At 47.2% G+C, this 57671-nt stretch carries 49 protein-coding genes (2 of these 49 cut by a window edge); 17 read left to right on the top strand and 32 right to left on the bottom strand.

The genetic code is table 11. The features are described 5' to 3' along the window. From P3C17_RS18920 to P3C17_RS18880, 9 genes are all read right to left on the bottom strand, one after another. A protein-coding gene (locus P3C17_RS18920; protein WP_300930878.1) for a hypothetical protein crosses the window boundary here: on the bottom strand, positions 1–601 show its 5' portion. Its footprint begins 296 nt before the window's first position; 601 of the gene's 897 nt are visible here — the first part of the coding sequence; its start codon is at positions 599–601; the stop codon falls past the left edge of the window. Between the two features lie 19 nt (positions 602–620). Then, complete coding sequence (locus P3C17_RS18915; RefSeq protein WP_300930877.1) at positions 621–1382, bottom strand: hypothetical protein; 762 nt, start codon at positions 1380–1382, stop codon at positions 621–623. Beyond that, the gene (locus tag P3C17_RS18910; protein ID WP_300930876.1) at positions 1382–1936 is read right to left on the bottom strand and encodes a hypothetical protein; all 555 of its coding nucleotides are present in this window, start codon (positions 1934–1936) and stop codon (positions 1382–1384) included. Before P3C17_RS18910 ends, P3C17_RS18915 begins: the two co-directional genes overlap by 1 nt. A 5-nt stretch (positions 1937–1941) precedes the next feature. After that, on the bottom strand, positions 1942–2238 hold the full coding sequence (locus P3C17_RS18905; RefSeq protein WP_300930875.1) for a DnaJ domain-containing protein: 297 nt from the start codon (positions 2236–2238) through the stop codon (positions 1942–1944). Positions 2239–2341: 103 nt separating this feature from the next. Then, positions 2342–3550 (bottom strand): type II toxin-antitoxin system HipA family toxin, encoded by a 1209-nt coding sequence (locus P3C17_RS18900; protein ID WP_300930874.1) that lies wholly within the window; start codon positions 3548–3550, stop codon positions 2342–2344. Further along, positions 3540–3827, bottom strand: coding sequence for a helix-turn-helix transcriptional regulator (locus P3C17_RS18895; RefSeq protein ID WP_300930873.1), 288 nt, complete (start codon positions 3825–3827; stop codon positions 3540–3542). Before P3C17_RS18895 ends, P3C17_RS18900 begins: the two co-directional genes overlap by 11 nt. Positions 3828–3909: 82 nt before the next feature. Further along, positions 3910–4833: a chemotaxis protein CheV gene (locus tag P3C17_RS18890; RefSeq protein WP_264346848.1), complete on the bottom strand. Its 924-nt coding sequence runs from the start codon at positions 4831–4833 to the stop codon at positions 3910–3912. A 389-nt stretch (positions 4834–5222) separates the two neighbouring features. Continuing rightward, positions 5223–6458 carry an ATP-binding protein gene (locus P3C17_RS18885; protein ID WP_300930872.1) on the bottom strand — a complete coding sequence of 412 codons (1236 nt, stop codon included), beginning with the start codon at positions 6456–6458 and terminating at the stop codon, positions 5223–5225. Positions 6459–6516: 58 nt separating this feature from the next. Continuing rightward, positions 6517–7200 (bottom strand): response regulator transcription factor, encoded by a 684-nt coding sequence (locus P3C17_RS18880; protein ID WP_300930871.1) that lies wholly within the window; start codon positions 7198–7200, stop codon positions 6517–6519. A 297-nt stretch (positions 7201–7497) separates the two neighbouring features. Here P3C17_RS18880 and P3C17_RS18875 point away from each other — a divergent pair, with 297 nt between their 5' ends. From P3C17_RS18875 to P3C17_RS18865, 3 genes are all read left to right on the top strand, one after another. Next, on the top strand, positions 7498–9471 hold the full coding sequence (locus tag P3C17_RS18875; protein WP_300930870.1) for a hypothetical protein: 1974 nt from the start codon (positions 7498–7500) through the stop codon (positions 9469–9471). A gap of 95 nt (positions 9472–9566) precedes the next feature. Continuing rightward, entirely contained in the window at positions 9567–9968 is a 402-nt protein-coding gene (locus P3C17_RS18870; protein ID WP_300930869.1) for a hypothetical protein, read from the top strand. A 153-nt stretch (positions 9969–10121) separates the two neighbouring features. Continuing rightward, on the top strand, positions 10122–12212 hold the full coding sequence (locus P3C17_RS18865) for an amidohydrolase family protein (protein ID WP_300930868.1): 2091 nt from the start codon (positions 10122–10124) through the stop codon (positions 12210–12212). Positions 12213–12273: 61 nt separating this feature from the next. Here P3C17_RS18865 and P3C17_RS18860 read toward each other — a convergent pair whose 3' ends face one another. The 10 genes from P3C17_RS18860 to P3C17_RS18815 form a co-directional block, all read right to left on the bottom strand. Beyond that, positions 12274–13593 carry a sugar MFS transporter gene (locus tag P3C17_RS18860; RefSeq protein WP_300930867.1) on the bottom strand — a complete coding sequence of 440 codons (1320 nt, stop codon included), beginning with the start codon at positions 13591–13593 and terminating at the stop codon, positions 12274–12276. Continuing rightward, positions 13590–14738 carry an N-acetylglucosamine-6-phosphate deacetylase gene (gene nagA, locus P3C17_RS18855; RefSeq protein WP_300930866.1) on the bottom strand — a complete coding sequence of 383 codons (1149 nt, stop codon included), beginning with the start codon at positions 14736–14738 and terminating at the stop codon, positions 13590–13592. The genes P3C17_RS18860 and nagA overlap by 4 nt, the downstream gene beginning before the upstream one ends. Further along, complete coding sequence (locus tag P3C17_RS18850) at positions 14735–15733, bottom strand: SIS domain-containing protein (RefSeq protein WP_300930865.1); 999 nt, start codon at positions 15731–15733, stop codon at positions 14735–14737. The genes nagA and P3C17_RS18850 overlap by 4 nt, the downstream gene beginning before the upstream one ends. Beyond that, complete coding sequence (locus tag P3C17_RS18845; RefSeq protein WP_300930864.1) at positions 15730–16653, bottom strand: BadF/BadG/BcrA/BcrD ATPase family protein; 924 nt, start codon at positions 16651–16653, stop codon at positions 15730–15732. Before P3C17_RS18845 ends, P3C17_RS18850 begins: the two co-directional genes overlap by 4 nt. Before the next feature lie 84 nt (positions 16654–16737). Beyond that, complete coding sequence (locus tag P3C17_RS18840; protein WP_300930863.1) at positions 16738–17814, bottom strand: heparan-alpha-glucosaminide N-acetyltransferase domain-containing protein; 1077 nt, start codon at positions 17812–17814, stop codon at positions 16738–16740. A 51-nt stretch (positions 17815–17865) separates the two neighbouring features. Further along, positions 17866–20136 carry an alpha-N-acetylglucosaminidase gene (locus tag P3C17_RS18835; RefSeq protein WP_300930862.1) on the bottom strand — a complete coding sequence of 757 codons (2271 nt, stop codon included), beginning with the start codon at positions 20134–20136 and terminating at the stop codon, positions 17866–17868. A gap of 66 nt (positions 20137–20202) precedes the next feature. Continuing rightward, entirely contained in the window at positions 20203–22860 is a 2658-nt protein-coding gene (locus tag P3C17_RS18830) for a TonB-dependent receptor (RefSeq protein WP_300930861.1), read from the bottom strand. Positions 22861–23038: 178 nt separating this feature from the next. Beyond that, on the bottom strand, positions 23039–24061 hold the full coding sequence (locus tag P3C17_RS18825) for a LacI family DNA-binding transcriptional regulator (RefSeq protein ID WP_300930860.1): 1023 nt from the start codon (positions 24059–24061) through the stop codon (positions 23039–23041). A gap of 190 nt (positions 24062–24251) precedes the next feature. Next, complete coding sequence (locus P3C17_RS18820) at positions 24252–24896, bottom strand: NADPH-dependent F420 reductase (protein WP_300930859.1); 645 nt, start codon at positions 24894–24896, stop codon at positions 24252–24254. Positions 24897–24978: 82 nt separating this feature from the next. After that, positions 24979–25851 carry a pirin family protein gene (locus tag P3C17_RS18815; protein WP_300930858.1) on the bottom strand — a complete coding sequence of 291 codons (873 nt, stop codon included), beginning with the start codon at positions 25849–25851 and terminating at the stop codon, positions 24979–24981. A 95-nt stretch (positions 25852–25946) separates the two neighbouring features. Between P3C17_RS18815 and P3C17_RS18810 the strand changes: the two genes are divergently transcribed. Beyond that, complete coding sequence (locus P3C17_RS18810) at positions 25947–26834, top strand: LysR family transcriptional regulator (RefSeq protein ID WP_300930857.1); 888 nt, start codon at positions 25947–25949, stop codon at positions 26832–26834. 17 nt (positions 26835–26851) lie between these two features. Here the strand turns inward: P3C17_RS18810 and P3C17_RS18805 are convergent, their stop codons facing one another. Then, entirely contained in the window at positions 26852–27745 is an 894-nt protein-coding gene (locus P3C17_RS18805; RefSeq protein ID WP_300930856.1) for a LysR family transcriptional regulator, read from the bottom strand. A 178-nt stretch (positions 27746–27923) separates the two neighbouring features. On the opposite strand from P3C17_RS18805, the gene P3C17_RS18800 reads away from it, so the two are divergent. Next, positions 27924–28808: an MBL fold metallo-hydrolase gene (locus P3C17_RS18800; RefSeq protein ID WP_300930855.1), complete on the top strand. Its 885-nt coding sequence runs from the start codon at positions 27924–27926 to the stop codon at positions 28806–28808. Between the two features lie 97 nt (positions 28809–28905). Then, complete coding sequence (locus P3C17_RS18795) at positions 28906–29292, top strand: nuclear transport factor 2 family protein (RefSeq protein WP_300930854.1); 387 nt, start codon at positions 28906–28908, stop codon at positions 29290–29292. A gap of 56 nt (positions 29293–29348) precedes the next feature. Here P3C17_RS18795 and P3C17_RS18790 read toward each other — a convergent pair whose 3' ends face one another. The 6 genes from P3C17_RS18790 to manD all read right to left on the bottom strand — a co-directional run bounded on the left by P3C17_RS18790 (position 29349) and on the right by manD (position 38057). Continuing rightward, positions 29349–32045 carry a TonB-dependent receptor gene (locus P3C17_RS18790; RefSeq protein ID WP_300930853.1) on the bottom strand — a complete coding sequence of 899 codons (2697 nt, stop codon included), beginning with the start codon at positions 32043–32045 and terminating at the stop codon, positions 29349–29351. A gap of 371 nt (positions 32046–32416) precedes the next feature. Beyond that, entirely contained in the window at positions 32417–33640 is a 1224-nt protein-coding gene (locus P3C17_RS18785; protein WP_300930852.1) for a sugar MFS transporter, read from the bottom strand. A gap of 12 nt (positions 33641–33652) precedes the next feature. After that, the gene (locus P3C17_RS18780; RefSeq protein ID WP_300930851.1) at positions 33653–34852 is read right to left on the bottom strand and encodes an AGE family epimerase/isomerase; all 1200 of its coding nucleotides are present in this window, start codon (positions 34850–34852) and stop codon (positions 33653–33655) included. Position 34853: 1 nt separating this feature from the next. Next, the gene (locus tag P3C17_RS18775; RefSeq protein WP_300930850.1) at positions 34854–35825 is read right to left on the bottom strand and encodes a carbohydrate kinase; all 972 of its coding nucleotides are present in this window, start codon (positions 35823–35825) and stop codon (positions 34854–34856) included. Beyond that, positions 35822–36802 carry a sugar kinase gene (locus tag P3C17_RS18770; RefSeq protein WP_300930849.1) on the bottom strand — a complete coding sequence of 327 codons (981 nt, stop codon included), beginning with the start codon at positions 36800–36802 and terminating at the stop codon, positions 35822–35824. The genes P3C17_RS18775 and P3C17_RS18770 overlap by 4 nt, the downstream gene beginning before the upstream one ends. 46 nt (positions 36803–36848) lie before the next feature. Further along, on the bottom strand, positions 36849–38057 hold the full coding sequence (gene manD, locus P3C17_RS18765; RefSeq protein WP_264346821.1) for a D-mannonate dehydratase ManD: 1209 nt from the start codon (positions 38055–38057) through the stop codon (positions 36849–36851). Between the two features lie 179 nt (positions 38058–38236). On the opposite strand from manD, the gene P3C17_RS18760 reads away from it, so the two are divergent. The 5 genes from P3C17_RS18760 to P3C17_RS18740 all read left to right on the top strand — a co-directional run bounded on the left by P3C17_RS18760 (position 38237) and on the right by P3C17_RS18740 (position 43077). Beyond that, a complete protein-coding gene (locus P3C17_RS18760) occupies positions 38237–38974 on the top strand; it encodes a FadR/GntR family transcriptional regulator (RefSeq protein ID WP_264346820.1) in 738 nt (245 codons plus the stop codon). Between the two features lie 93 nt (positions 38975–39067). Next, entirely contained in the window at positions 39068–41488 is a 2421-nt protein-coding gene (locus P3C17_RS18755) for a GH92 family glycosyl hydrolase (protein ID WP_346015679.1), read from the top strand. Positions 41489–41493: 5 nt separating this feature from the next. Beyond that, a complete protein-coding gene (locus P3C17_RS18750) occupies positions 41494–42168 on the top strand; it encodes an HAD-IA family hydrolase (protein WP_300930848.1) in 675 nt (224 codons plus the stop codon). Between the two features lie 114 nt (positions 42169–42282). Beyond that, positions 42283–42558 carry a DUF1778 domain-containing protein gene (locus P3C17_RS18745; RefSeq protein ID WP_300930847.1) on the top strand — a complete coding sequence of 92 codons (276 nt, stop codon included), beginning with the start codon at positions 42283–42285 and terminating at the stop codon, positions 42556–42558. Beyond that, positions 42559–43077, top strand: coding sequence for a GNAT family N-acetyltransferase (locus P3C17_RS18740; RefSeq protein WP_300930846.1), 519 nt, complete (start codon positions 42559–42561; stop codon positions 43075–43077). It abuts the gene before it with no gap. 680 nt (positions 43078–43757) lie between these two features. Here P3C17_RS18740 and ugpC read toward each other — a convergent pair. From ugpC to P3C17_RS18720, 4 genes are read right to left on the bottom strand one after another with little or no spacing between them, the layout of a single operon-like run. Beyond that, a complete protein-coding gene (ugpC, locus tag P3C17_RS18735) occupies positions 43758–44867 on the bottom strand; it encodes a sn-glycerol-3-phosphate ABC transporter ATP-binding protein UgpC (protein WP_300930845.1) in 1110 nt (369 codons plus the stop codon). A 12-nt stretch (positions 44868–44879) separates the two neighbouring features. Further along, positions 44880–45770, bottom strand: coding sequence for a carbohydrate ABC transporter permease (locus P3C17_RS18730; protein ID WP_300930844.1), 891 nt, complete (start codon positions 45768–45770; stop codon positions 44880–44882). A gap of 40 nt (positions 45771–45810) precedes the next feature. Further along, a complete protein-coding gene (locus P3C17_RS18725) occupies positions 45811–46698 on the bottom strand; it encodes a sugar ABC transporter permease (protein ID WP_300930843.1) in 888 nt (295 codons plus the stop codon). Next, positions 46698–48095, bottom strand: a complete 1398-nt coding sequence (locus P3C17_RS18720; protein ID WP_300930842.1) for an extracellular solute-binding protein — start codon at positions 48093–48095, stop codon at positions 46698–46700. The genes P3C17_RS18725 and P3C17_RS18720 overlap by 1 nt, the downstream gene beginning before the upstream one ends. A 296-nt stretch (positions 48096–48391) precedes the next feature. On the opposite strand from P3C17_RS18720, the gene P3C17_RS18715 reads away from it, so the two are divergent. The 6 genes from P3C17_RS18715 to P3C17_RS18690 all read left to right on the top strand — a co-directional run bounded on the left by P3C17_RS18715 (position 48392) and on the right by P3C17_RS18690 (position 55465). Further along, positions 48392–49381 carry a Gfo/Idh/MocA family oxidoreductase gene (locus tag P3C17_RS18715; RefSeq protein ID WP_300930841.1) on the top strand — a complete coding sequence of 330 codons (990 nt, stop codon included), beginning with the start codon at positions 48392–48394 and terminating at the stop codon, positions 49379–49381. A 349-nt stretch (positions 49382–49730) separates the two neighbouring features. Continuing rightward, positions 49731–50162 carry a hypothetical protein gene (locus P3C17_RS18710; RefSeq protein ID WP_300930840.1) on the top strand — a complete coding sequence of 144 codons (432 nt, stop codon included), beginning with the start codon at positions 49731–49733 and terminating at the stop codon, positions 50160–50162. Positions 50163–50279: 117 nt separating this feature from the next. Continuing rightward, positions 50280–50831, top strand: coding sequence for a hypothetical protein (locus P3C17_RS18705; RefSeq protein ID WP_300930839.1), 552 nt, complete (start codon positions 50280–50282; stop codon positions 50829–50831). 83 nt (positions 50832–50914) lie between these two features. Further along, positions 50915–51832, top strand: a complete 918-nt coding sequence (locus P3C17_RS18700; protein WP_300930838.1) for an FRG domain-containing protein — start codon at positions 50915–50917, stop codon at positions 51830–51832. Positions 51833–52012: 180 nt separating this feature from the next. Next, a complete protein-coding gene (locus P3C17_RS18695; RefSeq protein ID WP_300930837.1) occupies positions 52013–53581 on the top strand; it encodes a M20/M25/M40 family metallo-hydrolase in 1569 nt (522 codons plus the stop codon). Between the two features lie 204 nt (positions 53582–53785). Continuing rightward, entirely contained in the window at positions 53786–55465 is a 1680-nt protein-coding gene (locus P3C17_RS18690; protein ID WP_300930836.1) for a serine hydrolase, read from the top strand. A 37-nt stretch (positions 55466–55502) separates the two neighbouring features. Here the strand turns inward: P3C17_RS18690 and P3C17_RS18685 are convergent, their stop codons facing one another. Both P3C17_RS18685 and P3C17_RS18680 read right to left on the bottom strand, forming a co-directional pair. Beyond that, entirely contained in the window at positions 55503–57119 is a 1617-nt protein-coding gene (locus P3C17_RS18685; protein ID WP_300930835.1) for a winged helix-turn-helix domain-containing protein, read from the bottom strand. Positions 57120–57259: 140 nt separating this feature from the next. Continuing rightward, on the bottom strand, positions 57260–57671 hold the end of the coding sequence (locus P3C17_RS18680) for a LysR family transcriptional regulator (protein ID WP_300930834.1). The gene runs 476 nt beyond the window's last position; only the last 412 of its 888 coding nucleotides appear in the window; its start codon lies beyond the right edge, outside the window; the stop codon is at positions 57260–57262.

Here is a 57671-nt window from a genome sequence, read left to right as displayed (position 1 = left end):
GTTTCACCTTGCCACCTTTAGTGCAAAGACGATACAACACCACTTCAGCCAACATATCTTCAAGATTGAAGTGCTCGAACGGGTCCAGCTGGGTATGGTAGAAATAAGTTTGTTTCACCACACTAATAGCCTGACGGCGGCGGGATTCAACCAAGGCCTGCTGATACACCTGAACACCCTGCCACTCTTCGATGTCGGGTGGACTGGCAATATCCTGCAACAACTGCTCTTCCACTTCACCGTACAACGACTTGCGGTTTGGCGTAAGTTGGCTTACCTGCGACAACATGCTCCAGCCTTTTTGGAAAGGTTTAACTATACCTTCAGGACTGACCAGCAATGCCAGGGCTTTATCTAAATCATGATCTGAGAGTTCTGCCAGGCCCAAACTCGCCACACCAATAATATCGTGGGCTGCTTGTTCTAACAGATGCATTTTGTATTTGTTGTAAAACTTGTCGGCAAACTTCAGACTCATCAGCACAGCTTTGCTTTTGACTTGCTCCAGCTGTGCATCCGAGAGTTTTTGCTCTGCCTTGGCATAATTCAGCACCTTAGTTAAAAAAGGTCCCTGATTGGCATCCCGCACCACTAACTGCATAACGGATCCTTTACTCAGCTTAATCGAGGAAACTAAACATATCGTCCACTTCGGCGTACTCGTCCGAAGACTGGTTTTTCTCTTTGGCTTGCATCACAAGCTCAGCAGCAAACTTATTGATAATATGTTCCCAGCCAGAGTTTTCGTTACGCACCAGATTTTTAATCGCTTGCTCAACCTGCGGTGTTAATTGGCGAATAAGTGCCAATAAGCTGCGAGGGTCGTCGTAACCCAAACCATGCACTTCTTCGTTCAGATGGCGTTCTGTATAGCTGATGGCTTCTTCTAAATCTTCTTCTTCCTCGTGCAATAAATCATGCACTTCGTCTTCATCTTCAATCACTTCGCCGCGGTACAGCTCGATAAAAGGAATAGACAAATAAAACAAACCCGCTGGGTCTTCAGCTATGGCTTCCAGAATTTCGGCCTGCTTGGTTTCACTGTCCTGAGTACGAATAAGGTAGGTCAAAAAATCAAAGGTATGCTGCTTTAAATCTTCGGCATTATTTTTGATTTTTTCTTCCCAGTACAACGGCTGTTGGCAAACGATGTCGCGGATTTTTTCCGGTGTCATCAGCTCAGAAATAATCGAAGGAAAAGAAATATCGTGTTGGCTGTTAATTTGGGTCAAGGTAACAATATCAATATTTTCAATCACTTCAACCAGTTGCGCGTCCGACATGGTATTGGCCATCAGCTCAAACTTTTTGCTGGCCTGTTTTGGCTCAACAATGGCGAGTTCTTTAATTTCCGCAACGGCAATTTCAATCAGATTATTCATCAACGCCCTTCCCGGTTAAAAGTGATTTCATCGTATTGGTTATCGTAACCTTCTTCTTCGTCATCAGTGCCTTCGTAATCGTCATCAGCGTCATTACGGAAGGATGACTCGTCCGAATCTTCGTCTTCGTCATCATCTGTGTTGCGTGGGCCTGGCGCTGCAGCTATATGATTATTCAGCATAAAAAGCACAGCACAGCTTTCGATCAGTAAATCTTCGTTAAATTCACGAATGGTTTTGACCAGTGGTAAATCAGCGTTATTAAAAGCGACCGAAGTTTTAAACTCATCCCATACCGGCATGGTATTTTTTGCAAGCCAGCCAGCCCATTTTAAATTGGCTTCAGGGGTGAATTTAACCCGGCCAAATAAAGCCACAGGCAAATATTCAGGCACTGAATGCAACATCTTAGGATCGGCCTGTAAAATGCTTTTGATTTGGCTGGTAAATTTTTCCAGTGCTTTTGGCGTATCCGGATCGTTATAAGATTCTATATTTTCATAAGCGTCAGTTTTTAACGCTTCTAACCGGTTTTTGTCGAATGTTTTGCTCATGAGTTTTAACCTTTTACGGACGGGTAATAACTATCCCACAGCTCTTTCATCGCTGCGGTCGGGTCCGGCACTATCACATTATTAAAATCTTTAATAAAAGCCGCGCGTTTTTTGGCGTCAGACAATACATCATAGGCTTCTTTTACCCGTTGTAATTGTGCGCCAGCCTGCTCTTTTTCATCATCCGTTAAATTCAGCAGCTTATCCGGATGGTATTTATTGGATAAACGCTTGTAGGCTTTTTTAATCTCGTCTTCATTGGCGCTGGCTTTCACGCCCAAAATGCGAAAATAATTAATCATTCAAAGTCCATTGAGTTAAAACATAAGCTCAGTTTTTTGCAAAAGATGCCTGAGCTGAAGTACGGCGATTCTAACAGAAAATTGCACTACTGCAGCAGCTCAATCAGTGTGGGATCAGAGCTTTTAACACTTCAATGTCGGTAGTTGAAACACCCACCTTGCTAAAATGCTGCGGCCAGCTCCGAATAAGCTGTTCAGCTTCTGCCACTATCTGTCTGGCTTTGTTTAGCTTTAAACCAAAACGACTGCATTGGCTTAAGGCGTTTTCCACTGTACCGACACGGCCAAAGTCTCCAAGCCCCATTGCATGTTGGCGCGAATTATTCACAGGCACCATGTCGTAGGCTGGCGACAAGCGCCAGTGTTTACTGGCCAAATCCAGCAGTAAAGCATGGTTGCGCCCATGATCGTCTGTGTTGCCTATCAGCAGATTAAACAGCATGCGCCGATATAATTCTTCACTGTCTGAAGATTCAACACTGTACTGGCGCAACATTTCAGCCAAAGCCGGATAACCATAACTGCTTTTTAAGCTTAGCTCCGACACTTTCTGTTCAGAGAACAACGATTCAGCACTGATAAAATGAGAGTGGATTTGACTGGCACTGCGATCAAAACGCTCGACTAACAGCACGTCTTCAAAGCCGGTTTGCACCACTTTGCTGTGTGCCACCCGAATTCCAAACTGCTGTGCCAAGGTTAAAGTGGCGTGCTCAACTCTGGCCATATTCACTAAGTCATCTGGTTTGTTAAATTTAACCAGATACAAAACATCACCATCCTGCACTGAAGATTTAGGCCGGGCGCCGCCCATGCTGATGCCGTACTCCAGTGCTTTTTTCGCTTCTGCACTTAAGCTGTTGTGGGCCAGTACATCATTTTTACTTTGGGTCAGGCTCTGTAAATCAGCAAACTGGTTTTTAGCGATTTTCTTTTTCGCTTGATGCCGCGACAAACTGAAGGCTAAGGCACCTACTCCTTCACCGCTACCAGCCAGCAAAAAATCAACTTCATGCGCAGGTTTAGTGCTGTGCAAGGACAACATCAGTTTACGACCCCAGCTATCAGGAGCGGCGTCAGACAAGACGCCAAACACTGCTTTTGGCAAACGGCAGATAAATTCCTGTTCAGACAAAGGTAAATGCAATGGGTCCAGCGGGAAAGCATCGGCTCGTTCTAGCCAGGATTTACCGTAACGAAAGTAACCTGTCCCCGAAGCCAGATCCAACTGAAACACAGCACAAATCACAGCTTCAGCATACAAGCCTTCGACAAACACATAACAACTGGGTTTGAGTGAGTCAGAAATCATTATCCAGCCTCTGCGCTGAAACACGAAAACGCTGTCGTTGCTGTTCCTGCTCTTGCTGGCTCAGCCAGTCGGCAAAAGAGCCTGCCAAACCCAGCACCAGCATGGCCTGCAGATAAGTGCCCACAGCCACCTGAGCGCTGCCGTTTTCCAATGCTGATACAGTTGAGCGCCCCACGCCCAGACGTTTGGCAAATTGGCTTTGGCTTTCACGCTCAGCACGGCAACTCTGAATTAAAGCGCCCCATTGTTTTAAAAGTAAATCAGCAGAATCATGCATGATATAACAGTCATTAACTACTTAATGACTGTTATAATAGGCAGCAATAAAGGAATAGTAAAGCAGTAAGGTTCTTTAGTGACTAGCTATTCATCCACTGTTGTACAGCAGATACCAGCTCATCAGGGTGGAACTTGGCAATAAACTGATCAGCACCTACTTTTTTCACCATAGCCTCGTTAAAGACGCCACTTAAAGAAGAGTGAAGAATAATATGCACATTGCGTAAATGCTCATTGGCTTTCACTTCAGCCGTTAAGGTATAACCATCCATTTCCGGCATTTCGATATCAGAAATAATCAGTGGTACTTTGCCGGAGATGTCACCACCGAGCTCCTGGGCCTTGGCTTCGAGCCAGTTCAGTGCCAGACGGCCATCGTTCACAGTTTCAACATTAATACCTATAGTGGATAAAGCTCGTTTCACCTGATTACGGGCCACTGCAGAGTCATCTGCCACTAAGACAGTTAAATCTTTAAAGTCTGCATTTTTGGCTTTTTCTTTGACAGACTCACTGACCGTTTCATCCACAGGAGAAATTTCGGAAAATACTTTTTCCACATCAATAATTTGCACCAGCTTTTTATCAACTTCAGTGACTGCAGTTAAATAATGCGTACGCCCTGCACCATGAGGCGGAGGCAAAATCTGCTCCCAGTTGACGTTGACAATACGGTCGACGCCACCGACTAAAAAGCCCTGGGTATTACGGTTGTATTCAGTGACCAGAATAAAGGCATTGGATAAATCGGAAATAGGTTTACCACCGGTGGCCTGACTTAAGTCGATGACAGTGACAGGAACCCCCCGTAAATGCGCTATACCACGCACATTAGGATTAGCACCAGGCAATTCACTGAGTTCAGGACAACGTATCACTTCACGCACTTTGAACACGTTAATGCCATAAGGCTGAGGGCCATGCAGACGAAACATTAAAAGTTCGAGGCGATTTTGACCGACAATATTGGTGCGTTGGTCAACTGAATTCATCAAACTGGTCATAAGGTACACCTCTTCTTACTCAAATTTTGTCGCCCAGACAGGCTTTATAGCACCAACACAGAGTAGTACTGACTTAGCTAATCGACTAAATATCAGATTTACTTAACGTTTATTTTAACCCTGGCTCACTTTATTATACACACAGCTTTTGGTAACACTGTTGATCTGCATCATAGCTTATCGCCTCGAAATGAAAAATACGATAAAAACTAAAAATTAGCAACAGTGCACAAAAAGAGCTGACACCACAAAACAGAAAAAATGCGAATGAGTTTATAGCATAGCTGGCATACAACAGATAAACAGCGGAAAAAAAGAAACTTTCTTCAATAACACGGATCGGAACGGCTAGTAGCAACAGACAGCACCTGAAGCAGAAAAACACAACACTAAAACACCAGAGATTTTTGTTTTACGGGTAGTTTTAGTATCACAGACGTCTGGTTGCTGTTTGACAACCAGCTCACTTGTGCACCAATGGCTTTAGCCCGGTGCAATTGACTGGCAAGCCCCCTGCCGCCGTTTTGTATAGCGTTAGTCAGTTCAAATCCACTCCCATTGTCTGTTACTGTGACAACCACATAATCCCCGTCAAGACGAGTGCTTAACGTTACTTCTGTGGCCTTGGTATGTTTAATGATATTAGTGAAGGCTTCCTGCAAAATACGTAATACATGCAACGAAGTTCTGGGGTCAAGCCAATCCAGTGGCGGGATCTGCGCTACTTTCCAATGCAGTCGGACACCTGTGCTTTCAAGTCGCCCGCCTAAACGGAATCTCAAGGTGGCCAACAGTAATAACAAATCATCATCCACAGGCTCTATCGAATCAATGGCCAGTTTCAAATCGTCAATGCAATCCTTTAATACCCCGGCCAGTTCGCCTGACTGCATTTTGCCATTTTCAACGACCCGCAACGCGCTGACCAGAGACGAACCTAAACCATCATGCATTTCCTGCATCAAACGTTGCCGTTCCTGCTCCAAAGTTTGAGATTTTTCAATAGCGCGTAATTTCGCATTGCTGCTGGCCAGTTCAAATTTCATAGTAATAGCAGACAAGGTTGTTTTTGTACTAGTAAGCAACTGGCCCAGTAAGGCCACGAAGTACAACAGCACAGCCATACACAACGAGCGGTAACTGATGTCCTCCATACTCCAGAGTTTAGAGGTCATACCGATCACCTGAGGCAGAGAAAACGCGAGATAAAACAGAGGCACAGGCGATAATGTTGCCAGGCTTCCGCCCAACATGCCGGCAAAAACGGCCATCAGCAAAATGCCCTCAACATCACTGACATTGCCCAGCACCAACCAGGTCACCAACCCCCACATCATGCCGTCAACCAAATGTAGTAAGGTATAGATCAGGGCAATACGGCGGGTGTTTGCACTCAGTGAAGCCTGTTTCAGATAGTACCAGCTATAAAGTTGCAGTAGCAGGTTTGACGATATAGCAGCCACAGCCCACCAGTGCAGGTAAGGCGTATTCACTTCATTGGATAGATTCCACCAGATCAGCAAACAAATGGGAATAATCACCAACGTGCTGCGAAAATGCCCCATCACCAGCGTAATTTGTTCCTGCAGTATTGGGTTTTCAGCAAAACGAAAAGGATTATGCATTTTTAACATTCAGATACATTCGGCGTCATTGTCCATTGGTGGATTGCAAAAGAAAGAGCTATTTGTCCAGCAAACCCTGGATCCGTGCTTCATAGATAGCCTCAGTTTTGGAGTTCACTTTGAGTTTGGCATAAATACGCCTGACAAAAGTAAGCACTGTATGATGCGAAACTGAAAGCAATGCCGCAATTTCATTCGAGGTAAAGCCTTTGGTAATGAGTTCCAGCACTTCTTGTTCACGGGCCGAAAGCGTAACACAGCTTTCTCCTGCCGATGGCGGAGTTTTAACCAATATCTGTTCTGGTCGAAACCTCATCAGGATCTTACGGGCAATCAAAGGACTAATTGGACTACCGCCAGAATGCAAACTGCGTAGTTCATTGATTAAATTCTGCTGACTGCTGTCTTTTAACAAATAGCCGGTCGCACCAGCCTCCAGCGATTTCATCACATTGGATTCATCCGCAAAGGTGGTGCTGACCATAATGTTGCAGGTTGGCCAGAGTTGATAAGCCTGTTGCACTAATGTGATACCGGAGCCATCAGGTAAACCCAAATCTACAATTAAAATATCGACAGGTGGCGATTTGAGTAATTTTAGCCCCCCAGCAAGAGTGCCGCTGACCGATACCAACATCATGTCTGAAGCCAGCTTCAACGCCTCTGCAACCGCAGTTTGAAAACCAGTGTCGTCGTCCACTAAGGCAACTCGCACAACGGACGGATTAATTTGCTGCGACATATTCGAGAACTACCCCAAAAAAAGGTTTAGCCGAACATTGTTCTTCACTTTATAGCAGCAAAGGAGAAACAACATACTTTGATAACCAGCCTTGCAATGTGCCAGATGATCTTTAGTTACACGCAAGTAGCTGGTCGAGTATAGCCTAACTAAACCTTTGTTTAGTCTTCTGTTTGTCACTAGTTCTAGTGACAGACCCTCTGAGCTTAGTGCGCCTATGATGAGTGCACTTCACAGGGTAAAAAACCTGCGCTGGCAAAGTTGCAGCGTTTTGATCAGGCAACAGGAGCTGTACCAATGTTTAAAGGGGTGCCATTTCCGGCAAAACAGCTTTATCCCTTCGCAGTTTCGCTGGCGGTTTGTAGTTTAGTCTCCTGCACAGCCAACACCAGTTCTGGCTCCTTTCAAACAGGCCACCACAATTCTCCTGGTGTTGCCAGTGAACGTTACTTACACAAGCCTAAGGGCCCCGTACAAGAAAATCTGACGCAAGGCATAGCTGCTTTGACCCAAGGTGATGCGACAAAAGCAAATCAGGCTTTTAATACAGCCATCTCTCTGGATATGCATAACGCCGCTTTACACACGGCCAACGCTTTGGCTTATCAAATGAGAACCCGTCATGGTGAGCGTGATTTGTTTGAACTGGCTGAAACCGGTTATCTGATTGCACTTGAGCAACAGCACGATTCTCAAAACGCTGTGCTGCAATTGGCGCATCTTTATCTTGAAAATAAACAATATAAACAGGCTCAGCTGGCTGCGGCCTATGCCTTAAAGCTGGACACTGCGGATCTGGAAACTTTACAGTTGCTGGCCAGTGCTTCTTATTATTTGGGTGAAACAGAGCTGGCGTTATGGGCGATACAGAAGCTGCGAAACAGTGCGCCTATGGATGCAACCACAAGCCGAATCTCGCCCATTATTTACAGTTCGGCTGGATTGACGGCCCAAGCCTTGGATCTCTACCAGAGCACACAGCAGAGTTTTTCAACACAAGAAAAACAAAAGCTCAGTCAACGCCTTGCCCAGTGGCAACAGTCGTATCAATTCAATGATGCAGCAGAGATACAGAATAAAACCAGTCCTGTCTTGCCTTTGGCTGCTGTCGCCGGGAGCGTTAAAGATGCCACTGCCACATCAGGCCCATTGATGTATGCCTGGTCAGACTGCGTACAACGCCAGACCCCGGTTGCAGAAGGAAGCGATGATAGCTCTGCCTCTGATGACTCAGCAACCCAAGGTGTGGCCGTGGATGAAACCAAAGTATTGCCCAGCCTGCCCTCACCTTGTATTGGACGGCCACTGCCACAGATGGCTGTCATTGATGTCGTCATTTTGCGCAACAACCAATTGAATACCTCCAGCACAGGTTTAAATTTGCTGGATAACCTTGCTGTCAGCATTCAGAACACAACCAATAAAATAACCACCACTACCTCAGGTGAACCCAGCGTCACCAACACCACCTTAACCAGAGATATAGGTTTGGGTACTTCGGCTGGCGGCGCCATTGCCTATTCGCTGAATATTGCCAATGTGACAGAGCAAACCACTGAAGTGGTCGCTCGCCCCAGTTTATTGGTGCTGGATCGACAGTCTGCGCAGTTTTTCTCAGGATCAAATATCGCGGTGGGACTGGCAGGCAGCGATGGTGGTTCAAGTTCATTTAATCAAATCAATGTCGGTGTCAGCTTGTCTGTCACTCCTACTTTTATTGACGATGAACATATGCTGTTGAACGTAAAAGCCGCCCGCACATTTTTTGAACCTATCACCGGTTCATCGACCTTCTCGCAATCCGTTCAAACCTCACGAAATACTGTGTCTGCCGCCACCAGTGTCAAAGTGAATGAAACCCTGATTTTGTCCGGTCTGGTGGAAAGTGAAGTGATTTCAGGCAGCTCAGGTGTGCCATTAATTAAAGATATTCCGGGTATTAAAAACCTGTTTTCAAAAAACACTCAACAGTCCTATAAAAAATCTGTGCTGATCCTGATCACCCCCAGACGTGTGCCAAGCTACGACAGAACACTGCAAAGTGCAGAAGCCGACCAGCTGCACGCTGAAGAACCCGCAGAAAGCATCAAAGAATTACGTCAGTTTGCCCACAAAGAACTGAGCGAAAAATGGCCGGAACTTGTCGCGCATATTCAACCTATGTCACGCAAAGCTCGCGCTTTTAACGCCAGAACCAATGACATTCAACTGGATGACTGGTCTGCATTGCCACGGATGAAAAACATATTACAAGAGGTAGCGAATCCTTAAACCCGAACTATTTGACTTGTAAATGCTTAAATTTTTTAACTGGATGCTCACTTAAAGCTGTGTTCATCCTAACCAACAACAACCGGAGTTACATCATGAACTTAAAGAAACATTTCACTTTATCTATTGCTGCAACAGCAGTGCTTTTATTAACAGCTGGCCAGGCCCATGCTCAGTCTGGCTCACGCCTGTGTGGTTTTATCGCAGTTGATACACCAAACAAAGTAGGCTTGCTGTACGAAGCCAGAACCAAAGATGCGTCGTACAAAAAGCAATGTGATGAAGCCATCAGCAAAATGAAACAAAAAATTGATTCTACCCCACAGCTAAAAGCGATGAAGTGGCAGGAAGTAAAACGCTGGACATGCGAAGACGTAGGTAACAAAGGCTTTGTAAATAAAGGCGAAAGCGCTGACATCTGTGACAAAATGGAAGCCAAAGTAGGTTACAAAGTCACTAAAGCAGGCGCTGCTTCAGCAACGTACGCAAAGCAGTAAACATCTGAAAGCCACCTGATAGCCCACAACAAAGAATATGGTTATCAGGTGGCTTATTACTCCTGCAATAAACTCCCCTTCCCGCAATTTCTACACTCTGAGTTCAATTTGTTTTAAGCTGTGGTTGTCAGAATAAAAACCATGGAACTTACAATGAAAATCAAAGCATTAAGTCTGCTGACTTTGTTAGCTTGCTCCGGCTCGGTGTGGGCGGATGAACAGTATTCTTACACTATTCTGGTCGACAATGGCGTCAAAGCTGGTGAGCAGATTGTTGAAGTGAATGACGACGGCGAAATCAGCGTCCGCTATATTTTTAAAGACAACGGCCGCGGCCCTGAACTGGATGAAAAAATCAGCTTAAACAAAGAGGGTTTTATCAAGGATTATCAGGCCAAAGGCAATACCACCTTTGGCTCTGTCATTAACGAAAGGTTTAAAGTGACAGGTAATAACGCCAGTTGGAGCACAGGCAAAGAACAAAGCCAAGCCACGTATCAGCAAAACGCTTTGTATCTGCCGGTGGATGGCTCGCCTTATCTGTCGTCTATTGCGATAGCTGCCATGGCCAAAAGTGGCAAAAATTCCTTGCCTTTGTTACCAAGCGGCACTTTAACTCAGGACGTCGTCAGCGAACTTATCGTAGATAACGGAGGTGAAAAGCAGCAGGTGCAGTTACTGGTGCAAACAGGTGTAGGTTTTGAACCAAACTTTGTCTGGGCCACCCAAGGTGAAAACCCACGGCTGTTTGCTTATTTGATACCGGGTTATATCACACTGATTGAAGAAGGCTGGCAGCATAATGCCAAAGCTATGCTTGATATCCAGCAAAAAGCTGAAACGCTTTTACTGGAAAAGCTGGCTCAAATGCCTAAAAAGCTGAAGGGTTTAACAGTCGTTCGTCATGCCCGAATTTTTGATAGCGCAACACTGAAACTCAGTAGTCCCAGTGATATCTATCTGCTACGCGGCAAAATCACCAGCATAGTGCCAACCGGAACATTGCAAAGCCCAGTCGAGCATGAAATTGACGCAGCTAACCGTATTGTGTTACCCGGCCTGTTTGATATGCATGGTCACCTTTCGCGTTGGGAAGGTCCGCTGCATTTAGCTGCAGGTGTCACAACCCTGCGGGATATGGGCAATGACAACGCCACTTTGCAACTGATGATGGATGAAATCGACACCGATCAGCTGTTGGCTCCGACCATAGTGCCGACGGGGTTTCTGGAAGGCGAAAGCGCCTATTCTGCCCGCAATGGTTTTGTCATTAAAGATCTCGCTGAAGCAAAAAACGCCATCGACTGGTATGCCGCTCATGGTTATCCGCAGCTGAAAATTTATAACTCTTTCCCGAAAGACATACTCAAAGATACCGTGACTTACGCCCATAGCCGTGGTTTGCGGGTCAGCGGTCATGTACCGGCTTTTCTGAAAGCTGAAGATGCTATAGCGGCAGGTTTTGATGAAATTCAGCATATTAATCAACTGATGCTGAATTTTTTAGTCAAACCCGACACAGATACCCGCACCTTAGACCGTTTTTACCTACCCGCCAAACAAGTGGCTGCTCTGGATTTAAACGGCAAAGCCGTACAGGACTTTATCCGTCTGTTAAAAACTAATAATGTGACTGTCGACCCGACGCTGGCGACTTTTGATTTCCTGAAAAAAACCGATGGCACAGTGGGTGAACCATGGCGCGCTATAGTCAAACACCTGCCCCCTGATATTCAGCGCTCTTATGCCAGGGCAGAACTGGATATTCCGGATCAGGCCTCCGCCGAGCTGTATGCCAAATCCTACGCCAAAATGGTCGAATTTGTTGGCATGATGTACAAAGCTGGCATTCCGGTAGTCGCAGGTACAGACGAACTGGCAGGTTTTACCTTGCAAGGTGAGCTGGAATTATTAGTCAAAGCCGGCCTTACCGCTGCTGAAGCTTTGCAGGTCGCCACGTTAAACGGCGCCCGCTACAGCAAAGTGGAACAACACAAAGGTCAGATTAAAGTAGGTTTTGACGCCGACTTATTGCTGGTCGATGGCGATCCAACTAAAAACATAGCGGATATCCGCAAACTGGCTTTGGTGATCACCCAAGGCAAAGTTATGGTTCCGGCTGACTTATACCGCAAACTGGGGGTTGAGCCTTTTGTCAAAGATCAGGTGAAAATCCGCGACTTTGCGACAGAAGCAGGACAAGGTGGTGGCAAAACCCGGCAAGGACACCGGCATTTGCATTAATTACTGTTGAAATCCCTTGAAATCAAGCCTCTGAAAACTCAGAGGCTTTTTGTTACATATCTTATATGTCGGACTTCACCTTACAACCCCAGACTGCGTAATACAGAATCATGGCATAACAAGGTAACAACACCATATAACCGGCTATAGCACCAAAGTGTTGAGATAAAGCGCCATAGAGTAGCGGCAGCAAAGCACCACCTGCTATGCCCATAATCAGCAGCGCTGAAGCTTTGGGTGTTAATGAACCTAAACCAGCCAACGCCAAAGGCCAGACTGCAGGCCAAACTAACGCATTAGCCAGACCTAATAAGGCCACCAGACTGATAGGATCGGGTAACAAAGGTAATCCAGCCCACCCCCATAACAGCGCAGAAATCGCAGTGTTACTTGGGTCTGAAACTAAAATACTTATCGACAACACCAAACCTAAACCAGCAGATGTAGCCAAAGCCTGGCGCTGCGATAAAACTTTAGGCACCAGCAATAAACCCAGACTGTAACCCAGCACCATAAAGGCCATGGTATAGGAGGCTAAAGTGGTAGCGCCCTGAACATTGAGTGCAGAACCCAATAAACCTATGGTATCCCCTGCTATGACCTCTACTCCGACATAACAAAACAAGGTAATAACACCAAGCACCAGATGACGGTGTTGCCAGACAGAAGTTTCACTACCATCTATTGTTACAGGTGCAGCTTCTGCCGGTAAATCCGGCAAGGCAGAAAAACGCAAAGCGACAGCCAGTAGCAAAATAGCCACAGCAATTCCGGTATAAGGTGTAATCAGCTGCGACGCTAACAAAGTTAATTGCTGCTGACGTTCCGCCTCGCCCAGCAGAGCCAGACTGTCTGCCGTGATATGGCCTAAATCCTGTAATACCAGCCAGGTGAACACCAAAGGCGCCAATACACCTGCACTTTTATTTAAAATGCCCATTAAGGAAATACGGGCAGCGGCTGAGTGTTCTGGCCCTACTCTTACCAAATAAGGGTTTGAAGCGGTTTGCAACAAAGTTAAACCCGATCCGACCACAAACTGCGCCAGTAAAAACACCATAAACTGTTGGCTGTAAGCGGCAGGAATAAACAAAGCGCAGCCCAAAGCAATCAGCCCTAAGCCGATAGACATGGCGTTTTTATAGCCCGACCAGGCCAGCACTCTCGCCATAGGTAAAGCCATCACCACATAAGCAATATAAAAACTAAAGGCGATTAAAAGTGCCTGAAATTCCTCTAACTGGCATACCAGCTGTAAAAACGGGATCAAAGCGCCATTAAGCCAGGTAATAAAACCAAACATAAAAAACAGCACGCCGATAATGATGATCGGCTGCAGGCTTGATGAACTGCCTGATGGGTTCTGAGTAACGTTGCTCATATAGTTTCCTTTTTATTATTCTGTTGTTCCACGCCTTGTAACCAGCAGCGCTGCACATTCAGGTTGTCGTCTAATAACAGCATATTGGCAGCAGCTCCGCTTTGCAGCTGCCCCATATGATCCAATCCAGCCAAACGCGCCGGATTGGTGCTCAAGGCTTTTAAACCTGAGGTTAAGGGTAATGCCAAATCCAGACAAAAATGCCGCAAGGCTGTATTCATGTCCAAAGCTGAACCCGCTAATGTGCCATCAGGTAAAGTCAGTTTCAGACCTTCCCGACGAATCGCAGTCTGCAAATAGGGTAATAGCTGTAAGTCACTGCCAGTATGAGCCATTGCATCTGTCACCAGAATCAGTTTGTCTTCGCCTTTGCACTGCGCTGCAATACGCGCCGACACAGGATGAACATGCAAATGATCCAGAATCAAACCACAATACACCTGCGAACTGGCCAAAGCCGCCCCTACCATGCCGGGTTCACGACTGGTCAAAGGCGACATCGCATTAAATAAATGGGTAAAACAGCGGGCTCCGGCGTCAATAGCGGCCAATGCTTGTTCTGCGGTAGCTGCAGAATGTCCCAGACTGACGATGACGCCTTGAGCCACAAGCTCTCGGATTTGCTCCACAGGCACAGTTTCAGGTGCTAGGGTCACCATCACTTTGCCTATGTCTTTGCGGCAAATCAGCTGCATTTCTTTATCCGACAAAGGCCTGATCTGCTCTGCAGGATGAATACCACGGCGAGCAACCGACAAATGCGGGCCTTCAAAATGAATACCCAACACTGTATGCTGCGGCTCTGGCAAGAGTTCAGCCACAGCATCTGCAGCACGTTGCATCACCTCCAGACTGTCGGTGATCACTGTCGGCAACATACCCGTAGTGCCAAAGCCAAGATGAGCTTTGCTAATGGTTTTGAGCGCTGTGACATCAGGTAACTGGTTAAATAACACCCCACCGCCACCATTGACCTGAATATCAATAAAGCCAGGACAAAGCAAGCCTTGCAGTTGAGGCTGATGGTGAAGCTGCGGTTTTACACCGGATTGCAGCGCAACTATACGGCCCTGCAGCCAGTCCAGCCGAACATCCTGCAGCAGCTCTTTGCCATCAAAACAATGGGAAACATAAATGCTGTTCATAAGGTGCTGGTCACTTTATTCAGGCCAACAGGCGCATCCGGATTATGGCCAAGCGCCAAAGCCACAGCTTCTATATCAAGATAAAAGCGCTGCATCAGCAATAAAGGCTGTAATCGTGGGTGAATAGTCTGCTGAGCTGCGTTTAAAGCCAAAGTCAGAACCACACCACCACGTTTTTTTACTTCGGCGATTTGCGCCTGATGGGCTTCACTGCTTTCATCATTCAGTTGCACATTCAACAGCGTCAAAGGCTGATTCAGTAACGAAATAGGACCATGTAAAAACTCTGCGCTGCTAAACGCTTCCGCCTGAATACCACAGACTTCTTTGATTTTTAGAGCTATCTCTCTGGATATCGCGTAACCAAAAGCCCGCCCTAACACCACACAATGACGAAGCGTTTTGATGTGATCGGCATGCAGCTGGGCCGGCTGATCTAGCACTTGTTGCAACGCAGCAGGCAAGTTCTCTAACGCATCCAGCAGCTCTTCGTCCTGCTTCCAATGTGCGACCAGTTGCAGCAAAGCAGAAAGTGTACAAAGATAACTTTTGGTAGCTGCTACTGCTTTTTCAGGCCCGGCCAGCAGAGGTATGGCATAGTCCGCTAAAGCGGCCAGCGGAGAGCTGATGTCATTGACCAAAGCCACAACTAAAGCGCCACTTTGTTTGGCCGCCCTGCCTTGAGCCAGCAAATCTTCACTGCGGCCCGACTGAGAAATCAGCAGAACCAGTGCCTTATTCAGCTTCAGTTGCCTGGAGAATAAACTGGCAACCGAAGGCGCGGCGGCAGCCACCACAACTCCCAATTCCACTTCAATCAGATAACGGGCAAACACACCAGCGTGGTCTGAAGTGCCACGGCCAACCATATAAACAAAAGCCGGATCAAAATCTCTGATCTTTTTCGCCAACTCCTGATATAAAGCCTCGTTACTCTGATTTTGCTGTTCAATTTTTTGCCAGCTTGAACTGGCTTCTTGTCGCATTAACGTCATGCTGCTCTCTCCGCAAAAAGCTGTCGGGCCAGCACCACTGCGCCAACCTCAGGGGGACCCAGCACAGGGCTGAGCTGTTGTTGTAAGTCCGTAGGTAACAAGTCGGCTAAAAATGGCGCTAAACCACCTATCATGGCGATACGGGACGCTCCGGTTTTTAATAGCCGATGTAACAACGCCTGAATGTAATCCAGACCACGGCTGGTAATATCCAGCGCATGCGGATCAGCAAGCTGCTGATACCTTAAGACCAGCGGCGCCAACTGGGCATAGTCCGTTGCTTTGTAGCCTATACAGCAGCTGATCAGGTCTGTATTGCTACCAACACCTAAAGTCCGGCAAATAGTTTTGGTCAGCTCAGTCTCAGCCGTTAAACCATCCAAACTATCCAAAGTGGCGCATACCGCCTGCCAGCCAAACCAGGCGCCGCTGCTTCTGTCTCCAAGTGGAAAACCCTGAGCACTGAATAAAAACTGCTCGTTATCCACAGTAGAAAAAGCCGCTGTGCCTGTGCCGGTAATTAAAATGGCACCGTCCCGGCCTGCATGAGCACCGAGACAGGCGATATGCAAATCTGTAGTTACAGTTAAACTGGCAAAAGGATGAGACCAATGTTGCATCTGGCTTTGCACACGAGGCACATTAACACCTGCTAAACCCATCACTACATGACAATTAGCCAAAGCAGTGTCGGTATAGCCTGCCTGCTGTACCACCTGCTGACAGGCCTGCAGTATGGAATCCACAGCCACAGCAAAATCTGTCGCCGGATTGGCCGGTCCTGTTACAGCCTCAGCCAATAAAGCACCCTTGCCGGTTTCCAGTCTGGCTTTGCACTTGGTGCCGCCGCCATCCACTCCAATAAAAAGTTGTTCGTGTTGCATTGTTTGCTGAATAGTTTTCTGCATAGTGTTCGTCACCCGGATCCCCTTTCAGGTCAGTTTTTGGGTAAACCAAGGGCATACCATCTGGCAAAACCAGATGATCTGCAGAACCTGGATCTGTTAAATTTTTACGAAGATTTTGCGCTGATACAGCCACCAGACCGGCAGATAACAAAGCACCAGAAAAGCCGCAATCCACACGCCAACACTGAAAAACTGGTTCCAGCCTAAAGCTGCAACCCACTGCTGATAAGCACCATGCACCGACTGTCCAGCCACCGGCACTTCCAGCAGTTTTTCCATGGCCACATGCAGCACATAAGCCACTATAGCGTTGGCACCAAAAATCAGCGGAACACGGGTCAATTGCTGGTACCCTTTGACATCAGAGAACCAAATCAGCAAGGCCAACACCATACTCGCCATACCGCTGGTGACCAGCACAAAAGAGCTGCTCCAGATCTGCTTAATCAAAGGAAAAAACAAACTCCAGAGGCACCCCAGCAAAAAGCTACAAAAACCTAATACAAACAAAGACATCACCAGTTGCGGCAGTTGTTGCTTGTAAGCCAGCACCAGCCGCCCCATCAGCACACCAAACAAACCACTGGCAATAGCAGGATAAGTACTCAGAATGCCTTCAGGATCCCAGCTTCCACGCCACAACATGCCGGGTAAAAAAGCGCTGTCGAACCAGTTGATCAGGTTGGCATCACGTTCCAACTGACCGGCCACTAAACCAGGAGCTGGCACCAGTAAAATTAACAGCCAGTAGCTGATCAGAATAAAACCCAGTATGTGCATCAGTCGTTTGCTGCTGAACTGCATCGCCAAAAAGGAGCACACGAGATAGACCACAGCGATACGCTGCAGCACACCCAAAATGCGGATATCAGCAAACTTCAGATACATCAGATTGACGACAATACCTAAGCCAAACATAATCAGACTGCGGCGCAGTACCTTTAATCGCAGTGCTGATAATTCTTCAGCGCTGCGTTCAATGGGCCTCATCCCTATGGCAATAGCCACACCGACAATGATCAGGAAAAACGGAAAAATAAAATCAGCGAAAGTCACACCATCCCAATACGCATGGGAAAATTCGCCATAGGTGTTGGGGCTGTTGACCATAATCATCAAAATAATGGTCAGGCCCCGGAACAAATCTAACGCCAGTAAACGTTGTGCTTGCATAGTGAATTCCTGCTGTGCTGACATAAAAGTCCGCACTGCTCTGCTTAAAAGTTACAGATTTGAAGGGGGCGCTTTGCTGGCCGTGACCAGAGCCTGCAAAGCAGCAATAGCTGTAAAAGCATCTGCTGGCTGTTGAGCTGGTGCAGGCAGAGCTTTGTCCAGCCAGGCAGCTTCCCAGTCGACCAGTTGCTGCTCTACTGCGGCTTTATCAAGGGTTTTCCCCTCTTGGGCGGCTTTGCGCTGCGCATCAAACATCAGCTCCCAGCGCGGCAGATAAAAATCGGCATACATGCCCTGCCAGGCTTTGGACGCATAATCTTTCAGCTTCAAACCACCCCAACTGGTCACCTGACGTCTGGCATTGCGTTCATACAAAGCCGCTAATTCTGGTGTGTCGGCATAATCACGCGCCTCTTTCACCCAGCTATGCAACGTTTCCTGCTGGCCCCCAATCAGTGCGTCAACCCCCAGGATCAGCGCTTTGGCCTGTTGCCGCCAGCTATCGCCTTGTTCAATATTGCCTTGCTGATAGGCCAGCATGCTGTGCTGCAGCAACATATCAATATGCTGAGTAACTGCATGACGGGTCAGATCAATCAGGTCATACTTCAGCAGTGTGCTGCGCTCATTTTCTGGCAAAGCCACCAGTTCACGCAGTGCCTGATCCAGTAAAACCAGATTGCCGGGAGCACCGGTATAGCGCAGATAATCCAGTGAAGGCCGCTTAAATAACAGGTAAGCTCCGGCAGAACCTTCCCACCAGCGTGGTTCCCAGTATTTAGTACTGAACACCGCTTTGTATAATTTATTCCAGGCCGATAACAACGCCGGACTTGCAGCGCCATAACGGGCTTTCAGGTAATGCTCTAACCAATCACTGGTTGCTGTCGCCTGACCTTGCCAGGCCACGTCAAACATATATTCGTAAGCCACTGAGGTGCTGTGAATACCTTCAGGGAACACACCGTAACCCGTCAAATTGCCTTTATCAGCATGATGCAAGGCGGCATCGACTTTTTCTTTGTAGTAATCAAAGTCGGCATACACAGGGTTGCTGCCGCCATAATTGTGAATAAAACCAAAGACCCAGTCTTTGTTGTAAAAACCTTTGGCTTTTTGCCAAACATCAAACCTGTCGTTGCCTATGTCGTGGATCATCAGCTTGTTGTCAGGCACTTTACTTAAAAAGGCTTCGATAGATTTCAGATCCCAAAAATGCTGATCCGAACCAAACATCCAGCCCTGCATCACCCAGGTGGCATCAGGTACGGATTGCGCCAGAGACTGATACAAAGCTTCGCCGTAACCGGCTAAATCCTGATGGCGCTGATCGGCCGACACTGGTGGCAACATTTCATTAAAGGCATCCAGCAGGTAATACTTCTGCTCACCATATTCGACGTTATACAATTCGATAAAACGTTTCGCGACTTTGGCAAATAACGGATCGGCCGGGTCCAGCCAATAGGTTTCATTGGCAAAACCAGACCATTTTGGCATAGCGGAAATTTTGGCGTCCGGAAACAAAGTTTTGAATTGCTTAGGCACATAACCTGAAAACGCCGGTACTACAGGTTTCATGCCGTAGTCGGCCATACGCGCCATAATCTGTTTTTGCAGCTGACGTTTTTTTTCAATATATTCATCAGGCAAAGGGCCTTCGTGGCCTTCAATATTGCCCATACGTTGCCACGGCGTAAAAGCCGGGCCTGAGAAATAGCTGGCCAGTTCAGAGTCATTGACCCCAAACTCACGCCAGAGTTGTTGCCAGATAAATTCCTGACCTTCCATAGCCACAGGATTATTCACCCCATGCAGTGCCATCCAGTCCAGTTCTTGCTCCCATCGGGTCCAACCCCACCATGGTGTGGTGTAACCATAAGCACAAACGTTCAGATAAGCCCGTTGCTTAAATAGAGAACTGACACGTTCAAGCGGATAATCAGCAAAGTGCTCTGGTAAGGCTATTCTGTTGCCTTCCCAACTGACCGACATCACACCAATTTGACGCAGATACTCGTAGGTTCCGTAACTTAAAGCCGTCAGCGCATTGGCACTAATATAAAGCTGACCATCACGGGCCTCTACCTGATACCAGTCGGTCTGGTTATCCTTCAACAAAGTAAAATGGACATTAGGTACGGTCTTACCAGCGACACGCTCAAATAAATCCCGAACAGGCTTAACCTCTGAGCTGCTTTGTTGTGCGACTGCGGTTTGAACTGGCGCAGTTTGTGTTGGCGCTCCGGCCGGACTACAGCCGGTCAGCATCAAGGTGGTTATAACACCACAGGCTGCCGCACTAAGACGAAACGAAAACATCGGATCTTCCTTCTTGTTTTTGGTTTTTAGTAAGGAGCCAGCCCACTGAGCTGGCTCCTGTAGTTATTACAGGCTGAAGTTCATGCCCAGATAATAACTACGACCAATCACACTGGTTGTTTGCCAGGCACGGGTCAGCTCATCACGATAAGCTTCTTCGTCTTTGCCATTGAGGTTCAGTGCACCAAAACGCACTGACCACTGCTCGCTAATATTCCAGCCTAACAGTACATCGATCTGATTACGACCTTCAACAGTGCGGCCTTCACGAGCGAAAAACGCATCTGTGCTGTCTTGTATATAAGGACTGCGGTGGTTCAGTGAAACACGGGCACTGTAATCGTCATTTTCCCAATAGCCTGTGATGTTCCAGGTTTGTTCTGACGAGTTGGTCAGCGTAAAACCTTCACTTTCATCCACCAGTATACGGGTGTAGTTTGAACTTAAACCAAAACCAGCCACTGGTAACCAGTTATCCAGACCCTGGTTCCAGCCTATTTCATAGCCTTTGACCGTCAGTTTTGAGCTATCGTTATAAATGGCAGTGATGTCATAGATATTGCCTGCACTATCGACACAATCAGAACCTGAAGTGCTCAGCGCTGTGCCGTCGTATGAATCCGGACAAATCAGTTCACTGACAGTGCCGTTTTTTATATCTTTTTGGAACAGGTTGACGGTAAAGGAATCGCCTTCGCTGTAATACCACTCCCAGCCCAAATCCAGTTGATTAGCTGTCAAAGCCGCCAGTTCAGGTTGGCCGAGATTCACTGTATAAGTGCGGGTACCAAAAGAGTTGGACGCTGAAGTTTCAGATGGGGCCAGTTGAGTGTTGGACGTTAACATAGGACGCACCAGTACTTTGGCTGCAGCCAGACGCACTTGCATATCGTCGTTTAATTCCAACACCAGGTTAGCACTTGGCAGGAAGTTGTCGTAATTAAAGCCTTGCGTGGTTTCACCTATCGCCAGCTTAATTTCTTCGTTATCCGGGTGAGTGTCCCCTGTAATGTAGGTGTTGATATCACGCTCGGTGCGCTCATAACGACCGCCTATATTGCCGCGCAGTGGCAAGCCGCCTACTTCGGTTTCAAAGTCAGTCATCAGGTAAGCTGATGTAATAGTTTGATCAACAGAATAGCTGGACTGAGCGGCAAATAAAGTTGGTACTGTCACGCCTTCTGCAGTTAAGGCATCACGGTAAGCCTGGATATTAGGCGCTATCCAGCTGTGCTGAATATCCATTTTGTTATCAAGGAAATCCGAAACTATATAACCATATTCAGCCATTGAAGGTAAATCAGCTGGATCGGCATCACCTATAGCAGCCCTGTCGGTCCGGTAGACTTCCCTTTCCATAGTTTCATTACGGTATTTCACGCCAGCCGCAACACTGGTGAACCAACCCCATTCCAGCCCACGTTGTGCGTCGAACTGTATTGCACTTTCCTCTGATTCCGTCAGACGACTGGCACCATTCGGGTATTCGTTACGTGGCATCACGGCCGGATACAACGCCGGATCAGCCAGATTATCGGCAATATTAAAACTAATATTGGATGGATCAGTAATATCCAACGTGGCTCGTGAAATCACTGTCGCCAGAATAGCTGCTTCTTCGTTGTGCACAGCTTCACCTGCGGTGTAGTGCATTACGCTGCTGAAGGTCCAGTCTTGCCAGTCGTAATCCAGCTCTAAAGTATAAGCTTCAGAGGTTGCATCTTTCTCTTCCATCTGACGGTTATTTTCATTGGTGAAGTTATCAATCTGAATGCTGTTATAAACGCCATTTTCAGCATCGCCTAAACGGGTGATCTGGTTTTCATTAAACAGAAACACCTGCTGATTTAAATCCTGCTTAGTGTCGTCCCCTGCATACACTGTGGTCAACTTAGCTTCAAAAGCGTTGGTTGGTTTCCACTGCACTGTGCCGTTAAATAACTCCCGCTCTGTTTCGCGGTCAATACGACGGTAACGTGGCCGACGTGGTGTGACATCATCTGTAGCTGAGTCGACAAACCAGCGGTCCATCCAGAAGTTATCTACCCTGTCATCCAGTTCCTGATAACCAATATTCAGCAATACACCTACAGTGCCATTAGCGAACTGATCAATATAAGTAGCATTGGCTTTAGGGGTAATGTCGTCGGTTGGAGAAAACTCTGAGTATTGGCCTTTACCTGACAGTAATATTTTGCGTTCACTAAAGGATAAAGGCGAAGCGGTATCTATGTTGATGGTACCGGATAATCCGCCAGCGTCCATATTGGCTGTTGGGGATTTAATAACTTCAATGGTGGATGCCAGTTCAGTTTGAATAATGTCAAACCGAAAACCACTGGTAAAATCTGCACTGGCCATGGTCTGGCCATTTAACGTGGTGCGGGCATATTGAGAGCCTAAACCACGCACGCTGATTGTTGAGCCGCGACCATTAACGTTAGAAATTTGTACACCCGGAATACGCTGAATAGCCTCAGCAATGTTTTCGCTTGGAAACTTACCTATATCCTCAGTGGTGATAGCGTCAGTAATTTTAGTGTCCTGACGTTTGATGTCAGCAGCTGCTGCCAGACTGCCGCGGAAACTGACCTGGATCACTTCCACGTTTTCTTCTTCAGCCGCCTTGTCCTGCGCATGCGTGACGGCTGGTACAAATAAAGTCGCCAAAATAGAAGCGAGTAGTGTTTTTTTCCCAAACGGATGCTGATTCAACCTGTTCATGCCTGTGCTCTCTATGTTGCCAATCATTATTTTTGTGATCGTCTGTTCCTCTATCCGGAGCTTTCTGATCGGTGATTTATTCATCACTCTGAATTTAAATTAGCACCCACCTGTCAACGTTGTCAATTAAAAACATGACAACGTTGACCGTTATTTTAAATGATTGATTTAGAACAGGTTAATCAATAAAAGATACGGAGTCGCGTAAAACAAGCTGCAATTTAATGCTGCAATGTGCAGGAGGTTGTTCAGGTTCCAGCATCAGCGCAATCAGCATAGATGCTGCTTTGGCGGCAATTTCCGCATTAGGCTGATGGACTGTGGTTAAACCTGGCCAGGTCTGGCGGGAGAAAGGACTGTTTTCAAAACCTACGATAGATAAATCCTGCGGCACTGCCAGTTCGCGCTTACGGGCTGCATATAAAGCCCCTGCCGCAATTTCATCGTTACAACCAAAAAGTGCTGTTGCTGCACTGCCCTGCTGTAATAATGTTTCTGTCATTTGCACTCCGGAATCAAAGGTGAAATTACCTGATATCACCAGTTCTTCCTGTACCTCGATACCCGCATTTTCAAGTGCAGCACAATAACCACGGTAACGACCTAAAGAAGATTTGTGATCTTTGTGATATCCCAGAAAAGCAATGCGCCGATGACCCTGAGCCAACAAATGTTCAGTAATGGCCTGCCCCGCCTGTTCATCGTCAACGTATATAGTAGGACAAAGCTCATCCGGGGGTTCAGCACCAGAGACAATACGGACCACTTTGGCCTGCTGAGCCAGAAGTTGCTGCACTAACTCAGTGCTTTCCGATAGAGGTGGAGTCAGGATCACCCCGCCGATCTGATTGGTGCCAATCATGCTGGTTAACTCATGCCACACCTGATCCGAAGCCGAATCCGTTGGATGGATCACCAGCTCAAAACCTTTTTTGCGGCACTGCGACAAAATACCGTTTTGCATTTCAATCACATAGTGACTATTCGGGTTATCGTAGACAAAAGCCAAAGAAAAAGGTGCAGTGCGCATCAGCCTGGCCGTACGGTTAGGCTGATAATTTAGCTGCGCAATCACAGCCTGAACTTTAGCTTTCACTTCATCACTGACCCAGGCTTCGTTATTCACCACCCTGGACACACTTTTGAAGGAGACACCCGCCAGGCGGGCCACGTCTTTGATCGTAGGTTTTTTAACCGGCATAGCTTCCAATCTGCAGTACAGACTTTAGTGAATGATCATAAGTTACGGAACTGCTTGATAAAACTTTACAATTCCACAAGCTAGGACTTTATACCTTCACCCAAAATCTGTCCAAAGATCTTTTACTGCATAAAATAGTTCAATTGAAATCACAGCTACCCCACAACACCTGATAGCTGCGTAAACAAGATTATATTTTGATCAGGTTATGGGTAGCCAAAGCGCCAAAAGGCAATTCCATTAAGCGGCCACCTGTGTCGAGCGAACCCAAATCCACCGCGAAATAACCACAAGCTTCAAGCAGACTACGAACTTCAGCTTTGGCGGCAGCATCGTCACCTGAATAAAACAAAGTACGTTTTCCGCCAGACACTTCAGGCTCTGGCAGCACAGCAACATCCAAATGGTTAAAGGCTTTAACTACTCTGGCTCCAGGCACCAAATCACGAACGACGCTACTGGATGATTTGCCACCGAGGTCTATTGCTTTAATGCCATACGCCGCCAATGGGTTGGTTGGATCTTTGGCATCGGCAGAGTTCGGGTCTAAAAACAAGACCGGGTTGGTGCCGTCTATCACAATACGGTTATTCCAGGCAGGCAAACTGCCTAATAAAGACTCGATTGCCAGCCAGGGCACGGCAACCAGCACTATATCGGCTTGCGCTGCTTGTTCCAGTGTGCCCGCTGTGATAGTTGGCCCTAATTCTTTAACCAAATCAGATAGTGACTCCGGCCCTGATCTGTTAGAAATAATGGCTGAAAGACCACTTTTAGCCAAAGCTCGTGCCACGTTAGAACCTAAAGCTCCTGAACCTAAAATACCAATACTCATGCTACTCTCCTGATGAATGGGGCAATTATTGTCATACCGTCAGAGCCCCTGTATCTGACGAGTGATATTTAAAGTCTGGCTGTCAGATCTGGCCTTTTAAGCGCAACTCTCTGCCAATGCGTTGTATTTCCTGCTCACCTTTTGCAAGCGCTTCCCGGCTGGAATGCACAGAATAGGATCCCATTACCAGCGGATGTGGGTGTGGAATGGCCGCACCAAAAACAAAAGATGCGGCCCCCTGAGCCACCAGAGTAATGGCCGTTTCAGAGGCATCAAACACCACCAACTCCCCCTGATTGATGGTGGCTGTTCCTGTTAAATCGCCTTGGTAGATGGATAACCAGGCCACTGTTTGACCAGGTTCAGGCTGATAGCGCCAGACGTCGCCATCCTGTAGTTGCACATGGTAATAATTAACCCCAGCAGTAAATTCAATAGGGCTTTTTGCGCCTTGATACTGCCCCAACAACACAGAAACCGCGCCTACAACCTCGATTTCTGCAGGGTCTATATTCCGGCTTTGAGCTGGCGCATTTTCTTCATGCTCAGGCAATGTCAGCCACAGCTGAAACATCTCCAGTGCAGTTTCGCCGGAAATTCCGCCATCGTGCCAGACACCATTACCCGCTTTCATCCACTCCAGTCCAGCCGTCTTCACTACACCGGTTTCACCCGTTGTGTCTGCAAAGAGGATGTCACCCTTGATAGGCAAGGACAAAGTGGCAATACCTGAATGCGGATGCATACCAAATAACTTGGCTTTTGACGCTGGTAGTACACCATAATCAAGAAACACAAAAGGCTTAATCAGTTGGCCTAAATCAGACGGACTGACCAGACGAGTTATAGGTCCCCGGGTTACACCACCAGTACGCGCAACAACAGAGCGTTGTTGTTCTACATCTGGTGTAGCTTCAATGGCTTGATAGTTTTGGTGCTTGATCACAGTGTTCATCATTTGCTCCTCAGTGGATGAAGCAAACTATAATCGATAGAAAAACATCAAAATAGCCTATATGATTAGATGAAAACCATCTGGAATTTAGATACATGCTTGACGCAGTCACCCTGGATCAACTTCGTACTTTTGTTGCCGCAGCAGAGCAAGGCAGTTTTTCAGCCGCAGGCCGCAAGATTAGGCGGGCTCAGTCTGTAGTGAGCCATACTCTTGCCAATCTCGAGTTGCAACTGGGCGTCACACTTTTTGATCGTAGCAGCAGATATCCGCAACTTACGCCAGCCGGAGCCTCTTTGCTCACCGATGCGAAAGCCGTGATTGATAGTATGGATTTGCTAAAAGCCAGAGCCCATTCGTTATCTGAAGGTCTGGAACCTGAATTGTCAGTGGCGGTTGATGTGATGTTTCCAATGGACACCCTGACGTCGGCAGTTGGTTACTGCAAACAGCATTTTGAACACACACCGCTGCGGCTTTATGTCGAAGCTTTGGGTGGCGTTACACAACAAGTGATGGATGGCACTTGCAGGCTAGGCATTATTGGCTCGCTTCCTACTGTGCCGGACGAACTGACCGTCGAGCCACTGAGTAATATACAGTTTGCCACTGTGGTCTCTCCTGCTCACGCCTTAGCCCAGCAGCCTTTTGATATCACAGCAGATGAGCTGAGCCGTCATGTGCAGTTAATTTTGACAGACCGTACTGTGCTTTCCAGTGGCCGCACTTTTGGTGTGATGTCGCCGCTTACCTGGCGTTTAGCCGATCTTGGTGCTAAACATGCGTTTTTAAAAGCTGGTTTTGGCTGGGGGCATATGCCAAAGCATATGGTGGAAAAAGATATAGCTGACGGACTTTTGGTGTCATTGACGCTGCAGAACATGCCTGCAGCAGCCATGTATTTAACCACCAAGATTGTTTATCGCAAAGACGCCCCGCCAGGCCCTGCTGGCAGAGCTTTTATTTCACAGCTAAAGAGCTAAGAAACGGGTAGGCTGCGTCAGGTTTCTGCCTTTTCAAAATAGGGAACCAACCGATCGATAAAAGTTCGCAGCGCTAATGACTGATGTTTTCTGGAGCGGTAAACCGCATAAATACCCAGCGAAACAGCTTGGTAGTTTGGTAATACCTGCACCAATTTTTTATCATTAATCAGTGCCTGCACCGCATATCGTGGCTGTAAAGAAATACCCCGGCCTTTCAACACTGAGTGCAACAACAACGACGATTCATTTGCGCTGTAATTGCCTGATACTGTTGCAACAACAGGCTGTTCGTCTTTGATGAAATGCCACAAGCTTTTACCAAAGTTGGAATACATTAAACAGTTATGCGAGGCTAAATCATCAAGGTACACAGGATAACCGTGGCGCTTTAAATAATCTTCAGTTGCACACAGTACAGAGCGGCAAACGCCAAGCGGACGCGCAATCAGATTCGGATCTAATTCGTTGGTAATACGGATAGCCAAATCAATTCTGTCTTCCACCAGATGGGTTACCTGATTACTGACATGCACATCAATACGCACTTTTGGGTAGTCATCCAAAAAGGTATCCACCACTTGGGGTAATAAATCTTCGGCAACAAATTGCGAGCAGGAAATACGGATAGTGCCTTCAGGTGCAGCAACCAGATTCTGCTCTAAAGGTGTCGAGACTTCTTTGGCTAAATCCAGCAAAGAACGGCAATGACTAAATGCTTTTTCACCTGCCACTGTCAACGTCAGTTTTCGGGTGGATCTGTGTACTAACTGAGCGCTGGCCCATTGCTCCATTTCAGCCAGATAGCGAGTCACCATGGAGCGTGACATATCCAACGCCTGAGCCGCTCCGACTAAACTGCCCTGCTCTACAATGCTTACAAAAACTTCAGCCGCTTTAATCCTGTCCATTCTTTTTACTATATGTTCGATTTATGCAACTAACTATTGCCAGTTTTATGGTTTATTGCAAGTTATTTGCAACCTACACTTTGCACCATGTAATGAATTGGAAAAAGCACAACAACATAAATCTGCTGTCAGTTGCTCACTCTTCATGCAATCAACAATCAAAACCATAGAGGTGATTATGAAATTTCTATCCAAATTAGTTCAGGCAAGCGCTTTATCTGGCATGGTCGCCCTATCAGCCAACGCACTAGGTGCAGCCTTAGAAACAACAGTATTTAATCCACAAGAAAAAAGTACTTTTCCTGTCAGCTCCGTTTTAATTACAGGTAAAACAGAAGCCATTTTAGTAGACGCCCAGTTTCAACGAAATGATGCCTTGTCTGTGGTCGAGTTGATTAAACAGTCTGGCAAAAAACTAACCACTATCTATATCAGCCATGGCGACCCGGATTTTTACTTTGGTCTGGATGTGATCACCGCAGCTTATCCGGATGCCAAAGTACTGGCCTCAGCACAAACGCAAAACTACATCAAAAAATCAATGGATGCGAAAAACGCCTATTGGGGACCGATACTGAAAGAAAATGCACCACAAAAGCTGGTAGTTCCTGAAGTGATCCAAGGTGACACCTTAGTGGTTGACGGCGAACAGGTCAAAATTATTGGCCTTGATGGTCATGACCCTAAACATACATTTGTCTGGATCCCCTCCAGCAACACTGTATTGGGTGGTGTTGTGGTCTTTGGCAATATGCACGTGTTTTTAGCGGACACACAAAGCGTTGAATCWCGCCAGAAATGGTATCAAACCCTGAATGTGATTGAACAATTAAAGCCAGAGACTGTGATCCCTGGTCACTTGTTGGGCGACAAGCCTATGACGTTGCAGGCCGTAGCTTTTACCCGCAGCTACATACAGGACTTTGAAGCCGCAGCCGCAACTTCAGCCAATTCAGCTGAATTAGTGGCCGCAATGAAAAAAAACTACCCTGCTATTGGCGGAGACAGCATTTTGGGCTTAAGCGCTAAAGTCATTAAGGGCGAAATGAAGTGGGGTCAATAACCTGAGTTAGACAGCTTCAGTGACACTTTTTGGGTTATATCAGCGCACGCTATCAACCCAAGAAGTGCTGCTTAAACTTAAATTCAGGAGCATCTTTATGACGAATCTTGAAATTGTAAAAAGCACTTATCAAGGTAAAACCTCAGAAGAAAATGGCAGAAATCTGCAAAGATTTATCACAGACGAAACCCTCTGGACAGAAGCCGCTGGTTTTCCTTATGCCGGAACCTACCAGGGTTTTGCCGAGATTGAAAAACAAGTCTTTGCGCGTTTAGGCAGCGAATGGATTAACTACAACTTTAAAGTGGAAGACTATCTGGCCGATGGTGACAAAGTAGTGGCCTACGGCACGTACAGCGGCACCAATAAAGCTACTGGCAAATTTTTCACCGCCAGAGTGGCTCATCTGTGGTTGCTAAAAGATGGCAAAATAAAAAGCTTTGAGCAGTTTGTGGATAGCAAAACAATATCGGATGTGATGTAAAAAACAAAATACAGCAGGCAAAGTGACACACTCTGCCTGCTGTTATTCAGTCCGGCTTAGAACTTGTAACTAAAGCCCGCCATATAAGTACGACCACTGGTGGTGGTATTGTACTGACGGTCACTTGAGTCACTGTATTGTTCTTCGCGCTGATCGGTCAGGTTAATGGCTTCCAGTGTCAGCTTCAGAGATTCCGTTACCTGGTAAAAGGCTGAAAAATCTATGTAGGTTGTATCGTGAAAACCACGCTCGTCTTCGTCCCTTAAGCCACCTTCTACAACGCTGATGTATTCGCTGCGGTGTGCAGCAGAAACACGACCACCATAATTTTCTGCTTCATAATACAACGTCAGGTTGTAGCTTTGCTTGGACAAACCTGGAAAACTTTTCACCTGATTTTCACCTGAGCCTTGTACATTGCGGTACTCCGTCGTGCCATCTACCCAAGTGTAGTTTGCGATCACACCCATCTGATTAAAGGGCTCAGGCAGGAAATCAAAGTCACGCTGGAATGCAAATTCAGCCCCTTTGATCTCGGATGAATCTGAGTTCTGTGGTGAGGTTACATCAAACAATGAATCCATAGTGGCGCCGTTTGGTAACAAGGATTCAGGCAAACCCAAATCGCCATAACGCACAGTGGTTACTTCGGTCACAATGAAGTTTTCAATATCCTTTTTGAAGATAGCGGCAGATAAGGAACCTATACCTTCAAAATATTGCTCAAGCGACAGATCAAAATTCACTGACTCAAAGGGTTCAAGATCCGGGTTACCTATAGTAATTTTACCCACTTCACCCGGAGATCCAGTCATCTGCGCCACATTGGCTGAAACAGAAATGGCATTCAGTGAAGGGCGAGTCAGGTTTTTACTGGCGCCAAAACGCAGTAACAAATCGTCATTCAGTTCATACACCAGATTCAGTGAAGGCAATACACCGGAATAATCCCGTTCAATCACCACATTCTGACCATTGGACACACCACGAGATGTCAGGTCTGTTTTATAGTGGCGTGCTCCTATGCTACCACGCAACATTTTACCGCCAATCATGGCATCCCAGCTGTACTGGGCATAGGCCGCATTGGTGTCTTCTTCCACTGTATAAGAGTTGGTTGCAATAATTTTGTCTGAACCAAGTTTCAGGTCGTAAATACCGTAAAACTCTTGCAGTGCTTTTACATCGGCCTGCACCCATGACATATCAGGGTGGTCTGTGTACACGTTAGCCACAGCACTGGAAATTGATGTAATGCCATTATTCTGAGGTGTCGCCTTATTCTCTGCATAACCAGCGTCTTCCCGGTTGTCACCGCTATTAGAAAACTGCTTGATATTGAAACCAAAACTTAATGTGCCTGCATCATCTAATGAATAGTCAAAATCAACTTTGGCATTGTCAAATTCGCTCGCTATATAGTCTTCGCGGAAATACAAATCTTTAACTGTCCAGCCATCCATAGAAGCCGGGTCAAAGTCATAAGTGTTAACGCCGTAGAATCTGTCCTGAGTAAAATCAGTGGTGATCCCGCCAGTACGGGTCAGGTTAACTTTATCCACCCGGGGCTGATCAAAATCAGAGGTACTGGTTCCAAGCTGGAACTTCATGCCAAGCTTATCGCTGATTTGCCAGTCGGTATTAAAAGTCAGTTGATTAAACACGGATTCATTGTAGTCAGAGCGATTTTCAGTGCGGATAGTCGAATTGCTGAAGGTCGCTTTCACCACTTCCAAATCGCCGTTGTTATCAATGTAATCCAGAGCTTCAATACGACCTAAAGCTGTACTGCTGGCACCACCTGTCGAAATGTGGTGTTCGTCCAAAGTATTTTCCAGACGACCATGCATGTATTCCAAAGCAAACTTCAGATCATTGCTGGGTCTGTATTGTAACGCTGTGGTGAAGCCCAGCCGCTCCTGATCATTATTCCAGACCGAATAACGGTTACCGCGGGCAAACCATAACTCACCAGCTGCAGCTTTAGCTGCAGTGTCAGCGTCCACCGCATCACTAATACCATTAGTGGCACGCACCTGACGCCAGCGATAGGTGTTATAGCCCATTTCTCTTGAGTTTTTCTGGCTGTAGGCCAAAGAAGCTAAAGCACCAAAATCACCCCAGGTATTGGAAACCATACCAGCCACTCGTGGATTGGTTTCTTCAGCGTTAGAGTTAGTGCCTAAATTCCCAGCGACCGCGCCCTGAAAGCCATCATAGTCAAAAGGTTTGGCCGTACGTAAATTCACTGTACCGCCTATGCCACCCTCTTCCTGATCAGAAGAATAGGATTTTTTCACGTCGATTTGGTTAAACAATTCAGACGCAAAAATATTAAAGTCAAAAGCACGAGACCGGCCTACTGCACCGCGACTGTCCATGGGGGAAGCAGAGGTACCCAAAGCCTCCATACCATTCACCTGTACGCGAGTGAAATCCGGGCCTAAGCCCCTTAATGAAATCTGACGGCCTTCGCCCCCTTCACGGGTGATAGCCACACCAGGTACACGCTGCAGCGAATCAGCCAGGTTTAAATCCGGAAAATCGGCAATATCCTCAGCCACTATAGAATCCTGAGCGATCATAGCCTCACGTTTTAAATCTTTGGCTTTAATCACTGAGTTACGAAAACCACGTACTTCGATCACTTCTGTATCAGCTTCCTTTTCCTGCGCTATTGCAGTGCTTTGGAAACCTGCTGTCAGCGAGCTGAGTACAGCCAGCGACAGTGCTGTTTTTTTATAGTTTTTCATGTCTACCCCTGTTATTTTTTTTTCTAGCAACTTAACTTAGTCAATTACTGACACCGGTGTCAATATGCTGAGCGTTTTTTCTACTATTTTTCTAATAAACACAAGAAATACACAAATTACCACTAGATAACGACTCTACTTCATTGCTTTCCGAGTTACTTTTACCTTTATAGGAACAAATAAATTAACTCATATAAATCAATGAAGTAAAAATAATCAAATCTAAAAAAACTGCCTATATCGGGTAAATAAACACCCATACTGCGGTCGTTAAAACCTGTGAACACAAAAATAAAATGACACCGGTATCAACTCAACTATATATAGCTCTACACCGATAAACATCCTGCTGTATCGCCAAATTTACAGCCTTAGCGTGGTTTCGAGCCCACCAGCGCATACCAGGCTATGTAGACATAACAACAAGCTGGTACCAGAAAGCTCCATTGTACTGATGTCAAATCAGCCGCAACGCCCTGCACTAAAGGCAATATGGCTCCACCTACTATGCCCTGGCATAAATAACCTGATGCCCTGCCCGTATGCTGAGCCAGCCCACGGATAGCCAAAGTAAAAATGGTTGGAAACATAATGGAGTTAAAGAAGCCAACCGCCAGAATGGCCCACATGGCAAAATCACCGCTGCTATTCACCGCTAGCAGGATCATGGCGATAGCCAACGCAGAATTAAGCGCCAATAAACTGGTCGGTTTAATAAACCGCATCAGGCCAGCCCCGACAAAACGCCCGACCATAGCTGCTCCCCAGTAATAAGACACCATAGCGCCAGCCGTGACTTCGGTCATACCGCTGATCCCCAGCTGCATAAACAGATTAACCAGATAACTACCGACGGCCACTTCCGCACCTACATATAAAAATATCGCCAGCACGCCAAATTTCAGCTGTGGAAAACGTCCTATGCTAAAGGCTTCAGTCTGTTGCTCTGCAGCAGATTGCTGTATGTCAGGCAAACGCAGTCGGTAAAACACCACGGCAGTCACCACTAAAGCGCAAGCCAGCAACAGATAAGGCAGTTGCACAGATTTGGCAGAACCTGCCTCCCCTGTTGCCGCAAGAATAAGCACAGCGCCAAATAAAGGCCCTGCTGTATGGCCCACTGAATTCACGGCCTGAGCCAGACTCAGCCGACTAGCTGCATGCTGCTCATCGCCAAGCACCGCCACATAAGGGTTAGCCGACACCTGCAATACTGTAATGCCGGATGCCAATACAAATAACGCCAGCAAAAAGAAGCTGTACAACCCTAGTTCTGCCGCTGGATAAAACAGACAACAGCCACCTGCTATGATGAGTAATCCGGTCAGAACACCGTTTCTGTAGCCAACTTTTTCCAGCAGCCTGCCAGCCAGCGGCGACACAATAAAATAAGCACCAAAAAAACAGAACTGCACCAAAGCCGCCTGCAGGTAACTTAATGAAAAAGCCCCTTTCAGATAAGGCAATAAAATGTCATTCAGCGCCGTGATAAAACCCCAGATAAAAAACAGTGAGGTCATAGCCCAAAAGGCAAAACGCGCATTAAATTGGCCTGAAGCGTCGCCAGTTACTGCAGCTGATGGATGAATTTGCATAAATAACCTCTGTTATGGCATTACCGCCAGTACATCAAAACAGGCGCATAGCGTGTGATAATCACACTTGGCACCGGCACTGCTTTTTTCATTGGAGTACTTGCGGTTATCCCGCGTCAGGACGCGAAACCAGGCACCGTATTGATGGTCAACAAAATGCTGCCAGCTGTAGGCCCATAACTGCTCATAAGCCTGCAAATACTTAGGATCTGCTTTTTGCTGATAGAGCAAAGCGGCAGCGGCAAAACTTTCGGCCTGCACCCAAAAATATTTATCGTCGTCGCACCAGTTGCCATCCGGGTCATAGCCATAAATCAGGCCACCGTGCTCTGAGTCCCATGCCGTAGCAAAAGCACGGTCAAACAGGCTACTGGCCTTTTCAACCAAAGCTGCATCAGGCGAAAAACGGTCAATAAGCAGCAGTAATTTGCTCCACTCGGTCTGATGGCCAGGTTGAAAACCCCAGGGGCGATACAAGTTTTTAGGATCGGCTTTGTTGTAATCCCAGTCTGGCTGGAACTGAACATCGTAATGCTCCCACACCAGACCGTCGGTCAGACCGGCCTGCCGTACTGTGATGTTGTGGGCTATCTGTTTGGCTTTGGCCAGATAACGCTGCTCGCCTGTGGCGTCGTAAGCAGCAATCATGGCTTCGCATAAATGCATATTAGCGTTCTGCCCCCGATACGAACTCAATACGCCGTCAGCGCTTATTTCATCGGCATATAGGCCAAAGTCGTGCTGCCAGAAACGCTGCTGTAGCAGCTCATAGGTTTCGCTCATTTTCAAAACTCTGTCGGCCACTCCGGCTTTATGCACAGCGGCATAAGCCAACAACACAAAGGCATAACCATAAGCCTGCTGCGTCATATCCAGCGGTTGGTGGTCCTGTAAAGTCCAGGCATAGGACCGGGTCTGAGCTTGCCAGTGCACGGTTTCCAGATAACTCAGACCATGCAAGGCGTAGTCGATATAACGTGGGTCTTTCAGTACCTGGCTGGCGCGGGCATAGTTGACTGTAAGCCGGGTACTGCTGACTAACTGGCGAAAACCCGGGTTAAAAATTTCACCATTATCCAGATAGTTATGGAAAAATCCGCCTGTCGGATCTATGACCCGTGGATCGTAAAATGCCAGAATGTCGCGACAATGCGACAGCAGAAAATCTCTGCTGTAAGGCTTTGTTAAAACCGGAATAAGCTGTTGTTCCATCTTAAAATCCTTTGTTATCAATTACATCTGCCAACACAGGCAGAGCCGGAAAAGCACCAGGCTTTGTGACCGCATGGGCGCCACAACGGGCAGCAAAATTCAGTGTGTGTTGAAGCGCTGTATCGGACTGACAAAAACTGTCCAAATCATTGAGCTGACAAAGCTGATACAACAAACCGCCACTAAAAGCATCACCGCCACAGGTGGTATCAACCACCTGAACCTGCGGTACAGGCAGCACTCCCTGTGCGTAGCGGCTGAAATACTGCAGGGGTTTGTCGTCATGGGTAATCACGATCAGCTGTGCTTTATGGCTCAGCAGTTGCTGTGCATAAACCTGAATGTCCATGCCGGTGTCGTTCAGTACATAAAGGATTTCATCCAAAGAGAATTTCAGAATATCGGCTTCGGCGACAAAACGGCGCACCAACCCAGCATCAGCTTTACCTTCAGCCCATAAGTTATGACGTAAATTGACATCAAAGCTAAGCCAAAGGCCCTGGCTTTTTGCCTGACGCATCAGTTCGGCTGTCACTTCAGCTATGGCGGGTTCCACCAGCGTATTGCTACAAAAATGCAGCACTTTGCCATCATCAAACAGCTGCGGGGTTATTTGTTGTTTGCTGAACAACAAATCTGCTGAAGCATCACGGTAAAAGGAAAAACTGCGCTCGCCTTTGTCATCATGCGCCACAAAAGCCAAAGCTGTTTTGGCTGTGGCATGCTGCGCCAAAGCGCCGGTGTCAACGCCATAATACTGCAAGGCGGTTTTAAGAAAATAACCAAACAAGTCACGTCCAACCTGGCCAACGAAACTGGCCTTGCCGCCTAATTTGGCGACAGCCACTGCTGCATTGGCCGGAGCTCCGCCCGGATACTGGCCGAACTGGGGTAACTTTAAACCATCAGACAACAGGCTCTGGCCACTGATAAAGTCGATCAACGCTTCACCAAAACAAATCACTTTGTTCATACAGAACTCCCAGTCTGTGCTTGCTGTGGCCCAAAACCCTGTTGCTGCAGCTGTTGTTTCAGCTCTGGCCAGACAGCGTCCGGCAAAATAGCGCCCTGATGCTGCACTACTAAGCTCGCTGCGCTATGAGCTATTTGTACAGCTGACTCTGCAGTTAAGCCCTGCTGCACAGCTGCAATCAAGGCTCCGCTAAAAGCATCGCCAGCTCCTGTGGCATCCAGCATCTGCTCGCTGAACGTCAGGCTGAACTGGTTAACAGTGCCAGCTTCCAACCAAAACACCTGCTGCTCTGCTGTCAGGCAAATCACTGGTGCAGGTTCGGAAACAGGGATCAAGCTTTGTAATTGCTCCAGCGTTTGGGTCAGACTGTCGCAACCCCAAATGGCCAGACAATCATCCAGACTTGGCAGGAAATAATCGCAGTGCAGCAAAGCCGCCTGATAACACAGCAGCTTGTCATGACGGCTCTGCCATAAAGCCGCACGAAAATTAGTATCAAAATAAACCTTGCCCCCGCGATTTTGCAGCTGGTCTAAAAATGTCAACCAACGCGACAACACCCCATCGCTCATTAACGACAGCGTAATGCCGCTCCAGTAGATATCCCTGCAATGGCTGATGGCCTGCAGTAACTGTTCAAACAACACTTCAGATTGAAAAGCTTGCCGGGCAGCTGACTGCTGACGCCAGTAACTGAAGCTACGCTCACCATCAGCACTGTTGCTGATGCAATAAAGACCAGGTTGCTGCGCTTTTAAGGTCAGTACTGCGCTGGTTGTTAAACCATGCTGCTGCATGGCACTGCGTATTTCAGTGCTGAAGTTGTCATCACCCAAAGCTGTGGCATAACAAACTTGCGCACCAAGCTGGCTGAGCATCACAGCTGTATTGTAAGTATCACCAGCCACACCTGAGCGGAATAAACCAGCTCCGGCCGGAGCCAGTTCGATCATCACTTCACCCAGTACAGCGATCATAAACAGCACCGCTCTGGCAGGAATAAGGTTGAACAGCCCATGCTGGTTACCAGTTAAACATGGTGCCGTCTTCTAACCGGTTCACCGGCAGATAAGCACGTTGGTAAGGGTATTTGGCGGCTTTAGCTTCATCAATATCGACACCATGCCCTGGTGTTTCACCAATTTTCAGATAGCCATTGTCAAAGTGATAGTCGTGTGGGAATACCTCGTCTGTTTCTGGCGTATGGCGCATATATTCCTGAATACCAAAGTTGGGCACCCAGGTATCAAAGTGCAGCGCAGCACCCATAGTCACAGGGCTTAAATCGGTCGCGCCATGAAACCCAGTGCGGACATGGTAGAGCTCGGCCAGATGAGCGATGCGGCGTAAATGCGTAATACCACCACCATGCACTATGGTGGTACGGATATAGTCAATCAGCTGTTCGCTGATCAATTGTTGGCAATCATGAATAGAAGAAAACACCTCGCCCACAGCAATAGGAGTGGTCGTATGTTGACGGAATAAGCGGAAACCTTCCTGCAGCTCAGCAGGCACAGCATCTTCCAGCCAAAATAATTTATAGGGTTCCAACGACTTACCCAGTTGCGCTGCTTCAATAGGAGTTAAGCGATGATGGGTGTCATGTAATAAGTGGTGATCAAAACCATAGGTATCACGCAGGGTTTCAAACAGCTTAGGCACAGAGTTTAAATACTTGCTGGTCGACCAGAGGTTTTCAGTCGGCAGATTGCCATCTGCTGGTTCGTAATACATTTTATCGCCGGACACACCGTAAGTGCTGGCAAGGCCCGGCACACCGGTCTGAGCCCGTATTGCTTTGTAGCCCATGTCGATATAACGGCCCACTTCGGCTACTGTTTCGGCGATATCACGGCCATTGGCATGACCATAGACCATTACACCATCGCGACTACGACCACCTAACAGCTGATACAACGGCATATTGGCGGCTTTGGCTTTAATGTCCCACAGCGCCACGTCTATAGCAGCAATAGCTGTCATACCTACAGGGCCACGACGCCAGTAAGCACCACGATAAAAAAACTGCCAGATATCTTCTATACGACTGGCATCACGGCCAATCAGGCAAGGGATCAGGTGATCCTGCAAATAACTTGCGACCGCCAACTCACGGCCATTGAGGGTCGCATCACCTATGCCATACAGGCCCTGATCTGTAGTGATTTTAATAGTGACAAAGTTCCTGCCCGGGCAGGTAACAATAACTTTTGCATCAATAATTTTCATACATTTCCCTAAAATTAGCTCAGTTTGACTGCTAACCCAACAGTCGTTTTGACTGCTACGCTTGAATTGTGCCGGTCGACAGATTAAATTGGTCAGGCCTATTGATTAACACTAACATTTGGCCTGTCCAATTTGCAATATCAAATATTTGGCCAGACCAAAATAAATTTGAAGCCAAGATGACACAAACAACAGACTCTCCACTGAAGCTCAGTACAGAACGCAGCCAGGCCAATAGCCCACGCCTGTATTTATTGATCGCCGATAAGCTGGCGCAAAACATTGCTAAAGGTGAATTAAATCCGGGCGATCGGCTGCCGGCAGAACGTGATTTGGCGCAGCACTACGACGTCAGCCGCCAAACGGTGCGTGAAGCATTAATAGCGCTGGAAGTATCAGGGCTGGTGGAAATTAAACCGGGATCAGGCGTTTATGTACTGAAATCAGCCGCCTTAAAAAGCTCTATTTTGGCCGACGACGCCCCAGGCCCGCTGGAGATTATGGAAGCTCGCTTGTTGGTGGAAGGTGATGCCGCAGCTTTAGCTGCAGAGCGCATCAGCAATGAAGAGTTGTTAAAACTCAAAGCTTATTTAAACCAGATGACGGCTTTGGTTGCAGCACAAAAAACCTCTGAAGCCGAAGCTTTTGACGGTAAGTTTCATCAGTTAATTGCCAGCGCCACCCGCAACAGCGCTTTACAGTCTATGGTGGAATGGTTATGGACTTTGCGTGAGTCGTCGGAAATCAGCCGGTTATTTGCGGAAAAAATCCGCCGTCAGGTGGCAGGCCCTAATATTCAGGCACATGAAAAAATTTATCAATGCCTGAGCCGCCGTGACGCTGCTGGCGCCAGAGCAGCGATGCAGGAGCATATAGCTCAAGTCACTGAAGCTTATATTTTATTGATAGCAGACTAATCAACTCCRTCATAGGACAAGCCAGTGTTGCAATTGGCCTGTCCAATTTGTTATACATAGGGCATCTTGCAGCGACTTTTAGTAAGGCATCTGATGACAACCCTCTTTTCACTCCAGCCTCTGGCCATTCAACCTAAGCATTGTTTTAGCCCAAAGCTTAAAACTACAAAGTTTCGCTCAGCCCTGCTTACACTCATGCTCTGCTGTGGTCTGGTGTCAGTCACTGAAGCTGCAAGCAGCCAGCCTGTCGATTTGGTTTATCCCTACCTTGATAGCGCCAACAGCCGCTGGTTTTTCTTCAGCTCAGCCGCACGGCCTTTTGGAATGGTCAGCCTGTTTCCGGATACCGATCTTGAAGGCGAATGGGGCAGCGGCTACCGTTATCACTCCAAACAAATCAAAGGCTTTAACCATATTCATGAGTGGCAGCTGGCCGGTTTATCTGTCATGCCACTGTCTTCCGGCCAAAAGCTGGAACAATTAAAAACCGATTACTATTCGGACTTTTCCCATACTGGCGAAATAGTTCAACCTGGTTTTCATCAGCTAAAGCTGGACCGTTATCAGATAGAAGTGGCCTTAACCTCCACCTCCAGAGTAGGTTTTCATCAGTACAGCTATGCTGCCAACCAACAACAGCAGGTGCTGTTTCAGTTAGGCGGCATAATGGGACCTTCTCGTCTTGGCCATGCGCAAGCGAAGTTGCAAGGCAAAGATGCAGTCGCAGGTTATATCACCAATCAGGGCACAGAGCGGCGCACCAAGCCGGTGAAAGTGTATTTTTATGCCCGCTTTAACCAAAACGTGAAACAGCTGGATGCCTGGCGTGGCAACATGCTGTTTCATAATGTCAGTGGAGTTGATGGCGATGATGCAGGTTTGGTGGTCACTCTGGCAGGCAGTAGCAAGCCTACACTGATGAAAGTCGGTATTTCTTATGTGTCAGTCGACAACGCCAAACTCAATGCCGACACCGAACTGCCTCACTGGGATTTTGCCAAAGTAAAACAAGAGGCAAAGCAGGAATGGAATAACGCCTTAAGCCGCATCGATATCAGCGGCGGCACAGAGCAGCAGCAACGCCGCTTTTACACAGATTTGTGGCATTCACTACAAGGCCGTCGCGCTATCTCTGACGTCAATGGCCAATACACCGACTTATCCGGCACTGCAGCTGTAGTCAGGCAGTTACCGCTGGATGCAACGGGTAAAGCCAAATTTAACCATCATAATTCAGATTCATTCTGGGGCGCGCAGTGGACCATAGCTACCTTGTGGCCGCTGGCTTATCCGCAAATTGCTGCCGATATGGGCAACAGCCTGCTGCAGTACGCCAAAGACGGTGGTTTTATTCCGCGTGGCCCTTCCGGTGGGCAGGATACGCTGGTGATGACAGGCGCACCCACGACGCCATTTTTAGTCTCGAACTATCAAAAAGGCTTGTACAAAAATCAACAGGATTTTGATATTAAGGCCGCTTACAACGCGATGAAACACAACCACAGCATCGAAGGTGTGATGGCACGCGCTGGTTACGAGCATTACAGCAGCACAGGCGGTGGTATGCAGTATTACCTCAATCGTGGTTACATTCCCTACCCTCTGCCAGCAAATGAAAGTAACTATGGCAGCCACAGACGAGGTTCTGGCCAAACGCTGGAATATGCCTTTCAGGATCATGCACTGGCACAACTGGCGACTGCTTTAGGCCAGGCTGAAGATGCGAAACTTTACAGCAAAAGAGCGCAAAACTACCGTAACCAGTTCGATAGCCAAACCGGTTATATGAGGCCCCGTACTATCGATGGCAGTTGGCAAACACCTTTTGACCCGCACGAGTATGAAAATGGTTTTGTTGAAGCTAACCCGGCTCAAGCCACCTGGTTTGTACCTCACGATATCAAGGGCCTGACAGAGCTGATGGGTGGTAAAGAGAAGCTAATTACCAGATTAGACAAGGACTTTAAAACGGCGCAAAAACAAGGTTTTACCGCAGGCACTGCCCATGCACAGGAAACCCATGAAGAATACCGCCGCAGCCCTATTAACTATGGTAACCAGCCCAGCATGCAAACCGCCTTTATTTTCAGCACGGCCGGAGCGCCATGGCTTACTCAGTATTGGTCCAGACAAATTGTCGATACTGTGTACAGCGATTTATCGCCAGACCGTGGCTACAACGGCGATGAAGATCAGGGCCTGATGGGCAGTTTATCTGTGTTGATGAAGATAGGCCTGTTTCAGCTATCAGGTGGTGTCGAAGCCGACCCCATTTATCAGCTCGGCAGCCCGCTATTTGATGAGGTACGTATTCAACTCGATCCGGCATTTTATCCAGGCAAAGAGWTTAAGATTAAAACACTGAATAACGGCAAAAACCGGCCTTATATCAGCGAAATTCGCTTAAATGGTAAAACTCTGCAACGCAGCTTTTTGTACCATAGCGAAATTATTAAAGGTGGTGAGCTGGTGCTGCAGATGTCTGATCAACCAAATAAAAGCCTGACGCAATGAAGGCTGTGAACCTCTGTCTTTTATTTGACAGCGATGGCACCTTAGTCGACAGCGAAGGCTTGTGTAATCAGGCCTTAGCTCAGATTTTTGCCGAGTATGATGTGACGCTTTCGGTACCAGATCTGATACGGGATTACCGGGGTGGCCAGCTGTCGGATATATTCGACACACTGGCAAAACTACATGGGGTTCGCTTAAACAAAAACACCGAGCCGCGTTACCGCGCTTTGGTACAGCAATTGTTTCAGGCCGAACTCAAAGCCGTGGCCGGTATCAAGCCAGCACTGCAATTTTGTCAGCAGCAAGGCTGGCCTATGGCTGTGGTCAGCAATGGCCCCCGCTTTAAAGTGCAACAGGCACTGGAGCTTTGTGAGCTCGCTGAATTTTTTAACGACCCGGTTTCAGGATCAAAAGTTTTCAGTGCTTACGATATTCAACGTTTTAAACCGGACCCGGCATTATATCTGCACGCCGCTGCAGCTCTGGGTGCAACACCAGAGCAGTGTGTAGTGATAGAAGATAGCATGCCCGGCGTATTGGCAGGCCTCGCCGCTGGCATGCACACGCTGTTTTACACTATTCACGGCGAAACTAGTCCATCAGCTTTAGTGACAGAATTTAATGATATGAGGTTATTGCCTGGGCTTTTACAACAATGGCAGCAACTGCAACAAAGATAAGCAATGCTTCGAAAGCAAAGCCGCCCGACATCAGTTCAACTTATTCATTACTTGCGGCAATATGCCGTACAGGCCTATACTAAACAGGTGTTTTTTTAAACAAAGGTGAAGACTATGGCGTCGCTACTTCGGGAGCGGATTGAAATGCGCGTGGACGCGGAAACTAAGTTGCTGGCCGAACGTGCTGCCGCGGCATTAGGTTGTGCATCTTTAACCGAATTTATGGTTCGACTCATTCGCGACAATGCACCTCAAATCTTACAGGCTCAGGCTGCTATTGAACTTACCTCTGCACAATTTGATCTGTTTATGCAGCTATCTGCTGCAGCCCCAGCTCCGGATGAGCGTTTAAAAGCAGCCGCAGCACGACTGGATCAAGAGGGATTCTGATTGCCACTGGCAACCACATTTGTGTTAGCCGATGCGGCTTTACACGACCTTAAAGGCTTTGATTGTGGTAAAGCCAGCCTTAATGATTATCTGAGCCGCTACGCGATACGCAATAGTGGTTTAGGCCTGAGCCGAACTTGGGTGCTGACAGATCAAACAGAACAAGGAAAAGCACCAGTTGCTGCATACTTTACTTTAGCCGGCAGCACGGTTGTCCGTGAGTTATTACCAGCTCAAACCAAGTCACTTCCGGCTTATCCGGTTCCAGTGGTGTTATTGGCTCGACTGGCGGTATCAGTGCATCATCAGGGACAGCAACTTGGAGCCAAAACTCTGGTGCAAGCATTACGTTCAGCCTTTGAGCTTGCAGAGCGTGGTTTACCCGCACTGGGAGTAATACTGGATGTGCTTGATGACTCTGCACTAAGCTTTTATCAGCACATGGGGTTATTTACTGCCCTGACCGACCAGCCAATGCGGTTATTTGTCTCCATGGGTACCATTCGCCAACTGATCTAAGAGTAAAGAATCCACCTTCTGAAGAAGGTGGCTTTGTGTTAAGCCCCTAAAAGGGGCCTTTTGTCGAGTAACTTAGCAACTTCAGCGTCCGTTACTTTTTTACTTAGTCTACGCCAAAGAATTCGATGTCTAATCCCAGCTTGGTATAGCTCGTAAGAAAAATACAAACAGAGTTTCAGGCAAAGCCTTTTGGATGATAACCACCTACTGAAGTAGGTGGTTTAGGGCCGAAAATAAAAAAATTGCCAGGAGCAATTTTTAACATTGGAGCGCAGCGACGATGGCCCAAGGGGTAAGCGCCATGGATAGCGGCGAGTAAAGAATCCACCTTCTGAAGAAGGTGGCTTTGTGTTAAGCCCCTAAAAGGGGCCCTTTGTCGAGTAACTGAGCAACTGCAGCGTCCGTTACTTTTTTATTTAGTCTGTGCCAAAGAACTTGATGCCTAATCCCAGCTTGGTATAGCTCATAAGAAAAATACAAACAGAGTTTCAGGCAAAGCCTTTTGGATGATAACCACCTACTGAAGTAGGTGGTTTAGGGCCGAAAATAAAAAATCGTCCGGAACGATTTTTAACAATGCGAAGCGTTGGCCCAAAGGGTGAGCGCCATGGATGGCGGCGAATAAAAAAGGCCAGAGTACCCAACAAGCTATCTGGCCAAAGGGTCATCCAGAGAAAAGATCAGCCGGCCAGATGCATAGCGGCGGAATTTGGTAACAAGCGCACACCAGCGTCGTTAAACAGATAACAGTGGCTGCAATCAAAGCGCACCGCCACTTTGCTATCCACTTGTAAATCACAGTCACCTTCAAGGCGCAGCACCAACACGTCACGCGCGGCATTACACAAGTGGATAAAACTTTCTACGCCAAGGCGCTCTACCACATCCACAGTCCAGCTGTGTTCACTATTGTTTTCACTGCCACTACCTTGCGCCAGCAGTTCCAGCTTCAGATGTTCAGGCCGGACTCCCAGCTGCAAATTAACACCATCGCTGTAACCACAATCGAGCTGTAACTTCTGGCCGGACTGCAGGGTGAAAACATCGGCCTGTAAATTGCCGCGCAGCAGATTCATTTTTGGCACGCCAATAAACTGTGCAACAAAGGTATTTTCCGGGTCACGGTACAAGTCCATAGGCTTGCCCATCTGAGCGACATGGCCGTTGTTCAGTACTATGATTTTTTGCGCCATCGTCATGGCTTCGACCTGATCGTGGGTAACATAGACGATAGTGGAACCAAATTCACGGTGTAGTCTCATCAGCTCGGTACGCATCTGCACCCGCAATTTAGCGTCCAGATTCGACAGCGGCTCATCAAATAAAATCACTTTTGGACGTTTTACTATGGCGCGGCCTATAGCCACACGTTGGCGCTGCCCACCGGATAAAGCCGCAGGTTTACGCTCCAGTAAATGTTCCAGCTCCAACATTTTGGCGGCTTCTAACACCCTGCGATTGATTTCCGCTTTATCCGTTTTTTTCAATGCCAAGGCAAAACCAATGTTTTCTGCCACCGTCATATGTGGATACAAAGCATAAGACTGAAACACCATGGCAATTTCACGTTGATCAGGTGAGACGTTATTCATCAGCTTGCCGCCAATTTTCAACTCACCACTGCTGATATCTTCCAAACCTGCAATCATGCGAAGCAAGGTGGATTTACCGCAGCCGGAAGGGCCAACGATCACAGCAAATTCGCCTTCATTAATGGTGACATCTATACCCTTCACCACTTCTGTGCCCATGTAATTCTTTTTAATATTAATCAGTTCAATCTGTGACATAACAAAATCCTCTTATCCTTTCACGCCGCCGGAGAAAGTCTGGGTCAGAAACTTTCGGGCGAAGGCAAATGCAATGACGGCGGGCAAGGTGTAAATCACAGCCAGTGCCGTTAAGAAACCATAATCAATGGCGTCGACACGCAAGAAAGCGCGGAACATGCCCAGTGGCAAGGTTTGTAACTCAGGTGATGAGGTGAACATTAGTGGCATTAAAAAATCACCCCAGGCGTTAATAAAAGCAAATAAACCAGCGGCAGCAAAACCAGGCAAAGCCAGCGGTATTAACACATGACGCACGGTTTGCCACTGACTGGCGCCATCCAGCGCGGCAGCTTCTTCATAGTCTTTTGGAATAGCGTCAAAAAAGGTTTTCATAATCCAAATCGCCAGCGGTAGCTGCATAGCGGTTTGGATCAAAATCAGGCCAAGGTAGCCATCGACAAAAGAAAACATCCGGCTCAGCAGCATTTGCTGTGCTACATCAGAGGTCAGGCTGTTGATCACGCCATTAATCCAGTCGTTTAAAAACAGCATCACTTTGTATACAGGGACGATCAAAGCTGGCGGCGGCACTATCCGCACCAGAATAATGGCGTACAACAAAGGCCGTTTCCACCAGGCTTGAGTGCGCGATAAAGCATAACCGCCAAAACCGGCCAAAATTAAGGTCAGAAAAGTGGCAGTGCCAACAATACCTACAGAGTTTAATACCCAACGCACGCCACTTTCATTGGCCAATAAGTTCCAGAAATGATTGACGGTAATACCATCAGGAATTTGTAAAAACTGACTGGCTTTGGGATCAAAAGCCGCCAGCACTACCCAGAAAAATGGCATCAGGCAAAACAAAGAAATAAGCACAAGCGTGAGATAGGCGCGGCGCTGCGAAGAATAATGCGTCATGATGGTTTCCTCATTGGCCGGTCTGACTAAAGTCACCATCTCAGACCTCCACCTTCAGTGCTTTCACATAGATAATTCCCAGCACCATAGAAACCACCAGACTAATCACAGCCACTGCTGCACCATAGCCCAGCTGAAATGCTGTAAACGACTGATTGTAAATGTAAATACCTAAAATTTCTGTGCTGTTGGCCGGGCCACCACGGCTTAAGGTGTAGACCAGACCAAAAATAGCGAAGGTGGTGACAGTAGAAATAAACATATAAAGAAAGATGGTCGGCATCATCATAGGCACTGTGATACGCCAGAAAATTTGTGTATCTGTAGCGCCATCCACCCGGGCCGCTTCGTAAATATCTTTAGGAATAGAGGCCAGGCCTGAAGTCAGTAAGATCATCGCAAAAGCTATACCCCGCCAGGTGTTGACGATAATGATCGACATTAACGGAAAGGTGTACAACCACTGCTGTGGCTCGACACCAAACCAGGCCACCAGCCGGTTTAGCGTGCCATATTCACCACTGGCAAACATGGAGATCCATAAAAAGCCAACCACCATTTCMGGCACTGCATTTGGCAGACAAATAATGGCGTTAAAAATGGATTTGTATTTCACTGGCCGCTGCAGCATTAAGGCCGAAGCAAAACCCAACACAAACTGACCAATCACTGCAGAACCAATAACAAAAATCAGCGTCACTTTAAGTGAGTTCCAAAACAGTGGATCACCAAACAAGCGGCTGAAATTACGTAAACCAACAAAAGAAGATTCCTGCGCCGCAAAGCCCAATAAGGCGTCGTCAGTTAAGCTCAGCGAGAAGGCATAAAAAGCCGGAAATACAATAAAAGCTGCCATCAGCAACAAAGCCGGTGTCATCATAATGCGATAACCGAACTGCCTTCTGGCTTCGTACGTCATATTAAACATCAATCTTTCTCCACGTCAGCAGGCAAAGCCAGAGGCAGCGTTTTGGCAAGTTGTTGCTCTACCATCTCAACGCCCAGCACATTCACCACATAGTCATGCAGTTGCTGCTGTGCCTGCACCGCATTGGCGCGGCCTGTCAGTACAGCTTCAGATGCCTGAGCTACACCAGCCATCATGGCGTTCGAGCCTACAGTGGTGCGTAGCGCGCGGGTTTCAGTCAAAAGCGCATGGTCCTGCATTAAGCTGCCTAAGGCGATAAAATCAGCATGTTCTTTCGCATCCAGCCGCGCTGGCACATTGCCCAGCTTCACCGCATAAGCCAGCGCTACATCCACTTCTCCTAAAGCCAGAACTAACTGACGGGCCAGCTGTTGCTGCCGTGATTTAGCGTTGACCGCCCAGGCATAGACCACTGAAGCCAACGCAAAAGGCTCACCACCATCTGCACTTGGAAATTTCCAGGTTTGTACTGAGGTATCGACATTAGCAATAGGATTACGGCTATCAGGGCCCCAGTCGAACACTTTGCACCAGCTGCCGCAGGTGGTGATCAATAACTCACCTTTGGGAAACATTTCGTATTTGGGGATCACCCAGGGTTCAGGGTTCAGCAGCGGATTGATAGGCGTCAGTTGTTCCTGCATCAGCGTCTGATAAAAACCAAAAGCCTGACGCACTGCATCGTCATTCAACTGATACTGATTGCCAGCACTTAACAGCTGATAATCCTGAAAGCTGGCGAGTAAATAACGAAAACCTTCGGTATAAGAGCCCATACCCCAGGTTAAACCTGCGGGGATCATCAGCGGAAACTGGCCCATCTGCTGCTTAATCTGACGGCTGCGGTTGAGTAAATCCTGCCAGTCTTTTGGCTGTTCCGTACTGATGCCAGCGGCAGTTAACAAATCATGGCGGTAATAGAGTTGCTCCACAGCCACAATGGAAGGCACCACATACACCTGCTCGTCAAAACTGGCGCGGGTTAAGGTTTTGACTAAAGCAGGCAGTTGCTGATAACCCGACCAGGCTTCGACATCAGCCGTTAGATTGGCCAGATAACCTGCAGCAGCCAGGTCGTCCACTTGTAAATCTCGTGGCACGGTAAATACATCTGGTGCATTACCGGCGCGTAATTCTGTCACCAGCTTGGTGAAGTAATCTTGTGGCGGTGCCGGATATTCGACAATTTTTAAGCGTACCCCAAGCTCTGCTTCCAGCTTGGGCTGCATTTGATACAAAGCCTGCAGGCGCGCTGTCCTGTGTTCTGCGATGACTAATGTGGGTCGTGTTTGCTGTGGGTCTAAATCTGATGGCAACTCCCCGCTCCACCACATTGCAGCAACGACCGCCGCCGCTGCGATAGGCAGCGACACCAGCGTGTATTTTGTCCAGCTCATTTCCAGCTCTTTTTATATTTTTGATCGCACTTTTAGTGCCTGTGCCTTGCTATCTGACATCCCCATGGAGGTTCTGCCGATACGGCTATTTTTTACCCTGTCGCAATTGATAATACGCATATTGACACCGGTGTCAATATGCAATTTAATGGGGCAGTGCGGTACAGAATGGTGCAAAAAGTCATGCAGAGCTGTATCAACAAGAACAGACACCAATAGAGAACAACATTGCGTTGCACGGCGCTTGACGCAGCCTGCAATAGCTTTCCTATCAGCAGTAGTGGGTGGAGAATAACGTGGAACTGAAATTAGCAATTATCGGCTGTGGCACCAAAGCCACTCAATACATTCAAACCTGGATAGTGCGTTCTGATATTCAGTTGCTTGCCGTGATGGACCCGAATGGCAAGGCCATGGACAACGTCTGCAGTATTGCTGCACAGGCCGGTAAAACTGCCCCACTCTGTTTTGATAGCTGGCAAACTTTGCTAAAGGAGCAGCACCACCAACTGGATGCTGTTTATATCTGTACCCCGCATGCTAATCACGCCGAACAGGCCTTATTGGCGCTGGAATTAGGGCTGGATGTGCTGCTGGAAAAACCTATGGTGACCAGCGTGGCAGAAGCCGAAGCTTTAGCTGCAGCACAACAAAAATCCGGCAAAACTCTGGTGGTGGCTTATCAGGGTGGTTTATCACCCCTAGTACAAGAGCTGAAAGACGCCATTGCCAGCCAAAAGTACGGCGCTTTGGTCAGTATTAACGCCGCCATTTGGGAAGACTGGGCCGACAAATACAAAGGCCACTGGAAGCAAGTACCAGAAATTTCCGGCGGCGGTTTTATGTTTGATACCGGCGCTCATATGATGAATACCGTATCAAAAATCACCAGCAAACCCTTCTCCCGCATCAGCGCCATTATGCATAACCACGGTTTTCCTGTGGATGTGGTGACCAGCGTTTCAGGCGAATTAAATGACGGCACTCTGTTTAACCTGCACGCCTGTGGCCGCAGCATCCGCTGTGTATCCCGTATCGAATGCTTTTTCCCACAAGCCATAGTACGCATTTGCGCCTGGGGCCGCTGGATGGAAATTGAAGATGCGCAAGGGAATGTGGTACGTAAAGATCAGGAAGCCGCCAACAACCTGATGAATGTATTTATGCAAACCCGCAACGGCGAAATAGAAAACCCATCCGACGTACAACAAGGCCTGCGTATGGCCCAGTTATGGGACGCCATCAAGTTATCCGCCAGCCAGCATGGTAAGCCAGTGACTTTGTAAGCCCGCAGGGTCAGAGCTTTGGCTCTGCCCCTTTTGTCTATATTGCGCTTGCTCCATCATATTGAATCTGTAGAAAATTAAGCCGCTTCTGCTATCGAAAACTCTACATAACCACTGATTAAATCTTCAGTTTTCGCGCTTGAGTTTATTTAGTGGCAACTCACGTATTCCCTGTATCTGTTTGTCGATCATAAATTTAGTGATTTCAGGAAAAACCAATTGAAATAGAGTTACATCAGCGCTAATTTGATACGGGTAAAATCATTAAAAGAGGCAGAAAAATTTCCGACTTGAGAGCTGGCTGCTTTTGAAAACAGATTATTGTATTTCGAAAAGAGATATGTGCTAAATGGAAACAAAAGATTTTTTTGTATTAGTAGCTGCAGGAATCGCGGCAATTGCCTCTGTAGCCAATGTAATTATCAGCTCAAGAAATCAGCGAGATAACAAAATCTGGGAAAAAGAGTTGGAAAGAGTCTTTGACCTTGAAGAAAAAGTAGGCGTACTTGTTGATGATCTGGTTTTTTTCCGTTGTAGGACTGAGGGTGAGAAAGAAAAATTTTATCAAATGCAACATTACCTTCCGAATGCAATGGGGCGTTTCAGGAGACACCCCGAATTACATGAGGCTTTGCGTCTAGTATTTCATGATGCTGGTTGGTATTTCAATCGCGATATGAAGCACGAAAATAGCGAAGAATTTGCTGAAGCTAAAGGAAATTTACTGGCATCCTATGCAAAGTTTTTAGAAGCATGCGACAAGGTTCTTAGTAGGAACTGAAATTTAAGAAGAGTATTAAACTCAATGTTCCACTACATTGACTTTACTCCTAATCGCCCGACGCTCGCAAGCTCGTGCGAGTTATGGCAGTTTTATATTCAATAGAAGAGAATCAGAATGAACTGGGAAGACGCATTCAAAATCATAGCGGCGATGATTGCATCAATTGGTGCAGGTGGCGTGCTTGTTTTCGCCCTTTCCACTTGGTTAGGAAAATTATGGGCGCAGCGAATTCTAGAAAACGAAAAGCATCAACTGGCATCTGAGCTTGAAAAAACAAAGCGTGAACTTGATATTGTAAAAGAAACAACACTTCGGTTTCAGAATGACAAATTACATACTTACCGAGCAGTAATTGATGTAATTGCAAGAATCTTAGCTGCACTAGATTCACATGAGTCTGGTAGGTTACAACCTAATGAGGCTGGTGCTCGCTTCGATGAATTTAATGAGCAGCGTATACGAATATATGGCTATCTGGCTATGATCGCACCACAGGATGTCATGGACGCCCAAGACAGACTGATAGACAACTTGCTATTGGTAGTTCATGGTAATGTGGAATATGAGTGGACAGAAGTTAGAGAAAATGCGCTTGCAATGCTCAATGCCGTGCGCATAGATATAGGAATTGACAAAAGCCCTATTTCTTACAATGGGGTACTATGAATACAACAATCCGCCCACTCCGTTCACTGGGACCGTCTAGAGCAGGTCCCTTAGCTAATCGTTATACTTTCTAGGCCGACCCAATGAGCATAGTCACCAAGAGATTCCAAAACGCTAAAGGCGCTATTGCTTTTCTCGAATCCTTAGCCCATGAATCGAATGACACCATAGTGTTTCGTGGCCATGAGAAGACTGAATATCGCTTGATAAATACGTGGCAACGGCATAGAAGCATTTTGCATGAACCTTGGAATACTGATATCGACGAAACGCTTATGGCATACAAGGTCGGATTAGAAAAACTAGGAATTAAATCCTTTGACCATACCAATAGATTTGAAGCGCTGGAACACGGGCGTCATCACGGTGTTCCGACGCCATGTCTAGATTTTTCCTACTCACCATATGTTGCATTGTTTTTTGCTTTCAATGGCGTCCGCGTATCAACGAAAAAAAGAAAACCGTATTCAGTGGTTTATGCACTCAACGTCAACCAACTTGCAGAGGCAAGAGCAAAAGAACTACATGACCCAAAGACTGATAGCGATGCATTCTATCGTGCATTCCGTAATTTTCAATCGCCCAAGCAGGGATATCTAGAGAAAGGATTTCCTGCAAATACTCTTCAATTCATCCCATATCCCGGAGCCTCAAACAAACGGATGCAACGCCAGCTTGGCTGCCTAATTTACGACACACTTTGGTATCGCCTTATGGGTCTTAAAGATCTTGAGGATTATATTAAAAACAGATCTGAGACGCCATTTTTTGATGGCGAAAAAACGGTTTCAGGAAAGCCAATCCTTACGAAAGTTTTTATAAACCAATCAGCCACATCAGATGTGTTTGCGCGGTTGGAGCTGATGAATATTACCGGTGGTAACCTCTACGATAGTGCGGATGGAGTCGCCCTCGACATCAAAAATGCATACAACTACAACCCAAAGTTTTCATATCTAAGAGATGTAGATCTACCAACTTTCGATGACACCAAGTTATAACATGGCTGGGAACACAAAAACGGTATCATGTCTAAGTTCACGGCCGTAAAACTTAAAGCCAATTTTTAAGTACAACATCGCTGGTGACTAAAAAATGATTATAAGTCATTATGTTAGCTCTTATATTCTGAGTAACAGCACCCTGCTCCGCTACGCAAGGTCTTTAGTAGGAAAACAGCCATGCTTACAGCCCACTTTCACAGAATTCTAATTGCCTGCACCTTACTGGGCTTCTACGGTTTTGCCTCGGCACAGCCAGTTGCAGGTACAGCGGTGCTTACCGTCAAAACGCAGGCATCAGCAACAACAGACGTTTTGGTGTTAAAAGCCGCGCAAGCGAGTTTTGCTGAGTATTTCGACTTATTGGCGCTGCCAAATGATGCGGTGGTGCCTGCTGATATTCAAAAAAATACCGACTGGCTGGAGCAGGCATTTGCCCGGCGCGGCTTTAAAACTCAGCAGTTGCCAAATGACGGTAAACCTCTGCTATTTGCCGAATATAAAAGCCCAAAGCCTGATGCGAAAACCATCTTATTTTATATGCACCTGGACGGTCAGCCTGTGCTGCCGGAACAGTGGGCACAGGCGAATCCGTGGCAGGCTGTGGTGAAAAAACGGGATGCTAAAGGTCAGTGGCTTGAAGTGGATCAGAAAGCGCTGCAGCAACAGCCGCTGGACTCGGAACTAAGAGTATTCGCCCGCGCTGCGGCTGATGATAAAGGCCCGATCATGATGTTACTGGCAACATTCGACGCGATGAAAGCGGCCGGACTCTCGCCTGAATTTAATGTCAAAGTACTGCTCGATAGTGAAGAGGAAAAAGGCTCACCCAGCATCCATGCGATTGCCAAAGCCAATGCCGCGTTATTAAGCTCGGATGGCTTGTTAATACTGGATGGCCCGCAGCATCAAAGTAACCAGCCCACGCTGGTTTTTGGCAACCGCGGCGCAACCAGCGTTACGTTGACTGTGTATGGCCCCAAACTCCCTCTACACAGCGGCCATTATGGTAACTATGTGCCAAACCCGGCGCAGCGGCTTGCGGCGCTGCTGGCCAGTATGAAAGACGATAGTGGCCGCGTCACTGTCGCTGGTTATTACGACAAGGTGAAACTGACAGCGACAGAGCTGAAGGTGCTGGCCGCTGTGCCGGATGACGAAGCTGCACTGCGTAAGCGCACCGGTATTGCGCAGCCTGACGCTGTTGGCAGCAATTATCAGGAAGCATTGCAATACCCATCGTTGAATATCCGCGGCATGCAAGCTGCTGCTGTCGGTGACAAAGCCGCCAATATTATTCCGCATCAGGCTGTGGCAGAACTGGACCTGCGCACCACGCCTGAGGCAGATTCTGTGTATTTAACGACTTTGCTGGAACGCCATCTTCGCGCTCAGGGATGGTACTTAAGCAAAGGTGAACCTACAGACACCGAACGCGCAACACAGAATAAAATCGCCTCACTGACACCAGGCGCTGGCGGTGACGCAGCCCGCACAGCGATGGACTCGCCGCTTGGCAACTGGGTTTATGCGGTGCTGCAACAAAATAATGCGAAAGTTGTGCGCGTCCGGATGATGGGTGGCAGCTTGCCAACGCAGCAACTGGTCAGCGCCTTGCAGGTGCCTTTTGTCATACTGCCGCTGGTGAACGCCGACAACAACCAACACAGTTTCGACGAAAATCTGCGCATCGGCCATTACATCGACGGTATGAAAACCTTGCTGGCGCTGTTGCAGACTCCCTATTGAGACATAAGAAAAATTATGGCACATAACCCCTCAATGCCGCTTCGCGGCACAGCCTTAACCAGATACTTATGAAGTAAACCACTGAATACAAAACAGAATTCAGCCCTTTATTAAATCTTCAGCAAATCTTCATGCTTTCTTTTGGGTTAAATAATGGCCCGGCTGTTATGTTGCCGGGCACCGTTACTTGATAGGTAAAAAAAGATGAAGAGAACACTGTTAGTCGCTGTAAAAATGATGATGTCTTTGGGTTTGGTCTTTGCCGTCACTCATACCCTGGCAGCGAATGCGATAGCCACTGAGCCAGAATCAAAGGCAATCCCTACTGAGCTGCAACAGAAGTATGCCGGGAAAATTATTTTCTCAAAAACAGCCAAAACTATAGAGGCATACCAACCCGCTGAGTTGGTTCAGGCTTTTGAGCTGAATAGCGCAAAGAACTTGTATTTTAATGCGGTGCTCGATAAGCCACTGACAGCTTATTTACAGCAATTAGCACCAGAGTTACCTGCAGAAGAACTAAACAAAATAGGCAATTACCAATTTACCTTTTCTGTCGATGGCGCAGTGGTGTACACCGAAAACTTAAACCCGGCTGCTGGCTTATACAATGAAAAAGCTGCCAACAAAATACTGATGAAACCCTTTTTTAGCGAAGCCAACGAAGATTCCTGGGGGCGTTTTTTATGGATGCGATTTATGCATCTGGGTGGCGAAAAAGCCCTGACGGAAGGTAAACACCAACTAAAAATGGAAATCAGGCCCTATGTCAAAACAGCTGAGATTAAAGTTGGAGACATTATTGCTGCAGGTGAAGTGTCAGTGCAGGTGGTAAAACTTCAGGCCACAGAGCAGCAAATTGCAATTCAAACCATTCAGGCCAGCCATGACTGGGTGATCTCTAAAGATACCTACAACAAAGACTTAATTCGGGCGATGAATAAAAAAATTGCTGAAAAAGATTTCAAGGACATCAGCAGTGTGGTTGTGATTAAAGATGGTGCTTTGCTGATGGAGGAATATTTTAATGGCAGTGAACGTTCATCGCTGCACGACCCGCGCTCTGTGGGTAAAAGCTTTGCTGCTACTATGCTGGGAATTGCCATCAGTGAAGGTTTTATTCAAAGCGAACAGCAAACACTAAGTGAGTTTTACCCGTTGAAAAACTACCACAACTATTCAGCCCAAAAAGCCAATGTCAGCCTGAAAGACCTGATGACGATGACTTCTGGTTTTGCCGGAAATGACTCAGATACGGCTTCACCTGGTAATGAAGAAAATATGTACCCGACTGAAGACTGGGTTAAATTCACGTTGGATTTACCGATGCAAAACCCAACATCTTCAGCCAAAAAATGGAGCTACTTTACTGCTGGTGTGGTGGTCTTAGGTGACGTGCTGCAAAAAACTGTGCCACAAGGCCTTGAAGCTTATGCCGATAAAAAGCTGTTTGCACCGCTGGGCATCACCAAATATCAGTGGCAATACACACCGCAAAAAGTGGCCAATACAGCCGGAGGCATTCGATTAAGAGCATTGGATTTTGCCAAATACGGTCAGCTGTATAAAAACGGTGGTCGCTGGGGCAAGCAACAAATTATTCCTGCACAGTGGGTAAAAGCGAGTTTAGCGAAGCAAACAGCCCGGACTGAGCAAAAGGATAGCGGCCATTATGGCTATTTATTCTGGAACGACACCATTCAATCAGGTCAGCAGTCTTTTGAAGTGGCTTATGCCAGCGGTAATGGCGGCAATAAAATCTTTATTTTTAAAGATATTCCAGTGGTTATTGTGATCACAGCAAAAGCCTACAACAAAAAATACGCTCACCCACAAGTGGCGCAGATGATCAGCGACTATATTTTGCCGGCTATTCTGCACTAACTATATATACCAATTAGTTCATTTATCCGCTGCTGGATCAGGTTTCTGGTGGCGGATAAGTTGTCAGAAACTGCTGGTGCATCTTTTCTCTGCGTTGATTTATGTCGTCAATCAACTGATAAAATTCAGGCCGCTGCTTAAGGGCAGCAAACAAAGGCGAAATAGCTAAATACTCGCTGTTTAAATAACCCAAATGCACAGCTTTTTGCAAATAACTCAGTGCCGCCTCTTCGTCCTTTACAGCCCACAAAGCAATTAAAGACGCCTCAATGTAATTAATGGGCCAACTGTCACCGCTGGCTACCGTCTCCTCAATGCTACTTAACCTTTTGATAGCCTCTTGTGTCGTCAACTGGTTGTTTGCAATCTGCGCCAAGGTATTTGGATACGTATTGCCAGAACTCACCTCTGCTGCGGTTGTAAACCAAGGCAAAGACTTTTCTTTACCCTCTAACAACCAGACCAATTCAGCGTAATACACAAACACCTCGTCACGTTTGATGCCCCGTTTCAGTACTTTTTCAATCTCTTTTTTCGCTTCGGTGAAACGCCCCTGAAAATACAAAAAACGTGGGTAAGCTGCGTTGATAAAGACATTGTCGGGGTACAGCACAAACAACTGCTGATAGCTAAGTTGTGCTTTTGAGGTGAAGTTCAGCAGTTCAAAAATTCGGCTGAGTTGCAAATCTGCCATGTGGTTATTCGGCAGCAGTTGTTTAGCTTTTAGCGTTAACTCATAAGCCTGTATCAGCTGCCCTTTTGCTTCCAACAAATGAGCAGCAGATCCCATGCTTGCATAGTTTTTCGGGTCGAGTTGTATCGATACTCTATAGGCTTCTAAAGCATGGTCCAGGTTACCAAGACAATCCCAGGCATAAGCGAGCGCAGCCTGAGCTTTACTTTTATCAGTGCGGCTACCTTCCAGCGCAAGCGCTTGCATCACATATTGTTTGGCTTCCATAGCGCGCTCAGCAGGTTGGTTGTATCTGCAAACCGATTTACTCAGCGCTACACTTAAACCAATAAGTGCAGCCTGATTGTTTGGCTCAAGTTTGAGTGCCTGGTTAAATAACTCTATGGATCTGTTGGTATTGTCGCCCTGCCCCGTGCTGAAATAGTAATTTCCGCGCTCAATCAATAACTCAACCGGATTGCTGGCATGACTCCCAGCATTAGTCGCACTTGTATCGGAAACTGCGGTGTCGTTACCCGCCATCCAATACAGCACTAAAGCAATGCTCAGAAGCGCAAAGACTGTAAGTACAGCGAGTACAACAGCTGTACTGGACGAAAATCCTGTTGGCTTCACCACTGACTTATCTATTGGCTTTGCCAATAAGCGATAGCCTCGGCCACGCACCGACTCAATGTATTTAGGCTGCTTGGGGTCGTCATCCAGCGCCTTTCTCAGCAATGTAATACGTTGAGTAATGGTTTCACTGCTTACAATGGTATTTTTCCAGACGGCTGCAGATATTTGCTCCACAGTGCAGACTTTTTCGGCATGCTCCATCAAATAGATCAACAGCTCAAACGAGAGCTTAGGTAAATCCAGCTCTTGCTTGTCTGAATCAACTGCTCCCGGATTTACAATGCGGTACACCTTGTATTCATCGGGTTCCACAATTAAATCCAGTAATTCCAATTGCCGCATCTGTTATTCCATATTGTGTTGAGGTGTTTTTACATAAAACAGGATCAAAAACTAACGGCTTTCAGGCGCTGCGTGACCAGAGTTTGGGTTTATGTTCTTGTTGTACCTGATTGCATTCACAGTGGCCCTAGAGTCAGGCATCAAATCTGCCCCTTGCTATATCTAATTGCATTTACAAAGGCCATAAAAGCAGGTGATGCCTGACGGCGATTTGGGTAATACAAATGGTAGCCCTGAAAGTATGGGCTCCAGTCGGCCAGGATCATCTTTAGTCGGCCGTCAGCCAGATAAGGCGCAACTAAAGGTTCAGGTACATAGGCCAGCCCTATTCCGTCCAGCGCCGCATTCAGCACATGCATAATGCTGTTAAACACCAACGGGCCTTCCGCCTTGACAGTAAAAGAGCGTTGGTCTTTTTCAAATTCCCAGGCATAAATAGACCCCGCCACTCTATGGCGAATATTAATACAGCTATGTTCTGTAAGCTTATCAGGTGTAAGCGGTGCCGGGTTTCGTTCAAAATAGTCGGGAGAACCTACCACAACCAACCGC

Source organism: Rheinheimera sp. 1928-s (assembly GCF_029269265.1).
GTDB lineage: Bacteria > Pseudomonadota > Gammaproteobacteria > Enterobacterales > Alteromonadaceae > Pararheinheimera.
The sequence above is the reverse complement of the archived record's forward strand: the minus strand, read 5'-3'. Positions and strand labels throughout refer to the sequence as shown.

What these genes read in the sequence shown, in the direction of transcription:
- P3C17_RS18915 (WP_300930877.1), bottom strand. Translation starts at nt 1,382, where the DNA reads ATGAATAATCTGATTGAAATTGCCGTTGCGGAAATTAAAGAACTCGCC.
- P3C17_RS18910 (WP_300930876.1), bottom strand. Translation starts at nt 1,936, where the DNA reads ATGAGCAAAACATTCGACAAAAACCGGTTAGAAGCGTTAAAAACTGAC.
- P3C17_RS18905 (WP_300930875.1), bottom strand. Translation starts at nt 2,238, where the DNA reads ATGATTAATTATTTTCGCATTTTGGGCGTGAAAGCCAGCGCCAATGAA.
- P3C17_RS18900 (WP_300930874.1), bottom strand. Translation starts at nt 3,550, where the DNA reads ATGATTTCTGACTCACTCAAACCCAGTTGTTATGTGTTTGTCGAAGGC.
- P3C17_RS18895 (WP_300930873.1), bottom strand. Translation starts at nt 3,827, where the DNA reads ATGCATGATTCTGCTGATTTACTTTTAAAACAATGGGGCGCTTTAATT.
- P3C17_RS18890 (WP_264346848.1), bottom strand. Translation starts at nt 4,833, where the DNA reads ATGACCAGTTTGATGAATTCAGTTGACCAACGCACCAATATTGTCGGT.
- P3C17_RS18885 (WP_300930872.1), bottom strand. Translation starts at nt 6,458, where the DNA reads ATGCATAATCCTTTTCGTTTTGCTGAAAACCCAATACTGCAGGAACAA.
- P3C17_RS18880 (WP_300930871.1), bottom strand. Translation starts at nt 7,200, where the DNA reads ATGTCGCAGCAAATTAATCCGTCCGTTGTGCGAGTTGCCTTAGTGGAC.
- P3C17_RS18875 (WP_300930870.1), top strand. Translation starts at nt 7,498, where the DNA reads ATGTTTAAAGGGGTGCCATTTCCGGCAAAACAGCTTTATCCCTTCGCA.
- P3C17_RS18870 (WP_300930869.1), top strand. Translation starts at nt 9,567, where the DNA reads ATGAACTTAAAGAAACATTTCACTTTATCTATTGCTGCAACAGCAGTG.
- P3C17_RS18865 (WP_300930868.1), top strand. Translation starts at nt 10,122, where the DNA reads ATGAAAATCAAAGCATTAAGTCTGCTGACTTTGTTAGCTTGCTCCGGC.
- P3C17_RS18860 (WP_300930867.1), bottom strand. Translation starts at nt 13,593, where the DNA reads ATGAGCAACGTTACTCAGAACCCATCAGGCAGTTCATCAAGCCTGCAG.
- nagA (WP_300930866.1), bottom strand. Translation starts at nt 14,738, where the DNA reads ATGAACAGCATTTATGTTTCCCATTGTTTTGATGGCAAAGAGCTGCTG.
- P3C17_RS18850 (WP_300930865.1), bottom strand. Translation starts at nt 15,733, where the DNA reads ATGACGTTAATGCGACAAGAAGCCAGTTCAAGCTGGCAAAAAATTGAA.
- P3C17_RS18840 (WP_300930863.1), bottom strand. Translation starts at nt 17,814, where the DNA reads ATGCAAGCACAACGTTTACTGGCGTTAGATTTGTTCCGGGGCCTGACC.
- P3C17_RS18835 (WP_300930862.1), bottom strand. Translation starts at nt 20,136, where the DNA reads ATGTTTTCGTTTCGTCTTAGTGCGGCAGCCTGTGGTGTTATAACCACC.
- P3C17_RS18830 (WP_300930861.1), bottom strand. Translation starts at nt 22,860, where the DNA reads ATGAACAGGTTGAATCAGCATCCGTTTGGGAAAAAAACACTACTCGCT.
- P3C17_RS18825 (WP_300930860.1), bottom strand. Translation starts at nt 24,061, where the DNA reads ATGCCGGTTAAAAAACCTACGATCAAAGACGTGGCCCGCCTGGCGGGT.
- P3C17_RS18820 (WP_300930859.1), bottom strand. Translation starts at nt 24,896, where the DNA reads ATGAGTATTGGTATTTTAGGTTCAGGAGCTTTAGGTTCTAACGTGGCA.
- P3C17_RS18815 (WP_300930858.1), bottom strand. Translation starts at nt 25,851, where the DNA reads ATGAACACTGTGATCAAGCACCAAAACTATCAAGCCATTGAAGCTACA.
- P3C17_RS18810 (WP_300930857.1), top strand. Translation starts at nt 25,947, where the DNA reads ATGCTTGACGCAGTCACCCTGGATCAACTTCGTACTTTTGTTGCCGCA.
- P3C17_RS18805 (WP_300930856.1), bottom strand. Translation starts at nt 27,745, where the DNA reads ATGGACAGGATTAAAGCGGCTGAAGTTTTTGTAAGCATTGTAGAGCAG.
- P3C17_RS18795 (WP_300930854.1), top strand. Translation starts at nt 28,906, where the DNA reads ATGACGAATCTTGAAATTGTAAAAAGCACTTATCAAGGTAAAACCTCA.
- P3C17_RS18790 (WP_300930853.1), bottom strand. Translation starts at nt 32,045, where the DNA reads ATGAAAAACTATAAAAAAACAGCACTGTCGCTGGCTGTACTCAGCTCG.
- P3C17_RS18785 (WP_300930852.1), bottom strand. Translation starts at nt 33,640, where the DNA reads ATGCAAATTCATCCATCAGCTGCAGTAACTGGCGACGCTTCAGGCCAA.
- P3C17_RS18780 (WP_300930851.1), bottom strand. Translation starts at nt 34,852, where the DNA reads ATGGAACAACAGCTTATTCCGGTTTTAACAAAGCCTTACAGCAGAGAT.
- P3C17_RS18775 (WP_300930850.1), bottom strand. Translation starts at nt 35,825, where the DNA reads ATGAACAAAGTGATTTGTTTTGGTGAAGCGTTGATCGACTTTATCAGT.
- P3C17_RS18770 (WP_300930849.1), bottom strand. Translation starts at nt 36,802, where the DNA reads ATGATCGCTGTACTGGGTGAAGTGATGATCGAACTGGCTCCGGCCGGA.
- manD (WP_264346821.1), bottom strand. Translation starts at nt 38,057, where the DNA reads ATGAAAATTATTGATGCAAAAGTTATTGTTACCTGCCCGGGCAGGAAC.
- P3C17_RS18760 (WP_264346820.1), top strand. Translation starts at nt 38,237, where the DNA reads ATGACACAAACAACAGACTCTCCACTGAAGCTCAGTACAGAACGCAGC.
- P3C17_RS18745 (WP_300930847.1), top strand. Translation starts at nt 42,283, where the DNA reads ATGGCGTCGCTACTTCGGGAGCGGATTGAAATGCGCGTGGACGCGGAA.
- ugpC (WP_300930845.1), bottom strand. Translation starts at nt 44,867, where the DNA reads ATGTCACAGATTGAACTGATTAATATTAAAAAGAATTACATGGGCACA.
- P3C17_RS18730 (WP_300930844.1), bottom strand. Translation starts at nt 45,770, where the DNA reads ATGACGCATTATTCTTCGCAGCGCCGCGCCTATCTCACGCTTGTGCTT.
- P3C17_RS18720 (WP_300930842.1), bottom strand. Translation starts at nt 48,095, where the DNA reads ATGAGCTGGACAAAATACACGCTGGTGTCGCTGCCTATCGCAGCGGCG.
- P3C17_RS18710 (WP_300930840.1), top strand. Translation starts at nt 49,731, where the DNA reads ATGGAAACAAAAGATTTTTTTGTATTAGTAGCTGCAGGAATCGCGGCA.
- P3C17_RS18705 (WP_300930839.1), top strand. Translation starts at nt 50,280, where the DNA reads ATGAACTGGGAAGACGCATTCAAAATCATAGCGGCGATGATTGCATCA.
- P3C17_RS18700 (WP_300930838.1), top strand. Translation starts at nt 50,915, where the DNA reads ATGAGCATAGTCACCAAGAGATTCCAAAACGCTAAAGGCGCTATTGCT.
- P3C17_RS18695 (WP_300930837.1), top strand. Translation starts at nt 52,013, where the DNA reads ATGCTTACAGCCCACTTTCACAGAATTCTAATTGCCTGCACCTTACTG.
- P3C17_RS18690 (WP_300930836.1), top strand. Translation starts at nt 53,786, where the DNA reads ATGAAGAGAACACTGTTAGTCGCTGTAAAAATGATGATGTCTTTGGGT.
- P3C17_RS18685 (WP_300930835.1), bottom strand. Translation starts at nt 57,119, where the DNA reads ATGCGGCAATTGGAATTACTGGATTTAATTGTGGAACCCGATGAATAC.